We start from the raw sequence: 54,585 nt of genomic DNA, 5'->3' as shown, positions 1-54,585 counted from the left end.
CGCCTTCTCCTGCTCGAGCGTCAGCTCGCTGCGCAGCGGCTGCGCATCGGCGATCTGGCGCGCCAGTTCGGCGAAGTCCATCTTCAGCACGCGCAGCACGTCGTCGATGCGCGACAGCGGCATGTCGCCCTTCGCGAAGATGCGCTTGATGCTGGATTCCGACATCGACAGCTCGTCGGCGAGGCGGGCATAGGTGATGTCGGCGCGCTTCAGCTCGGCCTTCAGCGCCTGGACCAGGTCCTGGGTGGTGCTCATCGCGATCCTCAAAAAGTACCGTCAGACGATACCCGAGAGCCATGCCACCGCAACCCCTCCTGGGAGGGATTGAACTCCGGTCCGGGACAGATGAACATCCGCTCCGTCTTCAACCACCCCATCGAGAGCTCCATGCAACCCACCCTGATCCGCAAAGACACCACGGCCTGGAAGGCCCAGGTCTGGATCTCGTTCGGCACCGCCGCCACGCTGTGCGCGACCGGCCTCGCCTACCTGCCCGGCGAGGACATCCAGCGGGCCTTCATGGTGATGGGCTACGTGTTCTGCCTCTCGACCGCCTTCGCGCTGGCCAAGTACATCCGCGACAACGAGATGCGCAAGAACGACACGCCGATGTGGGGCTTCGTGGTGTGGGGCGGCTTCGCGCTGGCGATGACGCTGACCGGCTGGGGCCTGTGGCGCATGGAGATCAACCCGACCTGGAAGGCCTACCTGGGCGTGTGCTGGCTGTTCCTGATCTCGAGCGTGTTCACGCTGGCCAAGACGCTGCGCGACGCCCACGAGGCGGCACTGGCCGAAGCCCGCCGCGACGGCATGCGCTCGATGCGCGAAGCCGAGTGAACCCCTGAACCCTTCACCGGAGACGACCATGAAGCGATTTGCCTTGCATTGCCTGCTCTCGGCCGCCCTGCTGGCCAGCGGCGCCCCGGCGGTGCACGCCCACCCGCCGAACGCCTCGGACGCCAGCGCGCTGTCGCTGCTGCCGATCGCGATCTCGGTCAGCGCGCCGGCGATGATCCTGTCGGCCGGCGCGGTCCTCAGCGTCGTCGCGGTCGAGGCGTCGGCCGACGGCGCGGTCTGGGTGCTCGAACGGGCGTCCGACGGCGCGCGCGCCAGCCTGCGCCTGTCGGGGCAGCTGGCCGGCGCGATGTCGGTGGCGGCCGGCACCACGGTGATGGTGGCCGCGATCAGCACCGGCTGGGTGCTGTCGGCCGCCGGCCAGGCGATCGCCTTCATCCCGAACGAGATCGGCAAGGCGCTGCTCTACAACGAGCGGGTCACGCTGTGAACGCCCGCGGGCTGCTGGCGCTCGTGCTGGCGATCGCGTTGCTCGCCGCGGCACCGCTCGCCCAGGCCGGCCGTTCGTGCGAGCGCAAGCTGCCCGAGGCCCGCAACGTCGAGCGCGCGATGACGCTGGCCGAGCACACCGCGCAGCGCCTGGACGCGAGCGGCGCGCAGGTGGTGCTGGTGGCGCGCGTCGGCCAGAACCTGAGCGAGTACGGCCAGCGCTACTCGCACTTCGGCATCGCCTACCGCGACGCGCCGGGCGCGCCCTGGCGCGTCGCGCACAAGCTGAACCAGTGCGGCACCGCGAAGGCCGCGGTGTACCGCCAGGGCCTCGGCGAGTTCTTCCTCGACGACCTGTACGACTATGAGGCCGGCCTGGTGGTGCCGAGCCCCGAGATCCAGGCCCGGCTGCTGCCGGCGCTGCGCGACAACCGGCGCCTCGCCCAGCTGCACACGCCGGCCTACAGCATGGTCGCCTACCCGTGGGCGCAGACCTACCAGCAGTCGAACCAGTGGGCGATCGAGACGCTCGCGGCGGCGCAGGAGCCGTCGATCACGACCCGCCCGCAGGCCCAGGCCTGGCTGCGCGAGCACGGCTATGTGCCGGACACGCTGCACCTGTCGGCCTTCCAGCGGCTGGGCGCGCGCATGACGGCGGCCAATGTGGCGTTCGACGACCACCCCGCCGCGAAGCGATTCACCGATCGCATCGAAACCGTCACGGTCGACTCGGTCTTTCGCTGGATGGGACGCAGCGGGCTGGGTGGTTCCATCACCGTTGTGCGGTAGATTGCCCGGCGGCGCCCCGCACGACAACAACAGACAGCAACCAGGAGACACCGTGGACCCCCACGCGCACCCCAACCAGTTCGCACTGCTCGGCCAGCGCCGTTTCGCGCCGTTCTTCTGGACGCAGTTCCTCGGCGCCGGCAACGACAACCTGTTCAAGTTCGCCTTCACCGTGCTGGTGACTTACAAGGTGCAGGTGTCGTGGCTGTCGCCGCAGCTCGCCGGCCTGGTGATCGGCGCGCTGTTCATCCTGCCCTTCCTGCTGTTCTCGGCCACCAGCGGGCAGCTGACCGACAAGTACGACAAGACGCGCGTGATCCAGCTCGTCAAGTCGCTCGAGATCGCGATCATGCTGCTGGCCGCCTGGGGCTTCTGGGTCACCAACGTGCCGGTGCTGCTGGCCTGCGTGTTCCTGATGGGCCTGCACTCCACGCTGTTCGGCCCGGTGAAGTTCGCCTACCTGCCGCAGCACCTGGGCGAGCGCGAGCTGACCGGCGGCAACGGCATGGTCGAGATGGGCACCTTCGTCGCGATCCTGCTCGGCCAGGTGGCCGGCGGGCTGCTGGTGGGCATCCCCGAGGTCGGGCGCCACTACGTCGCGATCGGCTGCATCGCGATCGCGCTGCTCGGCCGGCTGACCGCGCAGTACGTGCCGCCGTCGCCGTCGACCGACCCGGGGCTGAAGATCAACTGGAACCCGGTCACCGAGACCTGGCGCAACCTGAAGCTCGCGAACCAGAACGTCGCGGTGTTCCGTTCGCTGCTGGGCATCTCGTGGATGTGGTTCTTCGGCGCGGTCTTCCTGTCGCTGTTCCCGGCCTTCGCGAAAGAAGTGCTGCACGGCGACGAGCAGGTCGCCTCGCTGCTGCTGGTGGTGTTCTCGATCGGCATCGGCACCGGCTCGCTGCTGTGCGAGGTGGTGTCGCGCCGGCATGTCGAGATCGGCCTGGTGCCGCTGGGCGCGATCGGCATGAGCATCTTCGCGATCGACCTGTTCTTCGCGTCGCGCGGGCTGCCCGATTCAGCGCAGCTGTCGCTCGCGGGCTTCGTCGCGGTCGGCGCGCACTGGCGCGTGATGGCCGACCTGGCGCTGCTGAGCCTGTTCGCCGGCCTGTACAGCGTGCCGATGTACGCGATGATCCAGCTGCGCTCGCAGCCCAGCCACCGCGCCCGCATCATCGCGGCCAACAACATCCTGAACGCGCTGTTCATGATCGTCAGCGCGGTGCTGGTCGGCGCGCTGCTGAAGGCCGGGCTCACGATCCCGCAGGTGTTCCTGATCGTCGGCGTGCTGAACGCGATCGTCGCGTTCTACATCTTCCTGGTGGTGCCGGAGTACCTGCTGCGCTTCATCGCGCTGATCGCCACCCGCTGCATCTACCGCTTCAAGGTGCGCGGCGACGAGCACATCCCGCTGAAGGGCGCGGCGATCCTGGTGTGCAACCACGTCAGCTTCGTCGACGCGGTGCTGCTGATGGCGGCCAGCCCGCGGCCGATCGCCTTCATCATGGACCACCGCATCTTCAAGCTGCCGGTGCTGGGCTGGATGTTCAAGCTGGCGAAGGCGATCCCGATCGCGTCGCAGCGCGACGATCCCAAGGTCTACGAGCAGGCCTTCGAACGCGCCCGCGCGGTGCTGGCCGACGGCGAGCTGGTGTGCATCTTCCCCGAGGGCGCGATCACCAAGGACGGCCAGCTCGGCGAGTTCAAGGGTGGCGTGATGAAGCTGCTCGAGACGCACCCGGTGCCGGTGATCCCGCTCGCGCTGCAGAACCTGTGGGGCTCGTTCTTCTCGCGGGTGGAGCAGGGCGGTGCGATGGTCAAGCCGTTCCGGCGCGGCATGTTCTCGCGCGTCGGCATGGTGGCCGGCGTGCCGCTGGCGCCGGGCGAGGTGACGCCGGACGGGCTGCGCACGCGGGTCGGCGAACTGCTGGCCAGCTGAGCCCAGGCACACCGATTGCCCCAGGGTCTTGCATCCAATCGCTCGACCCATACCTACAAGCAGTCATGAACCTTCCGAACCTGCCTTTCCTCAGCCGCCGCAACGACGGGGACTTCCAGTCGGTGTGGCCCGCGCTGCAGCGTGCCCACCATTGCATGGTGACGACCCGCCTGGCCAGCGGCGACCCGCATGCCGCCCGGGTGCGGATCTCGATGACCTCGGGCGACGGCCCGCCGCACGTGTGGCTGATGGTCCCGCGCGACAGCCGGGTCGCCCGCGACATCGACCTCGACCCGAACCTGACGCTGTCGTTCGTCGAGCCGCGCTCGCAGCAGCTCGTGCATCTGACAGGCGAGGTCGCGCTGGTCGAGGCGCACCACGACCCGGTGTACCTGCACCCGAGCGTGCGCCATGCGCCGGACCTGAACATCGTCGAAGGCGAACAGGATTTCGTGATGCTGCGGGTCGACCTCCCGAGCGACCAGCGCCCGCGCACGCAGATGGACGGCGCGCACCCGGCCGACTTCAGCGTGTCGCGGCCGCGGCAGTGGTCGGAGACGATGCCGTCGGCCTGATGTCCTTCGGGCCGCGTCCTCAGCGGCCCGCGACGATCGCGCGCGAGAAGGTCTTGCGCACCGTCGTCAGGTGCCGGCGCATCGCCTGCCGGGCCGCCGCCGGGTCGTGGGCCGCGATGGCCTCCAGCACGCGCCGGTGGTCGTCGACCGCGGCGACATGCAGGCCGGGCGTCGTGAACAGCGTTTCCATCCGCTCCTGCATCGGCGTGTAGCGCTGGTCCCACAGCGTCGTCACGATGAACAGCAGCGCCGCATTGCCGCTGGCGCGCGCGATGCCGATGTGGAAGGCGCGGTCGCCGTCGTGCAGCATCGGGTTGCGGGCATGGTCCTGCACCATCTGGTCCAGGCTGCGCTGCAAACCCTGCAGGTCCTGCGCGGTCGCGTGGCGCGCGGCCAGCGCGGCGGTCTCGGTCTCGACCACCAGCCGCGCCTCCAGCAGTTCGAGCGGGCCGACCGGCGGCTCGTCCTCTGACGTGGCCGCCGCGGCGACGGACGCCGGGGCCTTCGGCGCCGACGCATCCAGCACCTGCACGCCGGCGCCGACGCGCACCGACACCCGCCCCTGCACCTCCAGCGCGATCAGCGCCTCGCGCACCGAGGCCCGGCTGACGCCCAGCTGGTCGGCCAGCTCGCGCTCCGGCGGCAGGTAGCTGCCGACGCCGAAACGGCCGCTGTCCATCGACTCGCGCAGCACGCCGGCGATGTGCTGGTACAGGCGCTTGGTCTCGATCGGCGGCAGTCGCTGGTGGCTCATCGGTCGATTTTCCCATCAGGGTCAACCCGGTTGCCGCGGATCGCTGGCGATCGCAACAATGGTCTATTGGTCTGACCTTTATACCTTTTCAGGCCGACCCCAGGAAGCCGGAATGAACCCTGCCACCGACCCGCCCGCCACCGATCCCCGCCTGCTGCTGCTGAACCCGGCCGACAACTGCCTGGTGGCCTGCCGCGCGCTGGCGGCCGGCGAAACGCTGCTGATCGACGGCGAGCCGGTGACGCTGCCGCGGCCGGTCGCGATGGCGCACAAGCTGGCGCGGCAGGCGCTGGCGGTCGGCGACAAGGTGCTGCGCTACGGCGCGGTGATCGGCAGCGTGCAGCGACCGATCGCGCGCGGCGAGCACATCCACACCGACAACCTCGGCAGCGATTACCTGCCGACCTACACGCTGCAGGACGGCTCGAAATATGTCCTCTCCACCCATGACTGAGCCCCTGCCCGAACTGACCGGCTTCCCCCGCGCCGACGGCCGCAAGGGCATCCGCAACGTGGTCGCGGTGGCCTACCTGGTCGAGTGCGCGCACTTCGTCGCGCACGAGGTGACGCAGACCTTCCGCGGCGAGCCGGTGCACCTGGTCGGCTTCCCCGGCTGCTACCCGAACGCCTATGCCGACAAGATGATGCGCCGCCTGCTGACGCACCCGAACGTCGGCGCGGTGCTGCTGGTCTCGCTCGGCTGCGAGAGCTTCGACAAGCGCGGCCTGGAGGCCGAGGTCGCGGCCAGCGGCCGGCCGGTGCACACGCTGACGATCCAGGAGCGCGGCGGCACGCGCAAGACGCTGGCCGAGGGCGTCGAGTGGGTGCGCTGGGCGCTCGCCGAACTCGACGCGCAACCGCGCGTGCCGATGCGCTGGGATGAACTCATCGTCGCGACCGTCTGCGGCGGCAGCGACGGCACCAGCGGCATCACCGCGAACCCGGCGGTCGGCCGCGCGTTCGACACGCTGATCGCGCGCGGCGCCGCCTGCATCTTCGAGGAGACCGGCGAGCTGGTCGGCTGCGAGTTCCACATGCAGCGGCGTGCCGCGACACCCGAACTCGGCGACGAGATCGTGCGCTGCGTCGCGAAGGCGGCGCGCTACTACGAGACGCTCGGCCACGGCAGCTTCGCGCCCGGCAATGCCGACGGCGGCCTGACGACGCAGGAGGAGAAGTCGCTGGGCGCCTACGCGAAGAGCGGCGATTCGCCGATCAGCGGCCTGATCAAGCCCGGCGACATCCCGCCCACCGGCGGCCTGTACCTGCTCGACGTGGTGCCCGACGGCGAGGTGCGCTTCGGCTTTCCGAACATCTCCGACAACGCCGAGATCGTCGAGCTGATCGCCTGCGGCGCGCACCTGACACTGTTCACGACCGGCCGCGGCTCGGTGGTCGGCTCGGCGATCTCGCCGGTGATCAAGGTGTGCGCGAACCCGGACACCTACGACCTGCTGGCCGACGACATGGACGTCAACGCCGGCCGCATCCTGCACGGCGCGGCCACGCTCGACGAGGTCGGCGCCGAGATCGTCGCACTGGTGCAGGACGTCGGCCACGGCCGCGAGACGGCCAGCGAATCGCTCGGCCACCGCGAGTTCATCCTCACCTACAAGGCCTTCGAGCCGATCGGTCCGAGCTGCCTGCCGGTCAGCCTGCCGATCCGCGCGATGCCTTCGATGCAACAGGCCACACCATGACGACCCTCCCGACCCGCATGCTCCCGCGCACCCGCCACGTGCTGACCACGCTCGGCATGGGCGGCGCGCCGCTCGGCAACATGTACGACGTGATCTCCGAGGCCGCGTCGCGCGCGGCTTTCGACGCCGCGTGGGCCGCCGGCATCCGCTTCTTCGACACCGCGCCGTTCTACGGCTACACGCTGTCGGAGCGCCGCTTCGGCGAGGCGCTGCGCGAGCACCCGCGCGACCAGTGGGTGCTGAGCAGCAAGGTCGGCCGGCTGCTGAAGCCGCTGTCGCCGCATGCCCCGCCGCGCGCCTTGCCGGCCGGCGAGACCGCGTGGCAGGACCCGCTGCCCTTCGAGGTGCAGTACGACTACAGCGCCGGCGCGATCCGCCGCTCGGTCGAGGACAGCCTGCAGCGCCTGGGCACCAACCGCCTCGACCTCGCGCTGGTGCACGACATCGGCCGCGTGACGCACGGCGAGCGCCACGAGTTCCACTGGCGGCAGCTCACCAGCGGCGGCGGGCTGCGCGAGATGGAAACGCTGCGCCGCGAAGGCCTGATCGGCGCGATCGGGCTCGGCGTCAACGAATGGGAGATCGTGCGCGACACGATGGAGCACGTCGACCTCGACTGCACGCTGCTGGCCGGCCGCTACACGCTGCTGGAGCAGCAGTCGCTCGACCCCTTCCTCGCGCGCTGCGTGGAGCGCGGCGTCGGCATCATCGTCGGCGGGCCGTTCAACTCCGGCATCCTCGCGGCCGGGCTGCGCCGGCCGAGCAGCACGCTGAAGTTCAACTACGCGGCGGCACCGCCCGAGGTGCTCGGGCGCGTCGCCCGCCTGCAGGCGGTGTGCGACGGCTTCGAGGTGCCGCTCGCGGCGGCGGCGTTGCAGTTTCCGCTCGGCCACCCGGCGGTGGTGTCGTGCGTGCCGGGGCCGCGCAATGCGGACGAGCTGAACGGCATCGTGCGCTGGATGACGCAGCCGATTCCGGCCGCGCTGTGGAGCGCGCTGCGCGAGCAGGGGCTGATCGATGCCGACGCGCCGGTGCCGGGAGCGGATCGATGACGTACCGCATCGATGCGCACCAGCATTTCTGGTCGATCGAGCGCGACGACTATGGCTGGTTGAATCCGACAGAGCGGCCGGAGCTGACGCCGCTGTACCGCGACTTCGCGCCCACCGATCTGCAGCCGCTGCTGGCCGCTCACGACGTGCGCGGCACCGTGCTCGTGCAGGCCGCGCCGACGCTCGCCGAGACGCAGTGGCTGCTGCACCTGGCCGCAACGCACGACGTGGTGCGCGGCGTCGTCGGCTGGGTCGACCTGACACGCGGCGACGCGGTACCGGCCATCGAGGCACTCGCCGCCAACCGCTTGCTGAAGGGCGTGCGGCCGATGCTGCAGGACCTGCCCGACCCGGCCTGGATCGCCAACGCGCCCATCGATGCCGCGGTGGGCGCACTCGTGCGCCACGGCCTGCGCTTCGACGCGCTGGTGAAGCCGCCCCACTTGCCGCACCTGCTGGCCTTTGCGCAGCGGCACCCGGCGCTGCCGATCGTGATCGACCATGCCGCGAAGCCCGACATCGCACGCGGTGCCTTCAGCGCCTGGCGACGCGGCCTGCAGGCCCTGGCGCAGTTGCCGGCCATGCACTGCAAGCTGTCCGGCCTGGCCACCGAAGCGGGTGCCGGCTGGAGCGCCGCGACGCTGCGCCCGTACATGGAGACCGTGCTGGAACTGTTCGGCCCGCGCCGCGTGATCTGGGGCAGCGACTGGCCGGTGCTGACGCTGGCCGGCCGCTATGCCGACTGGGTCGCGGCGACCGAGCAGGTGCTGGCACCGCTGGATGCCGACGATCGCCATGCGGTGTGGGCTGGCAATGCCGAGCGCTTCTACCGGCTGGACTGAGTGACCCCGCTGTGAAACACAACAAGGATGGAGACACCATGAACCGCAGATCGATTCCTCTCTGGGCGACGCTCGCCTGCGCCGCTGCCATCGGCATGCCCGGCGCGCAGGCGCAGACCAAGCAATACGCCGGCGTCACGCTGAACGTGATGACCTTCACCGGCCCGCAGATCGCCGAGCCGCTGCAGCGCCGCGGCAAGGAGTTCGAGGCCGCCACCGGCGCCAAGGTCAACGTGATCACGGTGCCGTACTCGGACCTGTACCAGAAGCTGCTGACCGATTGGTCGACCGGCACCAACTCGATCGATGCCGCGATCCTCGCGCCGCAGTGGATGCCCGACTACGTCGGCTTCCTCGAGGACCTGAGCCCGCGCGTGAAGGCCGACGCCAAGCTGCGCGAGGACGACGTCGCGCCGTTCTTCCGCGAGTTCTCGCAGAAGTACGGCGGCAAGACCTACACGGTGACGCTGGACGGCGACTTCCACATCGCCTACTACCGCAGCGACGTGCTGGCCAAGCTCGGCAAGAAGCCGCCGCAGACCTGGGACGAGTACCTCGACATCGCGAAGGCCGCGCACGGCAAGGATTTCGGCGACGGCAAGCCGATCGTCGGCTCGTGCATCGCGAAGAAGCGCGGCGCGCAGTCGTTCTGGATGATCACCTCGGTGGCCGGCGCCTTCCTGCAGGCCAAGGGCACCAGCGAAGGCGCGTTCTTCGACCCGGCGACGATGAAGCCGCTGGTCAACAACGAGGCCTTCGCGCGGGCGCTGGAGATCTACAAGGAGACCGGCAAGTACGGCCCGCCGAACGAGATCAACATGGATGTCGGCGACACCCGCACGCTGTTCGTCAGCGGCGGCTGCGCGCTGACCGTCGACTGGGGCGACATCGGCCCGCTGGCGGTCGACCCGAAGGCCTCGAAGGTGGTCGACAAGGTCGGCGCGCTGATGCTGCCCGGCACGAGCAAGGTGCTCGACCGCGCGAGCGGCAAGCTGGCGGCCTGCGACGCGACGCGCTGCCCGCATGCGGTGAACGGCGTGAACCGCGCGCCGTTCGCGGCCTTCGGCGGCTGGTCGGGTGCGATCAACGCGAAGGCGAAGCCGCAGGCCAAGGATGCGGCCTACGCGCTGTTCTCGTACATGTCGCAGCCGGAGCAATCGAACGTCGACGTGACGGTCGGCGCGACCGGCTTCAACCCGTACCGCCAGAGCCAGTTCAAGGACATGGGCCCGTGGAAGAAGGCCGGCATGTCGGACAAGGCGGCCAAGGACTACCTGACCGCGATCCAGGATTCGCTGAACTCGCCGAACATGGTGCTGGACCTGCGCATCCCGTTCAACCAGCGCTACCAGCAGGTCGCGCTGGACACCGCGATGGCGCGCTTCCTGGCCGGCGAGCTGGACGTGAAGGGCACGATGAAGAACATCGAGGACACGTGGAACGAGTTGAACGACGAGCTGGGCAAGGCGAAGCAGCAGGCGGCCTACAAGGCGAGCATCGGCGCCAAGTGACGAAGGCGCAGTTCAGCGACTGGCTGGACCGGCAGGCGGGGACGGTCTTCATCGGGCCGGCCGTCACCGTCATCCTGCTGTTCTCGATCTTCCCGCTGCTCGCCTCGGCCTGGCTCTCGCTGACCCGCTTCTCGCTGCAATCCGGCGGCTACGAGCTGAGCTTCGTCGGCGCGCTGAACTACCGCAAGCTGATCGCCGGCTCGCAGCAGTTCCACCTGCTCGGCACGGCGGGCGAGATGTCGGCGGGCACATGGACGGGGCTCATCCTCGCCTTCGTGCTGCTCGCCTGGGCCGTGCTGCGCAGCCTGCGGCGGCGCGCCGGCTTTGCCGATGCGGCGCAGCCGGCTCCGCATGCCGCGGCGGCAGCGCTGGCCCTGGCCTGCGCGCTGGTGGCGGTGATGCTGGCGCCGCTGGGTCCGTTCGCATCGGCAGCACAGGCGATGCGCGATGCGGCGGACTGGCCGTGGTTCGCGTGGCTGCTGCTCGGCTTCGTGCTGTTCATCGCGGCCGCGGTGACGGCGCGCCTGCTGGGCGCCCGCGCCGGCCTGAGCGGCCTCGTCGGCCGCCAACTCGCCGGCAGCGTCTGGCTGCTGGTCGCGCTGACGGCCGCCGGCACCGCGAACGGCCAGCAGGGTTCGCTGCTGACGACGCTGTTCTATGTGGCCGGTGGCGTCGCGCTGCAGTTCGTGCTCGGGCTCGGCCTCGCGCTGCTGTGCGCGCAGCCGATCCGCGGCCGCACGCTGTTCCGGCTGTCGTTCTTCCTGCCGCTGATGGTCACGCCGGTCGGCATCGCCTACATGTTCCGCATGCTGGCCGACATGAGCGTCGGCCCGTTCGCACCCATCGCCCGCGTGCTCGGCCTGGGTGCGATGACCTGGGCGCAGAACGCCTGGTCGGCGCGCTGGGTCGTGCTGATCGGCGACACCTGGCAGTGGGTGCCGTTCATCTTCATCGTGCTGCTGGCCGCGATCGAGGGCCAGCCGCGCGACCAGCTCGAAGCGGCGCAACTCGACGGCGCGCCGTCGTGGCGCATCTTCCGCGACATCACCTGGCCGGCCATTGCGCCGACCGCCGCGGCCGTCGTGCTGATCCGCGTGATCGAGGCCTTCAAGATCGTCGACCTGCCGAACGTGCTGACCAACGGCGGCCCGGGCATCGCGACCGAGAGCATGACGCTGCATGCCTTCATCGACTGGCGCTCGCTGAACCTGGGCGGCTCGGCGGCGGTGGCCTACCTGCTGTTGTTCGTGTCGACGCTGATGGCGGTGAGCTTCTTCCACTTCGTCGTGCGGCCGGCGCGCGGGGAGCAGGCGGCATGAAGCGCCTGTTCGAATCGGAGCGCCTGGGCGAGCTCGCGCCGCTGCCGCGCGTGCTGGTCTACGGCGCGCTGCTCGCGTGGACCTTCGTCGTGTTCTTCCCGCTGTACTGGGTGCTGGTCACCTCGTTCAAGGAGCCGCTGCAGGTGTCCGACGGGCCGGTGTTCCTGCCCTTCATCGACTTCCAGCCCTCGCTGCATGCGTGGAAGTACATCCTGGTCGAGACCGGACGCGACACGTTGCGGCCGTACCTGAACTCGATGCTGATCGCGAGCCTGTCGACGCTGCTGGCGGTCGCGATCGGCTCGATGGCGGCGTATGCGCTGACGCGCATCACCTACCGGCCCAGCGTCGCCGCGGTGCTGCTGTTCATCGCGAGCGTCGCGGCGGTGGTCGCGCTGGTGCTCGGGGCGGGGCTGTCGCTCGGCGGGGCGCTGCCGCTGGCCGCGATGCTGTTCGTGCTCGGGCTGCGGCCGCTGCAGCGGCGCATCACCGCGCGGCTCGGCAACGACGACATCCTGTTCTGGATGATCTCGCAGCGCATCCTGCCGCCGGTGGTGTCGGCGATTCCGATCTACGTGATGTTCCAGCAGGTGCACCTGCTGGACACGCAGTTCGCGCTGATCGTGACCTACATGACCGCCAACCTGCCGATCGTCGTCTGGCTGATGGTCGACTTCTTCGACGGCATCCCGCGCGAGCTGGAGGAGAGCGCGGCGCTGGACGGCGCGTCGCGCTACCGCATCCTGTTCGATCTGATGCTGCCGCTGGCCCGGCCGGGGCTGGTCGCGACGACGCTGCTGGTGCTGATCCTGAGCTGGAACGAGTACCTGCTCGCGCTGTTCCTGTCGACCGCGAACGCGCAGACCATGCCGCTGCTGGTGGCGGCGCAGAACGCGACGCGCGGCCCGCAGTGGTGGACGATGAGCGTGCTGATCCTGCTGATGATCGTGCCGGTGGTCGTGATGACGCTGTTCCTGCAGAAGTTCATTGCCCGCGGCCTGCTGACGGGCGCGGTGAAAGGCTGACCCTTGACGACGCTGTCTTCTTCAACGACCCCGCACTCGGTGACCTTCGACCACCTCGGCAAGCGCTTCGGCGCGGTCGAGGTGCTGCGCGATTTCAACCTGCAGGTGCAGCCGGGCGAGTTCCTGGTGCTGCTCGGCGAATCGGGCTCGGGCAAGAGCACCGCGCTGCGGGTGTTCGCCGGGCTCGAGACGGCGAGTGCCGGGCGCATCCTGATCGGCGAGCGCGACGTGACCAACGTGCTGCCGAAGAACCGCGACATCGCGATGGTGTTCCAGAGCTATGCGCTGTACCCGCACAAGACGGTGGCCGAGAACGTGGCCTACCCGCTGGACGTGCGCGGCCTGCCGAAGCCGCAGCAGCACGAGCAGGTGCTGGCGGTGGCAAAGCAGGTGCAGCTCGACGGGCTGCTCGACCGCTACCCGCGGCAGCTCTCCGGCGGGCAGCGCCAGCGCGTCGCGCTGGCGCGCGCGATGGTGCGGCGGCCGTCGGTGTTCCTGATGGACGAGCCGCTGTCGAACCTCGACGCGAAGCTGCGCGGTCACATGCGCGCCGAGCTGAAGCACCTGCAGCAGCAGCTCGGCATCACGACGCTGTACGTGACGCACGACCAGGTCGAGGCGATGACGCTGGCGCACCGCGTCGCGCTGCTCGACAAGGGCGTGCTGCAGCAGCTCGACACGCCGGCGCGCATCTACAACGACCCGGCCAATTTGTTCGTCGCCGGTTTCATCGGGGCGCCGCCGATGAACTTCCTGCGTGGCGCGTTGTCGGGCGGGTGGTTGGAGGGCGCGGGGTTTCGCGTGCCGACGCCGGTGACGGCGAGCCTGGCGGAAGGCGTGCTCGGCATCCGGCCGGAGGACTGCCGGATCGCCGACGGCGGTGCGCTGCAGGGCGAGATCTACGCGGTGGAGCTGATCGGCGACCACACGCTCGTCACGCTGCACATCGGCACGCACAAGCTGACGGTGAAGGGCGCGAAGGATTTCGACCAGGCGGTCGGGCGGCGGGTCGGCGTGGCGTTCGATCCGGGGGCGGCGTTCGTGTTCGACGGGGCGACGGGGGCGCGCGTGCGCTGAACCTTCACAGGTGGCGTGACAGCAGCATCCGCAGGCCGGCGAAGCCGAAGAACACCGCGATCGTGCCGTCGAACGCGCGGCGGGTGGAGCGGTAGACGCGCCGCGCGACGGCCGTCGAGAACAGCAGCGCGTAGCTGATGAAGATCAGCACGCCCAGCAGGCCGCAGGCGGCGAACACGACCAGCGAATCGGTCGGCGACGCGTGGACGGGCAGGCCCATCGAGATCGTCGACAGCCACACGAAGATCGCCTTCGGGTTCGTGATGTGCATCGCGATGCCCTTCAGGAACACCTGCCGCAGGCTGCCGGTGCGGCCGGCCGCGCCGGCATCGGCCGCATCGTGGCGCGACAGCGCGGAGCGCCCGGCCTTGAAGGCCAGCCACAGCAGGTAGAGCCCGCCGATCACCTTGACCACGGTCAGCGCGCCGGACCAGGCGGCCAGCAGCGAAGCGAGGCCGAGCGCGGCGGTGAGCCCGAGCGTCCACGACGACACCGTGATGCCGGCGGCCAGCGCGAAGGCCGGTGCCCGCCCGCCGTTCATCGCGGTGCCCATCAGCGCGACGATGCTCGGGCCGGGGCTCGCGCAGCCGATGAAGTAGGCGGTGCAGGCGACGGCGAGGTTGGGGTTGGAGGTCAGGGTGTCGAGTTGCATGGGATGTATCTTGCTTGGTCCGTGCGAGTGTGAGTTCAACCCGTGAAGCGCGCTTCAAGCCGGGCGATCACCACGTCCAGTGGCAATGCCCCCACTGTTCCCGCTTGCAATTCGCGTTCGCGGCGATCCGCCAGATCGTCCCACGCAGCTTCAGCCTCGGCATCGAGGCTGGCGATCAGGCGATCGAGCAGCTTCGCGCGATCGGCCAGCGACAGACGCAGCACTTGAGCCTGGAGGGATTCGAGGGTCATGGACATATCGCGTCCTCATGCGAGGGATGTGAGACGGCATCTTGCCGCCGACACCTTGACTGATTCATTCCCACGGCCGGCGCCTCAGACAACCGCGAAGTCGGGGGTCTTCGCATCAGCCGCGGCTGCAGGTACGTGGGCCGGTCACGCGTTCTCATCGCCACGGCGCACATGCGAGTAGCGGTGGATGTCGGTGCGCAGCGTCCAGCCCTGGCTTTCCCAGTACGCCTGCCCGACGTCGTTGGTTCGGTACACGTCGATGTGCGACTTCAGGATTCCGAGCTGTTCCAGCGCCGTGAGGCAGCGGCCGACCAGAGCGTTCGCGATTCCTTGCCGACGGTGCTCGGGCAGCACGACCAGGTGCTGCAGGTAGCCACGCCGCCCGTCGTGCCCGCTCATCACGCAGCCCACCAGCCGGCCGTCCTTCTCGGCGACGAAGCTGAGGCCGGGGTTGCGTTCGAGGTAGCGCGCGGTGGCGTCGCGCGAATCGGCATCGCGGAACGAGACGCCCGGTGTCGCCTTCATCAGCTCGATCACAGCGTCGTAGTCGTCCATCGTCATCACCCGCAACGTGGTCTGCGATGGCGCGGTCACTTCGGCGCTTCCGGTGTGTACGACTGCATGAACCGCTTCGTCGTGGTGAGCAACAGGCCGTCCAGGATCCTCATCACCGGTTGGGCGATGGCCGGTGGAACGCCACCGTAGAAAGCCTGCGCAATGCCGCCGGTGATGCAGGCGATGGTGTCGCTGTCCCCGCCGATCGAGATCGCATTGCGGATCGCGTCCTCGAAGTCGGTCGACTCCAGGAAGGCGATGATCGCCTCGGGCACCGTGCCCTGGCACGAGCTGTCGTAGCGGTACACGAGCCGGATGTCGTCGAGCCGGCGCGACAGGTCGTAGCCGAAGGTGGTCTCGACGTAGCGCATGATGTCGTCGCGGCTGCGCCCGGTGCGGGCCAGGAAGATGCTGGCCGCAACGGCCTGCGCGCCCTTGATGCCTTCCGGGTGGTCGTGCGTGACGCGGGTGTAGTGGTCGGCCTTGGCCAGCACTTCGTCGAGCGAGCCGAACGCGAAGCCGACCGGGCTGATGCGCATCGCGGCGCCGTTGCCCCAGCTGTAGTAGGGCGTGGGGTCGTCGGAGCGCGCCCATTGCTTGAACCGGCCGCCGTAGCCGGCCCGCGGGTAGCGGCTCGCATAGGCCTTCAGCAGCGGGCCGTAGTCGGCGCCGTCGAGGATGGCCTCGGCCAGCGCGACGGTCAGAACGGTGTCATCCGTGAAGGTGCAGCGCGGTCCGATCAGCTCGAACGCCTTGGTCTTGATGTTGTTCCACTCGTAGATCGAACCGATCACGTCGCCGGCGATTGCTCCAAGCATGGTGAGCCTCCTTGGGGGCCTACTCTACCGGCTGGCTTCAGCGCATGTCCGAGGTGTCGCTCAGCAATTCCTCAGCTGGATGCCGGGTGACGCGGTGTCGGTTTCGCCGCGGCGCTATTTCCACGCGCGTGGTGATCATGCCGTCGGCATAGAAGCACCCGACGCCCGATTCGAAATCGGCATGGGGGTAGATGATCCGTGTCCCGCGTCGCACCTCGGCCCAGGCCGACATCCAGGCGCCGCAGCGGCCCTCGGTGTTCATGTTCCCCGGCACCGGGCCGAGCTCGATCGCATAGAGCCCGTCGCTCAGTGCGCACGTGCGCTGCACCGTCGTCATCGACCCGATCTGGCTCTCGCCGGCCGCGTGAACGAGGCTCCATGGATCCCATTGCTGGTCGGTCTTCGCGGCCAGCATCCGCTGGCCCGCACCGTTGGCGACGGCATCGTAGGTCAGGACCAGGCGATCCGCCTTGCGGTCGCACTGGTAGCCGACGAGCTTGAAGAAGGCGTCTGCGTGGGCGGTGTCGAAGCAGAGACACAGCATCAGAGCCAACAGGCCACGAGTCAGGCGGTGCATGGATTCTTCATTTCTTGCGCGCCACCGCCGCTGGGCGAATCTGGTCAAACAAGTCGAAGACCGTCATCCCCAACGCATTGGCAATGACTTCGATGGCATTGAGCGTCGGGTTCGCGTGGCCGTTCTCGATCCGGCTCAGGTAGGTTTGATAGAACCCGCAGCGCTCGCCGAACTCGACCTGGCTCAGGCCAGCCTCGGTTCGCAGCGCCCGCACACACTCGCCGAATTGCTGAGACAGGCTGGGTTTCACACCCGGAACTGTCGATGCTATGCTCTCATTCGCATAAACACTAATTCGCATACGGCGCTTCGCTTGTCCGCACCGCGCGATGAAAGGCCGACGCCATGCCCCTTCGCTCAAGGCAGCTCCGGCAGCCGATGATGTCCCGGCGAATCGGTCGCCTGCTCGCCCAGGTGATCGACATCACCGATGGCACGCGTCATCTGCTCGAACTCTCGGAGCAGGACGCGTGGGCACTTGCCGATGATCAGGCGCCTCTGCTCGACCGCAGGCAGCATGACGCGCTGCGCCGCATGGCGATCACGGCGCTGCTGCTGGTGTCAGAGGAAGCCGAGCGGCTGGGGGAGCGGTTCGACGGAGCACCCTAGGGGTGGCCGCAGGAACACAAGGAATCCGTTCGGACTGAGCTTGTCGAAGGCCCTGTGTGCGTCGGGCACAACCCTTCGACGGACGGGCCCTCGACAAGCTCGGTCCCTGCTCAGGGCGAACGGGTGTGGGCTGTTCCTGGAGCGAAGGCGGAGCTTCAAGCATCCGCATACGCCTGCAACACCATCTCCTCATCCCCCACGTCGCTGATCTCGATCAGCACCGTGTGCTGCAACTCCACCACCGGATGGTTCGCGCAGTGCTTGCAGAACCACAGCACCTCGCCGAGCGACTCGACCTCGTGCGACACCGTCACCACCTGCGCTTCCTTCGGGATCGGCCCGAAGCCGCATTGCTCCAGGTTGGCCATCGCGACCGAGTGATCCCACAGGCTCGCGTCCTTGCCCCAGGCCATCACGTGCAGGCAACCACTGTCCACCAGCCAGTCGCTGACCTCGATCTGCCAGGTCAGCGTCAGCTTGGCATCGATCATCACGACGGCGCGGAACGGCGCCAGCGCCGACAGGTCGGGCAACGCGCCACCCGGCACCAGGTGCAGGTAGCGCGCCGGCGGCCCCTGGACCGACGGCTCGCCGGACCGCACGCGCAGCGTTTCGCGGATCGCCGCCAGCACATCGAAGAAGCTGCCGTAGACGTCTTCGTCGGCGTCGTAGCGCGCCTGGTTCTCGGCCAGGTACTCGACCGCCGGCAGCAGCTCGGGCATCAGCGGCACGATGGCCTCGGGCTCGTCCTCGAGCCGCCGCATGATCAGGTTCAGGAACGCATCGGCCGCGGTCGACGCGTACAGGCCCTGGTTGATCTCGAAGATGCGCGGCGACACGACGAAGTCGCGGAACACCGGCATGTAGAAGCGGAACGGCCCGGCCGGCATCGCGCCCAGGTCTTCGGCGCGCGACAGCACGTCGCTGTGCTCGAACAAGGCCAGCGCCTGCTCGCGCGTCTTGTCGGCGAACTGGCGGTAGGCGTAGGCGATGTCCAGGTCGGCTGCGAAGTCACCCCATTCGGCAGCGTCCGGCGGTGTCGCGGCGTTCGACCCGTTCACGCTAGCGCCGACGCCCTTCGTCAGTGCGCGGGCCGCGTCCGCGCGGACCTTGCGGCGGGCCGTCGCGGCGCGGGCCGGGCGGGCGGCCCGGCGGGCGCGCGTCAGCCGGCGGGCGCCGTGGCTGCTGCTGTGCCTGCTGCGCCGCTTCGGCTCGCGCGATCTCCAGCAGGCCGTCGAGTTCTTCCTCGGCCACCTGCTTCAGCACGCAGAAGTTCGCCCGCGTCAGCGTCGTGCGCTCGTAGTCGAACAGCAGGCCGGCCCGGTTGCGCCGCTGCTGCTCTTCGAGTTCGCGCCGCGATTGCAGGCCGACGCCACGCCGCGTCAGTTCGTCGACCGCGATCTGGCGGTGCTCGTCGCTGATCTCGCCGCCGGGCTTGCCGTCCAGGTCGAAGCGCTGGCGGCCGCGGGCCACCGACAGCAGGTACGAGGTGCTGCCGGTGTAGCGGCGGAAGAACGCCGTCAGCACCTGCTTGCTGAACACGCCGGGCGCGCGCGCCTCGATGTCGACGTGGGTGCGCAGCTTCAGCGGCTTCGGCGGGCCGTCGAACAGCGCGGGGAAGCGCTGGCGCAGCTCCTGCGCGCAGGCCGCGGGGCTCATGCCCGGCGCCTTGGCGGGCGCTTTCGCAGTCACCTCCCCAGGCACATCGGCTGTCGCTTCTGCAGACACATCGGCGGGCGCCTCGACAGGCGTGTCGGCGGCAGAAGCGTCGGCAACGGAGATGTCGTCGACAGGCAGCTCTGCGGGCGTGGCCGGGGAAGGGGGCGTTGAACTCATGGGGAAAGCGACAAGCGGGAAAGGAGGGGATTGTGACGCCGTGCGGCGAAGTCGGTGTGTCAGGGGGTCAGCGCTCAGCGCCGCGTGCGATGCCGCACCTGCGCCAGCGGCCGCTTGCCCTTCAGTTGCCGCTCGATGCCGTCGTTCAGCTGGCTGCGCAGCGCCGTCACCTCGTCGACCTTGCCGTAGACGCCAGGGAAGCGCAGATCGAGCCACAGCCACAGCGTGCACGAGCGCAGCGCCTGCTCCATGCGGTCGAGCCGGCTGTGACCGTCCACGTCCTGCAGGAACCACGGCGAGCCGGCGCGGCCGGTCAGCGCATGGCTGCTGCTCCAGTCGAGGAACTCCTGCACCTGCGAGACGGTGCGCGTGTCGACCGGCGCCTGCGCGTAGATGAAGCGCTCCTTCAGCGTCAGCTTGGCGGCGCTGCGGTCGAGCTGCTCGGCCAGCTCGAGCATCTGCTCCAGCTCGGCCACCGCGAAGTGCGCGTTGTCGAGCTTCAACTGCTCCATGAAGACGCCAAGCACCTCGCGCAGCTGCGTCTTGTGCAGGCGCGACGCGATGGTGTCGACGTGCCAGCCGTTCGGTGCCACCGGCGCCTTGAAGTCGCGTGGCGCGCGCGGGGTGCGCGGCAGGCGCTCCTTCAGCATGCGCAGCGCCTGCGGCTCGGCCTCTTTCAGCACGCCGACAAAGCCCTCTTCATGCATGCCGAAGCGGCCGGCACGGCCGCCGATCTGGTGCACCTCGGATTCGTCCAGCGGCCGGTCGCCCTGGCCGTCGAACTTGCTCATGGTGCTGAACAGCACGCGCCGGATCGGCAGGTTCAGGCCCATGCCGATCGCGTCGGTGGCGACCAGCACATGCGATTCGCCCTGCGCGAAGCGCTCGGCCTCGCGCCGGCGCACCTCGGGCGGCAACGCGCCGTAGATCACCGACACCGGGTGGCCGCCGGCCGCGATCTGGTCGCGCAGCGTCAGCACGTCGCGCCGGCTGAAGGCCACCACCGCATCGCCCTTGGTCAGCGCGCCGATCGGCACCGGCGCCTCGAGCAGCTGCACATGCTGCTTGCGCTCGAAATGCCGCACGCTGCAGCGCTCGCCGCACAGGCCCAGCAGGTTCTCGATCGCCGGCGCCGCGTAGGCCGAGCAGATGATGATCACCTCGCTGGCCGGCACCGCGACGATCGCCTGCGTCCACGCCCAGCCGCGGTACGGGTCGAAGATCATCTGGGCCTCGTCGATCACCGCGGTGTCGACCACCTTGTTGGTGTTCACCATCTCGATGGTGCTCGACACCAGCCCGGCGCCTTCGGCCGGCACGTTCTCTTCGCCGGTCAGCAGCGAGCAGGCCACGCCGCGGCCGACCAGCCGGTCGCGGCCTTCGAGCGCCAGCAGGCGCAGCGGCGCCAGGTAGGCACCGTCCTTCGCCTTCGCGAGCTGCTCGAACGCGGCGTAGGTCTTGCCGCTGTTGGGCGGGCCGACGTAGAGCGTCACGTTGCGCTGCAGGCGGCGCGCCTTCACGAAGGTGTCCGGGTAGCCCTGGAACGCGAGTTCGCTGTTCAGCCCGGCCAGCGTGTCGAGTTCGGACACCTGGTGCTCCCAGCGCTCCTGGGCGCGCACGCAAGCGGCGCGCAGGTCGGCCACTGGCTGCGGCGTGGCGCATTCGGCGAGCAGGCGCGGCAGCAGCATGTCGAGGTGACGCGGGTTGTGCGCGCGGCTGCGCTGAACCAGCGCTTCGAGCGCGGCCTGCACCTCGCCGGCATGCGGCCAGGCTTCGATCGGCCCGAGCGCGGCCAGCAACGCCGGCTTGTCGCCGTCGCGGAAGAACGCCCACACCGGCTCGGACGCGATCGGGATGCGGAACATCACCGGCACGCGCCAGTTCACGTCGGCGAGCTGCAGCGGCTGGCTGATCAGGCGCGTCCAGCGGCCTCCCTCGCGCACGATGCCCAGCGCATCGAGCGCGGCCATGCGGTCCAGCATCACGGTGCGCACTTCGGGGCCGTTGCCGACCGCGTCGAGGTGCTGCAGCGCCGAGTCCATCACGTCAGGCGCGATCCAGCGGCTCGGCCGGGCGCCGGCCACCGCCTTCTGCAGCAGCACGAGGCCGAGCTTGTCGAGGCGCTCGTCCAGCCCCGAGGCATGCTCATCGAAATAGTCGGCAGGCTTGACCACCTGCGGCAGCGCGTAGGCGGCCTGGCGGATACGGGCGAGCTGCTCGGGCGAGACGTGCGCGGGCACGCGCGCTGCATGGCGCGGGTTCGGAAGATTCACGGTGGGGGAGGCACTCACGGACAGGAAATACAACACGGACGACAGCAGGCGCTGCCCCGGGACTCTAACCGGTGCATGCCCTTCCGCCGAATGGGGCCGATTCGGCTGTTCAACAATCGGGCGATGAACCACAGACTCTCGGTCCCGAAGGACAAGCTCAAGTTCGTGCTGCTCGAAGGCATTCATGCCTCGGCCGTCGACGTGTTGAAGCGCGACGGCTACTCGCAGGTCGTCACCCATGCGAAGGCGCTCGCGGGCGGCGCGTTGCACGACGCGATCGCCGATGCGCACTTCCTCGGCATCCGCTCGCGCACCCAGCTGACGGCCGAGGTGCTGAAGGCCGCGCCGAAGCTGGCAGCGGTCGGCTGCTTCTGCATCGGCACCAACCAAGTCGACCTGCGCGCCGCGATGGACCTGGGCGTGCCGGTGTTCAACGCGCCGTTCTCGAACACCCGCAGCGTGGCCGAGCTGGTGCTGGCCGAGATCATCATGCTGATGCGCGGCATTCCGGCGAAGAGCGCGATCCTGCATCGCAACGGCTGGACCAAGAGCGCCGAGAACTCGTTCGAGGTGCGCGGCAAGACGCTCGGCATCGTCGGCTACGGCCACATCGGCACGCAGATCGGCGTGCTGGCCGAGCAGCTCGGCATGGCCGTCGTCTTCCACGACATCGAGGCCAAGCTGCCGCTCGGCAATGCGCGCGCGATGGACAGCCTCGACGAGGTGCTCGCCGCGTCCGACGTGGTCACGCTGCACCTGCCGGAGCTGCCGTCGACCAAGGGCCTGATGGGGCGCGCGCAGATCCGCGCGATGAAGCGCGGTGCTCACCTGATCAATGCGTCGCGCGGCACGGTGGTCGACATCGATGCGCTGGCCGAGGCGCTGAAGGACGGCCACCTGCTCGGCGCGGCGATCGACGTGTTTCCGGAGGAGCCGCAAGGCAACGACGCACGCTTCGAATCGCCGCTGGTCGGCATGGACAACGTGATCCTGACGCCGCACATCGGCGGCTCGACGCTGGAGGCGCAGGCCAACATCGGCAAGGAAGTGGCCGCGAAGCTGGTGCGCTACAGCAACAACGGGTCGACGACCTCGGCGGTCAACTTCCCCGAGGTGGCGCTGCCAGAGCACACCGGCCGCAGCCGGCTGCTGCACATCCACCGCAACGTGCCGGGCGTGATCGCGCGCGTGAACGAGCGGCTGTCGAAGGCGGGCATCAACGTCGCAGCGCAGTACCTGAGCACGCGCGACGAGGTGGGCTATGTCGTCATCGACGTCGACACCGCGGCGCCCGAGGCGGCGCTGGCGGACCTGGCGTCGTTGCCGGACACGATCCGCTGCCGGCTGTTGTATTGAGCCTCGCAGCGCAGGCTCAGGCCGGGCTCGCCAGCTTCAGCCCGACGATGCCGGCCACGATCAGCGCGAGGCTCGCCAGACGTGCCGCAGTAGCCGGTTCACCGAACAGCACGATGCCGAGGATCGCGGTGCCGACCGCGCCGACGCCGACCCACACCGCGTAGGCCGTGCCGACCGGCAGCGACTTCATCGCGTAGCCCAGCAGGCACACGCTGATGACCATCGCCGCCACCGTGCCGATCGAGGGCCACAGGCGCGTGAAGCCTTCGGTGTACTTCAGGCCGATCGCCCAGCCGATTTCGAAGAGGCCTGCGGCCACCAGGATGATCCAGTTCATGGGTTTGCCTTGTCGGGGTCGGGAATGAGTGAGCGGTTGTACCCGCAACCGGCGCCCGGCGCGGCGGGGCGTGCGCCAACAGTGGTACAACCGCGGGTCTTTCAACCAACACACCGGAGAACGCCATGAGCGCCGACAAGGACCGCGCCATTCGCAGGCAAAAGCAAAAGCGCGCGAAGCATGTCAAGAAGGAAACCCGCCAACTGCGTGAAGCGGCGGCTGGGTCGGCAACGAAGCAGGCCGCCAAGGCCGCCTGATCGGGCACCGGTTCGGGCGCCACCTCAGGCGTCAGCCGTCGTCACCCTCGACCTCGGCCCCGCCTTTGACGACGCGGCGGATCACCTCGGGTGAGAAACCGCGGCTCGACAGGAACCGCATCTGTTTGGCGCGCCCGGCGGCCTCCGCGGCCGGCGCGCCGAATTTGCGCAGCCACACTTCGTGGGCGCGCGCGAGTTCACTGTCCTTGAGTCTTGCCGTGGTGTCGGCATCGAGCGCGACACCGTGCTGCGCCAGTTCCTGGCGGATGCGCAGGTTGCCGTAGCGGCCCTCGCGCACATGGACCCGGCTCTCGACGAAGCGTTGCTCGCTGAAGTAGCCCTTGTCCTGCAGCCACGTCAGCACGTCGTCGACTTGCTGGTCGGCATCAATGGGTTCGGTGGGCTCGATGGGCTCGGGGAGCCCGGACTCCGCCTCGCTGTGCAGCTTCCGCAGATGCTGCAGCAGCTTGCGCCGCAGCTCCTGCCGGCTGTGCTCGCGCTGTGACAGCAACTGCACGCCGCGCCCGCGCAGCGACAGCCGCCGTTTCATCGCCACCGCCGGACGGGTGCTGCGCTCCCGCGATTACTCGCGGGCTTCCTTCGGCTCTTTCGGCTCTTTCGATTCCTTGGGCTCTTTCGCCGCCTTCTTCGACGGCTTGGCCTCGTCGGCAGCAGCCCCGCCACCGCTGGTCGGCAGCAGTGGGATGCCCATCGCCTCGCGCACCTTGTTCTCGATCTCGACCGACAGGTCGGGGTTCTCGCGCAGGAACTCGCGGGCGTTGTCCTTGCCCTGGCCGATCTTCTCGCCGTTGTAGGCGTACCAGGCACCGGACTTCTCGAGCACCTTGGCCTCGACGCCCATGTCGATCACCTCGCCTTCGCGGCTGATGCCCTGGCCGTAGAGGATGTCGAATTCGGCGGTCTTGAACGGCGGCGACACCTTGTTCTTGACGACCTTGACCTTGGTCTCGTTGCCGATGACTTCTTCGCCCTTCTTGATGCTGCCGATGCGGCGGATGTCGAGCCGCACCGACGCGTAGAACTTCAGCGCATTGCCGCCGGTGGTGGTTTCGGGGCTGCCGAACATCACGCCGATCTTCATGCGGATCTGGTTGATGAAGATGACCATGGTGTTGGTCTTCTTGATGGTGCCGGTGAGCTTGCGCAGCGCCTGGCTCATCAGGCGGGCCTGCAGGCCGGGCAGCGAATCGCCCATCTCGCCTTCGATTTCGGCCTTGGGCGTGAGCGCCGCGACCGAGTCGATCACCACCAGGTCGACCGAGCCGGAGCGCACCAGCGCGTCGACGATCTCGAGCGCCTGCTCGCCGGTGTCGGGCTGGCTGATCAGCAGCTCTTGCAGGTTGACGCCCAGCTTCTGGGCATACGCGGTATCGAGCGCGTGCTCGGCATCGATGAAGGCGCAGGTGCCACCGAGCTTCTGCATTTCGGAGATGACCTGCAGCGTCAGCGTGGTCTTGCCCGACGATTCGGGGCCGTAGATCTCGACCACCCGGCCGCGCGGCAGGCCGCCAACGCCCAGCGCGGCATCGAGGCCGAGCGATCCGGTGGAGACGACCTCGATGTCTTCGATCACCTCGCCTTCGCCGAGCCGCATGATCGAGCCCTTGCCGAACTGCTTTTCGATCTGCGCCAGCGCAGCTTGCAGGGCCTTGGCCTTTTCGGTATTGAGGGTGGCGGCTTTGACGGGGGCATCCATGGGGCGATCTCCTAGAGTTGCGCGGATTATGGCAAAGGCTGGATGTTTGTACAGTCTTTTCTCGCGAGAAATCCCCCCGAGGCCACTCCCTACAATCCCGCAGCGGCCGGGTCATGAGCCGCACAGGAGGCAGCCATGCGCGTGTTGATCGCCGAAGACGACCAGGTGTTGGCCGACGGGCTGCTGCGCTCGCTGCGCAATGGGGGCTACGCGGTCGACCACGTGGCGAGCGGCACCGAGGCCGACGCGGCCCTGTCGGCCCATGAGTTCGACCTGCTGATCCTCGACCTCGGCCTGCCGAAGCTGCACGGGCTCGAGGTGCTGCGCAAGCTGCGCGCCCGCGGCTCGGCGGTGCCGGTGCTGATCCTCACCGCGGCCGACAGCGTTGAGCAGCGCGTGCAGGGCCTCGACCTCGGCGCCGACGACTACATGGCCAAGCCGTTCTCGCTGCAGGAGTTGGAAGCCCGCGTGCGTGCGCTGACGCGGCGCGGCCTGGGCACTGCGTCGAGCGTGATCCGGCACGGGCCGCTGACCTTCGACGCGACCGGCCGCGTCGCCTACCTGAACGACCAGATGGTCGAGCTGTCGGCGCGCGAGCTGAGCCTGCTCGAGGTGCTGCTGCAGCGCGCCGGCCGGCTGGTCAGCAAGGACCAGCTGGTCGAGCGGCTGTGCGAATGGGGCGAAGAGGTCAGCAACAACGCGATCGAGGTCTACATCCACCGGCTGCGCAAGAAGATCGAGCAGGGCCCGGTGCGGATCGCGACGGTGCGCGGGCTGGGCTACTGCCTGGAAAAGATCGCGGCTTGAAAGAGCAACGCTCCCTGTTCGGCGAGATCCTCGACTGGATGCTCGCGCCGCTGCTGCTGCTGTGGCCGATGAGCGTGGTGCTGACCTGGCTGGTCGCGCAGGGCATCGCCAACAAGCCGTTCGACCGCCAGCTCGGCGAGATGGCCCGCGTGCTGTCGCAGCAGGTCACGGTGCAGGACGCCGGCGGCGGCACGCTGCCGTCGGCCAGCTTCGCGCTGCCGGCCAGCGCCGCCGAGCTGCTGCACACCGACGAGACCGACACGCTGTACTACCAGGTGCTCGGCCTCGACGGGCAGTACCTGAGCGGCGACCGCGCGCTGCCGATGCCCAACGACGAAGAGCGCGCCGCGCCCGGCGTGGTGCGCTACCGCGACGACGAGATCAACCGCGAGCCGGTGCGCATCGCCTACGTGCGCATCGGGTTGCCGGGCAGCATGGCGGCCGGCGTCGAGGCGCCGATCGTGCAGGTGGCCGAGACGCTGGGCAAGCGTTCGCGGCTGGCCACCGAGATCATCAAGGGCGTGATGCTGCCGCAGTTCGTGATCCTGCCGCTGGCGGTGCTGCTGGTGTGGCTGGCGCTCGCGCGCGGCATCGCGCCGCTGAACGAGCTGCAGCAGCGCATCCGCCGTCGCGAGAGCCACGACCTGAGCCCGATCGACGAGCGCGACGCGCCCGAGGAGGTCTCGCCGCTGGTGCGCGCGATCAACGACCTGCTGGCCCGGCTGGACCGCAGCATCGGCGCGCAGAAGCACTTCCTGGCCGACGCGGCGCACCAGCTGAAGACGCCGCTGGCCGGGCTGCGCACGCAGGCCGAGCTGGCGCAGCGCGAGATCGATGCCGGCGAGCGCGATCCGCAGGCGCTGAAGAAGTCGCTGCAGCAGATCGCGCGCGCCAGCCAGCGCGCCGCCCGCATGGTCAACCAGCTGCTCGCGATGGCGCGCGCCGAGGACGCCTCGCAGGCGCTGCAGCACCAGCCGGTCAACCTGGCGCGGCTGGCGGCCGAGGCGGTGCACGATTTCGTGCCGCGCGCGCTGGAGAAGCGCATCGACCTCGGCTACGAAGGCCCCGAGACCACGCGGCGCGGCGCGGCCGGGCTGTCGGTCTCCGGCCAGCCGGTGCTGCTGCGCGAGCTGATCCGCAACCTGGTCGACAACGCGCTGCAGTACACGCCCGAGGGCGGCACGGTCACGGTGCGGGCCGTCGACGACCCGTTCGGCCAGGTGGTGGTGGTGCAGGTGGAAGACTCCGGCCCGGGCATCCCGGCCGCCGAGCGCGACAAGGTGTTCCAGCCGTTCTACCGCTCGCTGGGCACCAACGTCGACGGCTCGGGACTCGGGCTCGCGATCGTGCGCGAGATCGCGCAGCAGCACGGCGCCGAGATCACGCTGGAAGACGCCAACCTGCGGCACCGCCCGGGCCTGAGCGAGCAGGGCGGCGTGGCCTTCGGGCCGGGGGCGCGCTTCACGGTGCGCTTTCCGGTGCAGTTCCCGGTGCAGGTGCCGGTCGAGCCCCCGGCCGGTCCCGGCACGGTGACCGACGGAAACACGGGCGAATCCCATCCGACTTAGACTGCCCCGGGTTAACCCGAGGTGCATCCCGATGGCAGTACACGAAACGATCTCCCACCCGAAGAACGGTGGCGACGCCCCGGCCACGCTCGGCCTCGACCTCGCGCTGCAGGGCGGCGGCTCGCACGGCGCCTTCACCTGGGGCGTGCTCGACCGGCTGCTGGAAGACGACGGGCTGCACTTCAGCGGCGTCTCGGGCACCAGCGCCGGCGCGCTGAATGCCGCGGTGATGGCCAGCGGCTACAAGAAGGGCGGCCGCGACGGCGCGCGCGCGGCGCTGACCGAGTTCTGGCGCGACGTCAGCCGCTCCGGTTCGATCTTCTCGCCGTTCTCGGCCGGCCAGGCCCATTCGCTGAGCGACAACTTCAAGCTCGACAAGCTGCCGGGCTACCAGTGGATGAGCTCGTTCTTCCGCTCGTTCAGCCCCTACGAATTCAACCCGCTCAACCTGAACCCGCTGCGCGACGTGCTGCGCCGCCACGTCGACGAAGACGCGGTGCATGCGAGCGGGCTGCGGCTGTTCATCACCGCGACCAGCGTGACGACCGGCCAGGCGCGCGTGTTCACCGGCCGCGACATCACGGTCGACGTGCTGCTCGCGTCGGCCTGCCTGCCGTTCCTGTTCCAGGCGGTGCACATCGACGGCGAGCCCTACTGGGACGGCGGCTACACCGGCAACCCGGCCATCTACCCGCTGATCTACCAGACCGCGGCGCTCGACATCCTGCTGGTGCGCATCAACCCGCTGGTGCGCGAGGGCACGCCGACGCGCAGCGAGGAGATCATGGACCGGCTCAGCGAGATCACCTTCAACGCGAGCCTGATGTCGGAGATGCGCGCGATCTCGTTCGTCTCGCGGCTGGTGCGCGAAGGCAAGCTCGACCCGGGGCGCTACAAGGACCTGCGGCTGCACATGGTGGCCGACGACGAAGGCCTCGGGCCGTATGGCGCAAACAGCAAGTTCAACACCGACCGCGCCTTCCTCGAAGACCTGTTCGCGCTCGGACGCACCGCGGCGACGAGCTGGCTGAAGAAGCACCGGGCCGACATCGGCGTGAAGTCGACGCTCGACGTCGACCGCGAGTTCCTGCGCGGGCCGAAGAAGCACAAGCCAGCCTGAGCACGGTCCGCAGCAAGGTCCGCAGCAAGATAGCGCAGACACGCGCAACCGATTGCGGCCATGATGGCGGTTTCGCGAATCCTGTCCTCATGCCGGCCCCCATCCGCTCCATCCCCACCGCCCCTGCCGCGCCCCGCCCGAGCCTGATCGCGCTCACCTGGCCGCTGCTGGCCGAGCTGGTGCTCGGGCTGCTGGTCGGGCTGACTGGGTTGTGGCTCGCGTCGCGGCAATCGGACACCGCATCCGGCGCGTTCGCGCTCGCGAACAACGTGCAGGCCTCGTTCTTCCTGCTGTTCCGCATCATCAGCATGGGCGTCAGCGTGGTGATCACGCAGAACCTGGGCGCCGGCAACCGCAAGGGCGCCGACGAGACCGCGCGCGCCGCGCTCGGCGCGAGCACCTGGCTGGGCCTGGGCGCCGGGCTGGTGGTCGCGGCCTGCGCGAACCCCCTGCTCTCGCTGCTGAACGCGCCGGCCGACGTGCTGCCGATCGCCGGGCCCTACCTGCGGGTGCTGGCCGTCGCGCTGGCGCTCGACGCGTTCAACGCCAGCATGTCGTCGGTGATGCGGGCCCACCTGCATGCGCGCGACACGCTGATGAACATGCTGGCGATGCACAGCCTGCACCTGCTGATCTGCACGCCGCTGATGACCGGCTTCGGTCCGGTGCCGGGGCTCGGGCTGCCGGGCTTCGCGCTCGCGATGGCGCTGAGCCGCGCCTTCGGCGTCGGCTTCCACCTGTGGCTGTGGCAGCGCCGGCTCGACCTGGTGCCGAGCGCGCGCGACTGGTGGGTGATGCGCTGGCGCCGGCTCGGACCGGTGCTGCACATCGGGCTGCCGGGCGCGGCCGAGAACGTGGCCTACCGGCTCGCGCTGCTGGTGACGATCGCGCTGGTGGCGCGCATGGGCGCGGCCGAACTCGCGGTGCACAGCTACACGATGCAGATCATGTATTTCATCCTGGTGTTCGGTCTCGCGATCGGCTTCGCCAGCGAGATCCTGGTCGGCCACCTGATCGGCGCCGGCCAGCTGCATGCGGCGCACCGGCTGGTGCGCAAGAGCCTGCGCTGGGGGCTCGTGGTGTCGACCAGCCTCGCGCTGGTCGGTGCGCTGACGGCCCGCTGGACGATGCAGCTCTTCACGCACGACCCGCACATCATCCAGGCCGCGACCACGCTGCTGTGGATCACGGTGCTGCTGGAGCCGGGCCGCACCTTCAACCTGGTCGTGATCAACGCGCTGCGCGCGACCGGCGACGCGAAGTTCCCGGTGATGGCCGGTGCCGCGTCGATGGTGTTCGTGATGGCCGGCGGCGCGTGGCTGCTGGGCGTGTACTTCGGGCTCGGGCTGGTCGGCGTGTGGATCGCGTATGCGGCGGATGAGTGGCTGCGAGGGTTGACGATGGCGGCGCGCTGGTACCGGCAGGGCTGGGTGCCATCGGCGCGGGCCACGCACCGGCGCGTGGTGCGCCAGCGGCACGGATTGGCCACCGCGTAGCCGTCAGCGCTGGACCGGCATGCAGAGTTCGCAGATCACCCGGTCTTCGGGCGGCAGGGGCTGCCCCACCGGATAGGTCTCGAAGAACGGCACGTCCCCGACCATCAGCCCCGAGGTCGGGAGCCAGTCGTTGAGCAACTGCCGCCACGCGTGCTGCATCGAGGGGCCCGTCCCCTCGTAGGCCAGGCAGGCGTGCAGGCCGCCGGCCACGCGCTTGCGCGACATCCGCCCGCTGACCGGTTCGTGCCAATTCGGCGGCAGCACCACGCAGGCGTCGAAGCGGCAGCGCGACACCGGCGCGATGTCCGGATCGTCCAGCCCCATGCCCAGCCGCATCTGCCCGGCCAGCCCCAGCGCCTCGATGTGCGGCATGAACGCGGCCCAGGCCTGCGAGACCATCGTGTCGTAGCGGCCCTGCACCCGCCAGTACAGCACCTCGCACTCGGGCAGCTGCTTCAGCACCACCGGGTAGCGCTGGCTCACCGGCTGCCGGGTGCGCACCATGCGTTGCCGGCGCTCCCACAGCAGCTGCCCGCCGCGCCGCCAGGCGGTCGGCGTCATGCCGAAGTGCTGCTTGAACGCCCGCGAGAACGCCTCGCCCGATTCGAAGCCGACCGCGAACGCGATGGTCGTGATGCTGTCGCGCGGCGCGTGGCGCAGGCGCCCGCCGGCGGCCTCGAGCCGGCGCCGGCGCACGAAGTCGAGCAGGGTCTCGCCGGTCCAGGCGCGGAACACCCGATGGAAATGGAAGGGCGAGAACGCCGCCACCTCGGCCAGCGCCTCCAGCCGCAGGTCGTCGGCGAGGTGCGCGTCGATGTGGTCGAGCACGCGGTTCATGCGCCGCAGGTGCGCCTCGGGCGCGTCGGGCCCATGGGGAGGAGGCGTGCGTCGCGTGGTCAACGTGCTTGCCGCCGCAGTTCGTCGAGCGCCTCAGCGCTGCATCAGCCGCCGGCTCTTCGAGATCGACATCAGGATGCCGAGCCCGAGCCCGAGCGTCAGCATCGCGGTGCCGCCATAGCTGATGAACGGCAGCGGCACGCCCACCACCGGCAGGATGCCGCTGACCATGCCCATGTTGACGAACGCGTAGGTGAACCAGCTCAGCGTCACCGCGCCGGCCAACAGCCGGGTGAACACCGTCGGCGCATCGGCCGCGATGACCAGACCGCGGAAGATCAGGAACGTGAAGCCGAGGATCAGCGACACGCAGCCGACCAGCCCGAACTCCTCGGAGAAGGCCGCGAAGATGAAATCGGTGGTGCGCTCGGGGATGAACTCCAGGTGGGTCTGCGTGCCCTTCATGAAGCCCTTGCCCTCGATGCCGCCGGAGCCGATCGCGATCATCCCCTGGATGATGTGGAAGCCCTTGCCGAGCGGGTCGGTGGTCGGGTCGAGCAGCGTGCAGACGCGGTTTTTCTGGTAGTCGCGCATCATCGGCCACACCACGTCGGGCTGGCAGATGCGATCCTCCGACACCACCACCGCGGTGATCGCCGCGCCGCCGATCACCAGCACCGGCACGATCAGCTTCCACGACAGCCCGGCGAAGAAGATCACGTACAGCCCCGCCGACAGCACCAGGATCGCGGTGCCCAGGTCGGGCTGCTTGACGATCATGCCGACCGGCACCGCCAGCAGCCCGAGCGCGACAATGAAGTCGAGCACGCGCAGCTGGCCCTCGCGGCGCTGGAACCACCAGGCCAGCATCAGCGGCATCGCGATCTTCATGATCTCGCTCGGCTGGATCACGATGCCCACGTTGAGCCAGCGCGTCGCGCCCTTCTTGGTGACGCCGATCACCGCGGTGGCGATCAGCAGCGCGACGCCCACGGTGTACAGCGGCACCGCCAGCCGCATCAGCCGCTGCGGCGGCACCTGCGCGACGATGAACAGGATGACCAGCGCGAGCACCATGTTGCGGCCGTGGTCGACGAAGCGCGAGCCGTTGTCGAAGCCGGCCGAGTACATCGTCACCAGCCCGGCCGCACCGAGCAGCAGCACGCCGATCACCAGCGGCGCGTCGAAGCCGGTGAAGACCGGCTTCAGCCGCTGCCAGACCGAGGGCTTCTCGAAGACGATGCTCATGGCGCGCGGCGGGCCGGCCTGGAGGCCGCCGAGGCCGTGGGGAAGGGCGCCGATGCGGCTGAAGCTGCCGGCGGCGTGATCAGCAGCGACGGTGCCGAGGCGGCCACCGGCACCACCAGCGGCGGCGGCACGTCGGTGGGCGCCGCCGCGACGTTGTTGATCGACACGCCCTGCAGCGGCACGCTCGCGGCCGGCCGCGGCTTGCCGATCGGCGCATAGGTCTGGCCGCCGCGCGTCGCGAGGATGTCTTCCTCGCTCGGGTACTGGCCTTCGAGCACGAAGTCGAACACCCGGCGCGCGATCGGGGCCGCCGCGCCGGCGCCGAAGCCGGCGTTCTCGACCACCAGCGCGATCGCGATGTGCGGCTCCTCAAGCGGCGCGAACGCGGTGAACAGCGCGTGGTCGCGGTGCCGCTCGTCGACCTTGCTGGCGTCGTACTTCTCGTTCTGCTTGATCTGGATCACCTGGGCGGTGCCGGTCTTGCCGCCGGAGCGGTACTGCGAGCCCTGGAACGCACGCGCCGCCGTGCCCTCCTGCGTGACGCCGTACAGCGCCTGGTGGATCACCGCGACGTGGTCGGGGTTCCAGGCGAGCGGCTCCAGCCGGTCGCCCGACAGCGTCTGCTGGCTGCGCGTCTCGACGTTCTCGATCGCGCGCACCAGGTGCGGCTTGAAGCGCTTGCCGCCGGCCGCGAGCGTCGCCTCGGCCTGCGCGAGCTGCAGCATCGTGAAGGTGTTGTAGCCCTGGCCGATGCCCAGCGAGATGGTCTCGCCGGGGTACCACTTCTGCATTTCCTTGCGCTTGTAGTTGTTGCGCTTCCACTCGGTCGACGGCAGCGTGCCGCGCAGCTCGCCCTGCATGTCGATGCCGGTCATCTGGCCGAGCCCGAGCGGCGCCATGAAGTCGTGGATCGCATCGACGCCCAGGTCGTTGGCGAGGATGTAGTAGTAGGTGTCGCACGACTGCACGATCGAGCGGTACATGTCGACGACGCCATGCCCGCCTTCCTTGTCGTCGCGGAACTTGTGGTTGCCGAACCAGAAGAAGCCGGGGTCGCTGATCGACTGCTGCGGCGTGCGCTTGCCCAGCGTCAGCGCGGCCAGCGCCATCAGCGGCTTGTAGGTGGAGCCGGGCGGGTAGGCGCCGCGCAACGCGCGGTTCAGCAGCGGCTTGTCCTCGGACTCGTTCAGTGCCTTCCAGTTCTCGGCGTCGATGCCGTCGACGAACAGGTTGGGGTCGAAGTTGGGCTTGCTGACGAAGGCCAGCACCTCGCCGTTGCGCGGGTCGATCGCCACCAGCGCGCCGCGCCGGTCGCCGAACAGCTGCTCGACCAGCGCCTGCAGCCGGATGTCGATCGACAGCACCAGCGTGTTGCCGGGCGTCGCCGGGTTGCTCTTGAGCTGGCGCACCGCACGCCCGCCGGCGCTGGTCTCGACCTCTTCGAAGCCGGTGGCGCCGTGCAGCTGCTCCTCGTAGGCCTGCTCGATGCCGAGCTTGCCGATGTACTCGGTGCCACGGTAGTTCGATTCGTCTTCCGACTCCTCGATCTTCTCTTTCTCGGACTGGTTGATGCGGCCGATGTAGCCGATCAGGTGGCTGCCGACCTCGCCGAGCGGGTAGTTGCGGAACAGCCGGGCCTTGATGTCGACGCCGGGGAAGCGGAAGCGCTGCGCGGTGAAGCGGGCCACTTCTTCATCGGTCAGCTTGGTGCGGATCGGCAGCGATTCGAAGCTGCTCTTGGTTTCTTCCATCAGCCGCTTGAAGCGCTTGCGGTCGCGCGCCTGCACCTCGACCACCTGCGACAGCTGGTCGATCACGGCGTCGAGATCGTCGACCTTGGTCGGCGTGATCTCGAGCGTGTAGGCCGAGTAGTTGTTGGCCAGCACGACGCCGTTGCGGTCGACGATCAGCCCGCGGTTGGGCACGATCGGCACCACGGCGATGCGGTTGTTCTCGGCCTGGGTCGCGAGTTCGTCGTGGCGCATCACCTGCAGCACGACGAGGCGGAACACCAGCAGCCCGAACGCGAACAACACGAACAGCGCGGCCGCGAGCAGCCGGGTGCGAAACCGCCCCAGCTCCTGCTCGACGTTCTTGAGTTCTGTCATGCCACGACCGCGCGAAGGATCACAAGGGCCGGTTCTGGTCGGGATCCGGCGGCCGACGCTGCGGCGCGAGCAAGACCCACGAGGCCACCGGCCACAGCAGGCTTTCGAACACCGGCGCGAGCATCAGTTCCCAGCCCGGCAGCATGCCGCCCACCAACATTCGCACGATCAGCGACACCGCGTGCGCCGCGACGAACAGCGGCAGGATCTGCAGCGCCTGCTGCGGCAGCCCGAACCACAGCAGGCGCCGGTGGATCGTGATCGCGAAGAAGCTCAGCAGCGTGTAGGCCAGCGCATGCTGGCCCAGCACTGCGCTGTCGTGCACGTCCATCAGCAGCCCGAACATGAACGCGATGCCGACGCCGATGCGCCGCGGCTGGTGCACGTTCCAGAACGCGAGCGCGAGCGCGAGCAGGTCGGGAATGGCCGGGATGCGGCCGAACGGCACCAGGTTGAACAGGAAGGCCAGCAGCAGCGAGCTCCAGATGAACCACGGGTTCACCGGCAGCAGCAGCTGGTCGGAGCCACGCGGCATCATTTGCGGTTCCCCCTGCGCCCGCTGGAACCGGGCTTGGCGTTCGGGTCGACCGCCGGCTCGGGCTTGGGCTGCATCTGCACGCCCAGCGGCTCCAGCACCAGCACATGGCGCACCGCGTCGGGCTGCGCGATCGGCGCGAGCGCGATGCGGGCGAAGCCGGTGTCGACGCGCCGGTCGACGCTGACGACCTTCGCGACCGGGATGCCCGACGGGTAGACGCCGTCGACGCCCGAGGTCGCGAGCACGTCGCCGACCTGCACGTCGGCATTGCCGGCCATGAAGCGCAGCTCCAGCCCGGCGCCGGCCGAGTTGCCGAACGCGGCGCTGCGCACCTGGGTGCGCAGGTTGAGCACCGGGATCGCGGCGTCCTTGTCGGTCAGCAGCGTGACCTCGGCGCTGTACGGAAACGCCCGCGTCACCTGGCCGAGCACGCCGGCCTCGTTGATGACCGGCGACGCGACCGCAATGCCCTGCTGCGTGCCGCGGTCGATGATGACCTTGCGCGAGTACGGATCGGGCGCGTCGTACAGCACCTCGGCCGTCTGCGAGCGCACCGACAGGCCCGGGCGCAGCTCGAGCAGCGCGCGCAGCCGCAGGTTCTCCTGCTCCAGCAACTCGACGCGGGCCGAGCGAGCCGCCTGCTCGGCCAGCTCGCGCCGGGCGCGGGCCTCGGCCGACAGCGCGTCCTGCAGCCCCATCGCGTAATCGCCGGCGGCTCTGACCGCGTCGACCGGCGCCCGCAGCGCCCGCTCGACCGGGTTCAGCGCGGTCGCCAGCACCGCGCGCACCGGCTGCGTCAGCCTGAAGCGGGTGTCGGCCACCATCAGGAACAACGCGAGCGCCGAGAAGAACATCAGCCGCGTGAGCGCCGACGGCCCCTGCCGGAAGAAGGGTGGTGGGGTTCGGTCGAGGGTGCCGAGCGGCATGTCTGTGGAGCGAACTTTGAAGTCAAAAGGCCGGCCGCGTCAGCGACGCGCCGGCCGTGTGAGAAGGATCACGTTCACTCGGAGGTGAAGATCGAGCCCAGCCGTTCCATGCGCTCCAGCGCCATCCCGCAGCCGCGCACGACGCAGGTCAGCGGGTCTTCGGCGACCAGCACCGGCAGGCCGGTTTCTTCGGCGAGCAGGCGGTCGAGGTCGCGCAGCAGCGCGCCGCCGCCGGTCAGCATCATGCCGCGCTCGGCGATGTCGGCGCCCAGCTCGGGCGGCGTCTGCTCGAGCGCGTTCTTGACGCTGGAGACGATCTGGTTGAGCGGGTCGGTCAGCGCCTCGAGGATCTCGTTGCTGCTGATCGTGAAGCTGCGCGGCACGCCTTCGGAGAGGTTGCGGCCCTTGACCTCCATCTCCTTGACCTCGGAGCCGGGGAAGGCCGAGCCGATGTTCTTCTTGATGGATTCGGCGGTGGGCTCGCCGATCAGCATGCCGTAGTTGCGTCGGATGTAGTTGATGATGGCTTCGTCGAACTTGTCGCCGCCGACCCGCACGCTGCCCTTGTAGACCATGCCGCCCAGCGAGATCACGCCGACCTCGGTGGTGCCGCCGCCGATGTCGACCACCATCGAGCCGCTGGCCTCGCTGACCGGCAGGCCGGCGCCGATCGCCGCGGCCATCGGCTCCTCGATCAGGTAGACCTCGCTCGCGCCGGCGCCGAGCGCCGATTCGCGGATGGCCCGGCGCTCGACCTGCGTGGAGCCGCAGGGCACGCAGATGATGATGCGCGGGCTCGGCCTGAGCATGCGCGAGTCGTGGACCATGCGGATGAACTGCTTGAGCATCTGCTCGGTCACGGTGAAGTCGGCGATCACGCCGTCTTTCATCGGCCGGATGGCTTCGATGTTGCCGGGCACCTTGCCGAGCATGGCCTTGGCCTCGGTGCCGACCGCCTGGATGGTCTTCTTGCCGTTGGGACCGCCCTCGTGGCGGATCGCGACGACCGAAGGCTCGTCCAGCACGATGCCCTTGCCACGCACGTAGATCAGCGTGTTGGCGGTGCCGAGGTCGATGGCCAGGTCGGTGGAGAAGTAGCGGCGCAGGGATGCAAACATGTGCGGGAGAGTTCTTGTTGGCGTCGATCGGCCCGGGGGGAGCGGACGGATGGGACGAATCGACGCAATCGCGAATGGGGAGCCGGGCAGGGTCCGCGAGCCGCTCGAAAGTCCTGCAAACCCTTGAATTTGCACGCCGAAAGAGGCTTGTGGATAACCGGGGATAATACCCCAACCCCCCTGATTTTCAGCCCCGTCGGCACCCTCATCTCCCCTCAAATTCCAATGGCACTGGACTCCCAAGACGTGAGCCGCATCGCGAACCTCGCGCGCCTCGAACTGAAGCCCGCCGAAGAGGCGGCGATGCTGCAGCAACTCAACGGATTCTTCTCGATCGTCGAGCAGATGAGCGCAGTCGACACCAGCGGCGTCGAGCCGCTGTACACGCCGCTGTCGGCGGTGCAGGAGGTGGCGCTGCGGCTGCGCGACGACGTCGTCACCGAAACCGACCACCGCGAGGCCAACCAGCGCAGCGCCCCCGCCGTCGAGGACGGCCTGTTCCTGGTGCCGAAGGTGATCGAAGCATGAAGGACCTGCATCAACTGGGCGCGGCCGAGCTGTCGCGCGCGCTCGACGCGCGGCAGGTGTCCAGCGTCGAGGCGACGACACATCTGCTTGCACGCGTTGCCGCGCACGCGCACCTGGGCGCCTTCCTGTGCGTCGACGCCGAGGGCGCGCTGCGCCAGGCGGCGCAGGCCGATGCGCGCCGCGCCGCCGGCGAGACCGGCGCGCTGCTGGGCGTGCCGCTCGCGCACAAGGACATCTTCGTCACCGAGGCGCTGCCGACCACCGCCGGCTCGAAGATGCTGGCCGGCTACCGCAGCCCGTTCGACGCCACCGTGGTCACCCGGCTGGCCACGGCCGGCACCGTGACGCTGGGCAAGCTGAACTGCGACGAGTTCGCGATGGGCTCGAGCAACGAGAACTCGGCCTTCGGCCCGGTAAAGAATCCGTGGAATGCGGCGCGCGTGCCGGGCGGTTCGTCGGGCGGCTCGGCCGCCGCAGTGGCGGCGCGGCTGGTGCCGGTGGCCACCGGCACCGACACCGGCGGCTCGATCCGACAACCGGCCAGCTTCACCGGCATCACCGGCATCAAGCCGACCTACGGCGTGTGCTCGCGCTACGGGATGATCGCGTTCGCGTCCAGCCTGGACCAGGCCGGCCCGTTCGGCCGCAGCGCCGAAGACTGCGCGCTGATGCTGTCGGCGATGAGCGGCTTCGACGAGCGCGACGCCACCAGCGCGCAGCGCCCGCCGCAGGACTACGCCGCGGCGCTCACCGCGGCGCGCGCCGGCGCCAGCGCCGCGCAACCGCTGAAGGGCCTGCGCATCGGCCTGCCGACCGAGTTCTTCCCCGCAGCGCTCGCCGCCGACGTCGACGGCGCGGTGCGTGCCGCGCTGGCCGAGCTGCAGAAGCTGGGTGCGACGCTGGTCGACGTGAGCCTGCCGCGCACCGAGCTGTCGATCCCGGTGTACTACATCATCGCGCCGGCCGAGGCCAGCTCGAACCTGAGCCGCTTCGACGGCGTGCGCTTCGGGCACCGGGCCGACAAGTACACCGACCTGCTCGACATGTACAAGAAGAGCCGCGCCGAGGCCTTCGGCGCCGAGGTCAAGCGCCGCATCATGATCGGCACCTACGTGCTGAGCCACGGCTACTACGACGCCTACTACCTGCAGGCGCAGAAGCTGCGGCGCATGATCGCCGACGACTTCCAGCACTGCTTCACGCAGTGCGACGTGATCGCCGGTCCGGTGGCGCCGACGGTGGCCTGGAAGCTGGGCGACAAGAGCGACGACCCGGTCGCGAACTACCTGGCCGACATCTTCACGCTGCCGGCCAGCCTGGCCGGCCTGCCGGGCATGAGCCTGCCGGCCGGCACCGGCGAAGGCGGCATGCCGGTCGGCCTGCAGCTGATCGGCAACTACTTCCAGGAGGGCACGCTGTTGCACGCGGCCCATGCCTTCCAGCAGGCGACCGACTGGCACGCCCGCGCCCCCGCGATCTGACCATGGCAAGCACCCCCAAACTGATCCGCGGCTACGAGGTCGTCATCGGCCTCGAGACGCACGCCCAGCTGTCGACGCGCAGCAAGATCTTCAGCGGCTCGAGCACGCAGTTCGGTGCCGCGCCCAACACGCAGGCCTCGCCGGTCGACCTGGCGCTGCCGGGCACGCTGCCGGTGATGAACCGCGGCGCGGTCGAGCGGGCGATCCGCTTCGGGCTCGCGGTCGGCGCGACGGTGGCGCCGCTGTCGATCTTCGCGCGCAAGAACTACTTCTACCCCGACCTGCCGAAGGGCTACCAGATCAGCCAGTACGAGACGCCGGTGGTGCAGGGCGGCTCGGTGGAGTTCTTCGTCGGTGACGCGAAGCACAAGGTGCAACTCACCCGCGCGCACCTGGAAGAAGACGCCGGCAAGTCGCTGCACGAGGACTATGCCGGCCAGACCGGCATCGACCTGAACCGCGCCGGCACGCCGCTGCTGGAGATCGTCACCGAGCCCGACATGCGGGCGAGCACCGAGGCGGTGGAGTACGCGAAGGCGCTGCATTCGCTGGTGGTGTGGCTCGAGATCTGCGACGGCAACATGCAGGAGGGCAGCTTCCGCTGCGATGCCAACGTGTCGGTGCGCCGGCCGGGGGCCGAGTACGGCACGCGCCGCGAGATCAAGAACCTGAACAGCTTCAAGTACCTGCAGCAGGCGATCGATTTCGAGATCCAGTGGCAGATCGACCTGATCGAGGACGGCGGCAAGGTGCAGCAGGCGACCGTGCTGTTCAACCCCGACACCGGCGAGACGCGGGCGATGCGCACGAAGGAAGATGCGCACGACTACCGCTACTTCCCCGACCCGGACCTGCCGCCGCTGGTGATCGCGCCGGAGTGGATCGAGCAGGTGCGCGCCGCGATGCCGGAGCTGCCGCGCCTGATGGCCGAGCGCTTCCAGAAGGACTACGGGCTGCCGGCCTACGACGCGTCGATGATGACGCAGGGCAAGGCCTTCGGCGCGTTCTTCGAGGAGACCGCGAAGGCCTGCGGGCAGCCGAAGCTGGCGGCGAACTGGCTGATGGGCGAGGTGTCGCGGCGGCTGAATGCCGAAGAGAAGGGCATCGCGGACAGCCCGGTGAGTGCCACGACGCTGGCCGCGCTGATCGGGCGCATCGCCGACGGCACGGTCTCGAACAACGGCGCCCGCCAGGTGTTCGATCAGCTGTGGACCGAGGGTGGCCAGATCGACGCCATCATCGAGGCCAAGGGCCTGAAGCAGATGAGCGACAGCAGCGAGCTGGAGCGCATCCTCGACGAGGTGCTGGCGGCGAACGCGAAGTCGGTCGAGGAATTCCGCGCCGGCAAGGACAAGGCGTTCAACGCGCTGGTCGGCCAGGCGATGAAGGCCACCAAGGGCAAGGCGAACCCGTCGCAGGTGAACGAGCTGCTGAAGAAGAAGCTCGGAGCGAGCTGACCTGCGAAGCTCGATCGCGCCAGCCGCTGCGAAGCCAGGCACGCGCGGGCGCGGAAAGCCGTTCGGTGAGTCTTACTTCCCCGCCGCCTTGCGCTGGGGAGGTGCCGACGCCGCCGGCAACGCCCCCATCGACCCCGGCGACGCCCCGGCCCACAGCTTCTTCAACCGCTCGAGCTCGACGTCGTACAGGTTGTTGATGCGCACGATCTCGTCTTCCTGGTTCTGCACCAGCGATTTCTGCGCGGCCACCGCGGCATCGTTCGCGTCGAGCTGCTGGCGCAGTTTCGCCGGCAGCTTGCGGCCCTTGTAGAACTCCTGCTCGTCGAGCAGCGGCTTGCGCTCGCGCTCGAGTTCGGCCAGGCGCCCCTGCGAGAACGCGACGCCCTTGCGGACGTCGTCGAGCGCGGCCTCGCGCGCCTTCATGTGGGCGGCATCGTTGGGAAAGCGGTTCACCAGGTTGCGGTCGCGGCGCATCGCGTCTTGCTGCGCGACGCGGTCGGCGGCGGCCTGCCGCTCCTTCGCGTCGGCCTCGGCGCGCTCATCGGGCGTCATCGTCGGCGGCACGATCTGGCGCACCGAACCGTCGGTGTTGAGCATGCGCTGCTCGCGCGTCGCGCATTCGACGATCGGGCGGTCGGAGGTCAGGCGCCGGCCACTGCCGTCGACGCAGCTGTAGATGGCAGCGTGGGCCGACGAGGCGGCCACGAATCCCGCCAGCACCGCGAGGCAGCGCCACATTCCCACCGATCGATTCACCACGGATCGATTCACCACAAGCAGGCTCGTCATTTACACCCCGTAACGGTCCCGGTAGGCGGCCACGCGCGCCAGGTGGCTGCGCAGGGCCGGATCGTCATTCGTCTGCAGATACTGCAGCAAGTCAGCCAGCGTCGCAATGGCCAGCACCGGCATGCCATACGCCGCTTCGAACTCCTCAACGGAGGAACGGGCGCTCAGGTTGTCATCGGAACCCTTGCGTTCCATGCGGTCCATCGCGATCAGCACCGAAACCGGTTCCGCCCCGGCGGCGCGGATCATCTCGACCGATTCGCGCTTGGAGGCGCCGTCGGTGATCACGTCGTCGATGATGACGACGCGGCCTTTCAGCGGCGCGCCGACCATCAGGCCGCCTTCGCCGTGGTCCTTGGCTTCCTTGCGGTTGTGGCAGAAAGGCACGTTGCGGCCCAGGCCCGCCAGCGCCACCGCGGTGGCCGAGGCGAGCGTGATGCCCTTGTAGGCCGGGCCGAACAGCATGTCGAACTCGATGCCCGAGGCGAGCAGGCGGCGCGCATAGAATTCCGCGAGACGGCCCAGCTTGGCGCCGTCGTCGAACAGGCCGGAATTGAAGAAATAGGGCGACAGCCGCCCGGCCTTGGTCTTGAACTCCCCGAACCGCAACACGCCGGCTTCCACCGAGAAGCTGACGAAGTCTTTGGCCAAGGTGTCAGCGGTGGGGCTCATCGGAGGTCTTTCGTGTTCCGTCTGGTGTCTTTGAATCTGAACGGCATCCGCTCGGCTGCCACGAAGGGCCTTCTGCCGTGGGCGGAAAGCATTGGCGCCGATTGTATGGGGGTGCAGGAGGTGAAGGCCCAGGCCGCCGACATCGCCGGCCGCTTCGAGCGCCTGCACGACATGCACGGCCATTTCCACTTCGCCGAGAAGAAGGGCTACTCGGGCGTCGGCGTGTACAGCCGCAAGAAGCCGAGCGACGTGGTGATCGGCTTCGGTTCGCCCGAGTTCGACGCCGAGGGCCGCTACGTCGAGCTGCGCTTCGACACCCCGCAGCGCAAGCTCAGCATCATCAGCTGCTACTTCCCGAGCGGCTCCAGCGGCGAGGAGCGGCAGCTCGCGAAGTTCCGCTTCCTCGCGCTGATGACGCCCTACCTGCAGCAGCTGAAGGCCGAGCGCGAGTTCATCCTGGTGGGCGACGTGAACATCGCGCACAAGGAGATCGACCTGAAGAACTGGCGCAGCAACCAGAAGAACAGCGGTTTCCTGCCGGAAGAGCGCGCCTGGATGACGCACACGCTGGACGAGCTGGGCCTGGTCGACGTGTTCCGCACGCTGAACCCGAAACCCGAGCAATACACCTGGTGGAGCAACCGCGGCCAGGCCTGGGCGAAGAACGTCGGCTGGCGGCTCGACTACCACCTGGCCACGCCGGCGCTGGCCGCCAAGGCGCTGCGCGAGCACATCTACCTCGAGCAGCGCTTCTCGGACCACGCGCCGCTGGTCATCGACTACGACTTCACGCTCTGAGCATCGTCCACCCAGGGGCTTCAAATTCCCTTGTGCAGCAGCATGCGGCACAGTGACTGCAACACCTAATATGTGCGCGCATAAGGGGAAGTCATGAACATCACCTTTTCCGTGGACGAGCGCATCGCGGAGCAGGCTCGTGCTGCCGCCGCCACGATGGGCAAAAGTCTGAACCAAGCCGTTCGAGACTACCTGGAGCAGTTGGCGGGAAGCCAGCAGCTGGCGAACGAGTTGCAGGCCTTCGAGCAATCCGCTCGGGCCACACCGGGAAGGCTGGGGGGCTGGCACTTCGATCGCGAAGAGGCCAATCGCCGAGCGTAGCCTGCTGGACACGAGCGTCATGCAGGCTGCCATCGTTGGCGGACGTGAGAGGGTGTTGAGCGAAGACATGCAACACGGCGCAGTGCTTGGAGAAGTGCGCATCGAAAACCTCTTCGTCACGGACTTCACGCTCTGAGCCGGCGCCCGAAGCGCCGAACAACGCCGCCCGGCCCACGTTGTTCGGCCCTTGTCCCGGCCCCTCCTCGCTGAAGAATGAGCACTCACCCGCACCCGCGGGTCCGCTTTCATTCAGATGCAGTACGAGGAGCTTCCCATGATCAAGACGCTGGCCGCATCGGCCGCCCTGGCGCTGGCCGCCACCGCCCACGCCGGCGAGGTCTACACGGGCATCGGCACGCACGGCGTGATGCTCGGCTATGCGCAGCCGGTCGCGCCGTCGGTGACGCTGCGCGGCGACGTCGCGTCGCTCGGCTCGCACAGCACGACGAAGACCGAGAACAGCATCCACTACGACGCCGACCTGAAGCTCAGCCGCGGCGGCGTGTTCGCCGACTGGTTCTTCACCGGCGGCTGGCGCCTGACCGGCGGCGTGACCTTCAACGCGATCAAGCTCGACCTGGCCGGCCGCCCGACCAACAACCAGATCACGATCGGCAACACCACCTACGCGACGCAGGACGGCGACCGCTTCGACGCGCACGTGAAGTTCCCGAAGACGACGCCGTTCCTCGGCTTCGGCTACGGCCACCAGGGCGGCACCGAGGGCGCCTGGGGCTTCCACTTCGACCTCGGCGCGAGCATCGGGCGCGCGAAGGTCGAGTCGGCCGCGAGCGGACCCACCTTCGACAGCATGGACGCGACCCAGCGCGCCCAGTTGAACGCCGATGTCGACAAGGAAACGCAGGAGCTGCGCGACGGCGTCGGCAAGATCCGCGCGATCCCGCAGCTGAGCCTGGGCGTGAACTACCGCTTCTGACCCGGGTCCGGGCCGTGTCGGGCTAGCATCGCGGCATGCAGCTCCTCGACACCATCGAAACCGAGACCGGCCCGAATCCGACGGCCACCATCATCTTCCTGCACGGGCTGGGCGACAGCGGGAACGGCTTCGCGCCGTTCGCGCAGGAGCTCGACCTCGCCGCCGCCGGCCCGCTGCGCTTCATCTTTCCGCACGCGCCGACGCGGCCGGTCACGGTCAACGGCGGCTACGTGATGCGCGCCTGGTACGACATCCTCGGCGCCGACCTGGTGCGGCGCGAGGACGAGGCCGGCCTGCGCGAATCCCAGGCCCTGATCCAGGCGCTGATCGCCCGCGAGCACGAACGCGGCATCCCCGCGTCGCGCATCGTGCTCGGGGGCTTCTCGCAGGGCTGCGCGATGACGCTGCTGACGGGGCTGCGCCACCCCGAGCGGCTGGCCGGCCTGGTCGGCCTGTCGGGCTACCTGCCGCTGGCGGCGCAGACCGCGGCCGAGCGCCACGGCGCGAACCATGGGGTGCCGATCTTCCTGGCGCACGGCCGCCAGGACCCGGTGATCCCGATCGCCCGCGCGCTCGCGTCGCGCGACGCGCTGCTGGCGTTCGAGCACCCGGTCGAGTGGCACGAGTACCCGATGCCGCATTCGGTGTGCGGCCCCGAGATCGCCGACCTGACACGCTGGCTGACCACCCTGCTCGGCCCGGCCACCGGCCGAGGTGAATAAATCACAAACGGCTCCGGTGGTTTTCACCACCTGCCGGCATCCGACGCCCCTACGCTGTAACAAGGTGCACAGCGGTGCTGCTGCGCCTGCCATCAGAAGGACAGCGCCATGTTGGATGAACTGCTCTCACCCCCGGACACCCGCCCGACCGCCCACCTGAATCTGCGGCCCAGCCCCGCCGCGATCCACCCCGCCGTTGAACCCGCCCAGCTGCCATACCCCGGACCGGAGCGCCGCCACGGCCCCTCCGCGATGGCCCGCTGGCTGACGATGATGCTCGACGAGATGGACCACGGACTGCTGCTGGTCGACGCGAGTTGCGGCCTGCGCCACGCCAACCAGCTCGGCTGGCAATCGCTGCAGGCCGGCGACGGCCTGCGCGTCATCAAGGGCCAGGTGCTGCCGCGCCATGCGGAAGAACTGTCGGGCTTCCTCGGTGCGCTGCTCGGCGCCTGCAGCGGCCGCCGCCGCATGCTGAACCTGAGCCGCGAGGACGGCGCGATGCCGGTCGCCTTCGTGCCGATGTCGTCGCCCGAGGACGACGGGCTCGCGATGCTGGTGCTCGGCAAGCGCCACCGCTGCGAATCGCTGACGCTCGACTTCTTTGCCCGCACGCACGGCCTGACCGCGGCCGAGACCAAGGTGCTGCGCGCGCTGTGCGATGGCCAGCGGCCGAAGGAAGTGGCGCGTACCTTCAGCGTCGCCGTCTCGACGGTGCGCTCGCAGATCAGCAGCATCCGCATCAAGACGCAGACCGCCAGCATCGGCGACCTGCTGAACCGCGTGGCGGTGCTGCCGCCGATCACGCCGGCGATGAAGACGGCGCTCTCGCACTGACGTGTCGACGCGCAGCGGCCGGCGCTGACTTCCGTCACGCGGGCCGTCGTCCACCGTCACGGAGGCGCCAGGGCGGCGTGCTAGATTCGATGGGTTCCCGGGCCACCGCCCGGGCTTTCCCATTCGCCGCCGCTTCTTCATGGACGCCGCCACCGGCCCAGCATCCGCTCCCGTGCTGTCCGAATCCCTGGGCCTGCTCTCGGCCCGGGGCGAACAACGCCGCTACCGCAAGGGCGTGCTGCTGATCCAGGAAGGCGATCACGGCGACACCTTGTTCATCCTGCTGTCCGGCCGCGTCAAGGCGTTCTCGATGGACGACCGCGACCGCGAGATCGTCTATGGCGTCTACGGCCCGGGCGAATACCTCGGCGAGATGTCGCTCGATGGCGGGCCGCGCTCGGCGTCGATCATCACGCTCGAACCCACGGTGTGCTCGGTCGTCACGCGGCACACGCTGCGCCAGCACATCGCCGAGCGGCCGGAGTTCGCGTTCGAGCTGATCTCGCGCGTGATCCACCGGGCACGGCTGGCGACGCACAGCGCGCGCAGCCTGGCGCTGCTCGATGTCTACGGCCGCGTCGCGCAGCTGCTGACCGACCTGGCGGTGACGCAGCCCGACGGCACGCGGGTGATCCTCGAACGGCTGACGCACCAGGAGATCGCGAGCCGCGTCGGCTGCTCGCGCGAGATGGTCAGCCGCTTGCTGAAGGACCTGGATGCGGGTGGGCACATCGCCGTCAGCCGCACGCAGATCGTGCTGAAGCGGCCGCTGCCGGCGCGCTGGTGAACCTCAGGGCTTCTTGACCGGCGGCTCGAAGCGCTGCGGCGGCTTGGCCGCCTTCGCATACAGCCCCTCGACACGCGGCAGGTTGGCCTCGATGTCGCGGATGCGCGTCGGCCCGGACGGGTGGGTCGACATGAACTGCGGCGGCGCGCCCTTGCTGGCCTGCGCCATCTTGTTCCACAGGCTGACGCCGGCGCGCGGGTCGTAACCGGCGCGCGCGGCCAGCTCCATGCCGACCAGGTCGGCCTCGGATTCGTCCTCGCGGCCGAACTTCAGCGTCAGCAGCTGGCCGCCCATGTCGGCCACCGAGCGTCCGATGCTGCCCAGCCCGAGGATCGCGGCACCGAGCCCGATCGCGCCCTGCGTGGCCATGTTCTTGCCCATGCGCTCGCGCGCATGCTCGCGCAGCGCATGCGCGACCTCGTGGCCCATCACCATCGCGACCTCGTCGTCGGTCAGCTGCAGCTGCTCGAGGATGCCGGTGTAGAACGCGATCTTGCCGCCGGGCATGCAGAAGGCATTGATCTGCTTCGAGCCGATCAGGTTGACCTCCCACTTCCAGCGGCTCGCCCGCTCGTTCCACTCGGAACTGAACGGGATGATGCGCTGCGAGATCGCGCGCAGCCGCACCACCTGCGGGTGGCTGTCGGGGCCGAGCGCGCGCTGCTGCGCGGCCTGCTGCTTCATCTGCGCGTACTGCTGCGCGGCGGCCTGCTCGATCTGGTCGGCCGACACCAGCTTCGTGAAGCGCGACTCGCCGCCCACGTCGACGCCCTCGCGCGCCCAGGCCGGCACGGCCAGCGACGCGCCGGCGGCGACCAGCGTCGCGGCGAAACGGCGCCGCGCGTGCAAGGCGCAGCCGCAGGTGATCGAGGGGAGGTCGGCGTCGTGGTTCATGGCGGATTCAGACCGGAGATGGGGGCGTGGGTTCCAAAGCTCAATCATCGGTGACCAGCGTTGTCGGATCGACCTCGAGCGCCTGCACCGGCGCGCGCAGCCACACGAGCATCAACAACGCCGGCAAGGCCAGCACCGTCGACAGCAGGAAGAAGCTCGGCCAGCCGATGGTCTCGGCGGTGACGCCGGCCACCGGCCCGACCCAGACGCGGCCGACCGACGCGAACGCGCTCAGCAGCGCGTACTGCGTCGCGGTGAAGCGCTGGTTGCACAGGCTCATCAGGAACGCGACGAACGCGGTCGTGCCCATGCCGCCGGTGATGTTCTCGAGCGCGATGACCATCAGCAGCCCGCCGTCGACCGGCGTCGCCTGCTTCAGCCAGACCACCGTCCAGTCGAAGGCCGGGATCGTGACGCCCGGCAGCAGCCCGTGGCCATGCCCGGCCAGCCACCAGAAGCCGAGGTTGCTGAGCATCTGCAGCACGCCGAACAGCAGCAGCGCGCGCCACAGGCCAAGCCGGAACATCAGCGCGCCGCCGAGCAGCGCGCCGCCGATCGTCAGCCACAGGCCGATCAGCTTGTTCGCGACGCCGACCTCGGCCGGGCCGAACTGCATCGCCTTCAGCAGGAACGGCGTCATCAGCGAGCCGGCGAACGCATCGCCCAGCTTGTAGAGCACGATGAACGCGAGGAAGGCGCCGGCGCCGGGCTGCGCGAAGTAGCTGCGCAGCCCGCCCAGCAGCGTCTCGAAGCGCGCCGCGCGCGCCGCCCACGCGGCCAGCGGCAGCGTGAACGCGATGCCCAGCAGCAGCGCCAGCAGCTCGGTCCAGCGCTGCTGCAGCGCGGCCGGCAGGCTGCTGCCTGCCCACCACGGCGACAGCACGGCCGCGGCGATCGGCGGCCCGAAGCGCTCGCTCAGCACGAAGCCCACCGCGACCGCGCCCAGCACCGCGACGAAGCCGAACACGTCCTGCCGCGCGACCGACGACGGCCGCAGCGCCAGCGGCAGCCGCGGCAACGCGACCGCCGACAGCACCGCCGCGCCGACCATCAGCCCGGCCATCACGCGGTAGACGTCGGGCCAGGACCAGCCGCCGCCCTGTGTCGGATCGACCCAGATCAGCGCGACGCCGCCCGACAGGATCATCGCGAGCCGGTAGCCCAGCACGTAGAGCGACGAACCGAGCCCGCGCTCGCGCGCCGGCAGCAGGTCGGTGCGGTAGGCGTCGACGACCACGTCCTGCGAGGCCGAGACGAAGGCGACCAGCACCGCCAGCAGCGCGAAGCTGCGCGTCGCGGTGCCGGGCGAGGTGGTGGCCATCAGCATCAAGGCGCCGGCCAGCGCGAGCTGCGTCAGCACCAGCCAGCCACGGCGCCGGCCGAGCCAGGGCAGCTCGAAGCGGTCCATCAGCGGCGCCCACAGGAACTTGAAGGTGTAGGGCAGGCCGACCAGGCTCAGGAAGCCGATGGTCGCCATGTCGATGCCCTCGACGCTGAGCCAGGCCTGCATCGCCTGGCCGGTCAGCGCGAGCGGCAACCCGGACGCGAAGCCGAGCACGCAGACGACCAGCAGCCGGAATCCGACGGCGGCCCGGGAGGAGGACAGCGCGGGCGCAGGTTGCACGGGGACGGAATCGGACATCGCCCGATTCTAGAGACGGTGGGCGACCGCCCTCCCGGCTACTTCGAGGCCGATGCGGCCGCTGCCGGCTGCTGCCGGTAGATCGCCTCGGCCAGCGCCAGCAGTTGCTCGCGCGGCAGGCTGCCGGCCAGCGCGTAGCCGGTGCCGGCCTCGACCCAGTAGAAGAGGTTCACGTCGCCGTCGCGCTCGAAGCGGAATGCGGCCGGCGCGGCTTCATCGGGCTTGCGCAGGTAGACGGTCACGCGGGCCGTGCCGCCGGTGGCTTGGTACATCAACTGCGCGCCGGGCCCCGCACCGGCGCCGTCCGGCAGCAAGCGCCCGCCGACCAGCTCGTAGCCCTGCTCGCGCAGGTCGAACAGCTTCACCGGCACGTTCAGGCGCCGCGTCAGCCAGCGCGACAGGTGCTCTTCCTGGGCGCGGCTCTCCTCGGCCGTCTTGCCGGCGACCGCCACCTCGACCGGGTGGCGCTGCTCCGGCACGTAGACGCTGTGCGCGATTGCCGCCCGCTGCACCCAGCTGCCGGCCGGCGCCTGGGCCACGAGCGCACGGGCCGGCTGCGCCCGCCACACCGCGCCGGCGCCGATCAACCCGCCGAGCGCGAAGATCGCGAACGCGGCGGCCCACTGGCCGCGGCCCTGCCACCACGGCGCCGCCGCCTCGGGCGCGTGCTGCCAGACGAGCTGCTGCAGCCGATCCGGCACCGGCTCGCTCGCCGCGGAGACCAGGCGGGCGCGCAGCGCATCGCGATCGGCGGCCCACAGCCGCACGCGCGCCGCCTCTTCAGGGTTCGCCTGCAGCCAGGCGTCGACCTCGGCACGGCGTTCGGGCGGGAGTTCGCCGTCGAGCCACGCGCTCAGCGTGTCGTCGCGTTCGTCGGGGGAGGAGAAGAGGGGGGCAACCATCATCGACATCCGGTTCAAACCACGCGCCGCAGCGTCTGCACCGCCGGCGTCGGCGCCCGGCCGTCGAGCAGCGCACGCAGCGCGGCGCGCCCGCGCGAGATGCGCGACATCACGGTACCGATCGGGATGCGCAGCACCTCGGCACATTCGGCGTAAGACAGTTCCTCGACCGACACCAGCAGCAGCGGCTCGCGCTGCTCGACCGGCAGGCGCCGCAGCGCGGCGACCAGGTCCATGCGCAGGCCGACGTCGGCACCGGGGTCGCTGCCGCGCAGGTCCTGCTCGGCCTGCAGCTCGTGCGGGTCGACGATCGACAAGCGGCCGCTGCGGCGCAGCGTGTCCATGTGGGCGTTGTGCGCGATGCTGATCACCCACACCAGGATGTCGCGCCGCTGGTCGAACTGGTGCCAGTGCGACAGTGCGCGCTCCAGCGCGGTCTGCACCAGGTCGTCGGCCGTGGCAGCGTCGATCACCAGCGAGCGCGCATAGCGCCGCAGCCGCGGGATCGTGCCGAGCAGCTGCTGGCGGAAGGTGGTGGGGACGCTCACCTGACGTCTACGCGGGGCATGGGGCGGCTATTCCCGCTCATCCATTCCAGATCGCGGCTTCCGTCACGCCCAGCGCGCGGAAATCATCCTCGCGCCGCTCCAGGTCGTTGACGCAGAAGAACTCGTCGAGCTGCGGCGGTGCCACCGAGGTGCCCGACAGCATCGAATGCGCCTGGCCGCGGTGGTGCACCTGGTGCTGGTAGAGGTGGGCGAGCAGGCGGTGCAGCGGCTCGCGGTCGATGCGCTGCGTGCGCGGCACCGCGATCACGCGCTCCAGCAACGCGGTGTCGGCGAGCAGCGCATGGGCGACGGCGAGCAGGCGCTGGTCCATGCGCTGCTGGGCGGCCGCCAGTTCGGCGCAGGTCGCGCACGGTTCCTCGGGGTCGAAGAACGAGCGCGGGTCGGGGTGCGGCGCAGTGCCGCGCAGGCTGCGCTCGATCGCGTCGAGGTAGTAGTCGTCGACCGTCAGGTTGTGGTTCAGCGTCGCGCGGATCGACGGGAAGAAGCCGGTGCGCGGCGCGGTGAACTCCTCCTGCGTCAGCCGCCCACAGGCCTGCAGCAGGCGGTGGTTGGCCCACGCGTTGTTGTGGGCGCTGGCGTACAGGTGGCGGGCGAGCGAGGTCATGGCGGCGGGCGGGGCGGTGGTCAGCGATGTTCCCGCAGCGCGAGGCGTTCGTCCAGCCAGCGCAGCAGGTCGATCCACATCTGGCGCATCTCGGCATCGGTCGGCGTGCGGATCGCGCTCGGCAGCTCGATCGTCACCACCGGCACGCCCTTGTGAACGCCGCCGTAGTGGCCGAGCGAGCCCGGGAAGATGCCGACCCGGTCGAGGTAGAGCCGGCCGAGCCGCTGCGGCGGCACGCTCGGGCCGTCGAAATCGAGCACGCCGTAGGGCGCGTGCACGGTGACGATCACGTCCGGCTTCCAGGTCTCGATGGTGTCGGTCACGAAGCGGCTCTCCGGCTCCGACAGCGCGCTCGGGCCGGGCCAGCGGCGCGGGTCCTTCTTCGTGCGCTGGGTCCAGTAGACCGGGGCGTCACGGTCCCAGTGCGGCGTCGGGAAATTGCGGTTCAGGTCGACGCCGTGCGCGTTGGTGCGCGTCGGCCGCGCCAGCAGCAGGCCGTCGGGGTTCAGCACCGGCACGAAGCGCCAGTCCATGCCGGCACCGGTGTCGACCGCGTGGCCGATCCAGTGGAAGGCCAGCGCGCTCGACGACAGCTCGTCGCCATGGATGCCGCCCAGCACCAGCACGCGGCGCGGCGCGGGCGGCGGCTTGTCGTCGGGCAGCAGCAGCGGCTGCGGCGCCGGCACGTCGCGCTGGTACAGCGCCACGCCTTTCACCGACGCGGCGCCGGAAGGCTTCAACGTGGCGCGCTCGCACAGCGCGGGGCTCAGGTTCGGCAGGCGGCGGACCAGCTCGGGGCAGGGGCCGGCGGCCTGCGCCGGCAGTGAAAGTGCCGCGGCCAGCAGGGCAGCCGAGACCAGGGCCGCGCCACGCAGCGCCCGTCGAATCATCGGGTATCGTGTCATGCTGCACGAGTGTAAGGAGCTGCCAGACCCCCTCAAATGGGAGTTGGCGGCCCCGCAGTCGCCCTCCACAATTCCGGCATGAATGCAATGCTGCGCCCCATGGCACCCAGTTTCTCGGCCCAGGAGTTCCGCGTTGCGCTCGGGATGTTCGCCACCGGCGTCACGATCGTTACCGCGTGCGACCTGCACGGCAACCCGGTCGGCCTGACCGCCAATTCGTTCAACTCGGTGTCGCTGTCGCCGCCGCTGGTGCTGTGGAGCCTGTCGCGCCGCGCCGGCTCGATGCCGGCGTTCACGCGCGGCTCGCACTACGCGATCAACATCCTCGCCGCCGACCAGCGCCCGCTGGCCGAACGCTTCGCGTCGAAGGACGTGGACCGCTTCGCCGGGCTGCGCTTCCGTGAAGGCGTTGGCGGTGCGCCGGTGCTCGAAGGGGTGGCAGCGGTGTTCGAATGCTTCAACCGCAGCCAGTACGAAGAGGGCGACCACGTGATCTTCGTCGGCGAGGTCGAGCGCTGCGAGCGGCGCGAAGGTGCGCAGCCGCTGATCTATCACGGCGGCCGTTACTTCACCGAACTCCCCCTCTAGGCCGCATTGCGGCGCTGGGCAAATTCGGCGAACCACGCCACGCAGCCCGCATTCGCCATCGCATCGAGCTTGAACACCTGCTCGGCCGGCGTGCCCATCAGCAGCTTCTTGACCGGCAGCTCCATCTTCTTGCCCGACAGCGTGCGCGGGATCGCGTCCACCTGGAAGATCTCGTTCGGCACATGCCGCGCCGACAACGCGCCGCGGATCTCCTGCTTCAGCCGCGCGACCAGCGCGTCATCCAGCAAGCGGCCTTCGCGCAGCACGACGAACAGCGGCATCCAGCTCTCGCGGCCCAGGTACTCCAGGTCGACGACCAGGCTGTCCACCACCTCGGGCAACGCTTCGACCGCGCGGTACAGCTCGGCCGTGCCCATGCGGATGCCGTGGCGGTTGATGGTCGCATCGCTGCGGCCGTAGATCACCGCGCCGCCGCGTGGCGTGATGCGCAGCCAGTCGCCGTGGCGCCAGACCGCAGGTCTTCCATTTCCATCGGGGTACATGTCGAAGTAGCTCTCGCGGTATCGCCGCCCGTCCGCATCGCCCCAGAAATACAGCGGCATCGACGGCATCGGCCGCGTGCACACCAGCTCGCCCACCTCGTCGACCAGCGCCTGCCCGCGGCCGGTCGCCGGATCGGGCTCGCTCCAGGCCTCGACCGCGGCACCGAGGCAGCGGCATTGCATCTCGCCCTCGACCACCGGCAGCGTCGGCAACCCGGCCACGAAGGCACCGGCGAAATCGGTGCCGCCCGACAGCGAGGTCAGCCACATCGGCCGGTCGTCGACACGCGGCAGGTGCTGCGCCGCCCAGCGGTACACGTCGGCCGACAGCGGCGAGCCGGTGCTGCCGAGCGCGCGCAGCCGCGCCAGCCCCGGCATCCGCGCGGGCTCCAGGCCGGCCTTCATGCAGCTCGCGAAGAACGCCGCGCCGGCGCCGAAGAAGGTGCTGCCGGAATCGGCGACGAAGCGCCACAGCGTGCTCCAGTCCGGCTGTCCGCTGCGCCCGGACGGGCTGCCGTCGTACAGGCAGATCGTCGTGCCGTTCAGCAGCCCGGCGATCTGGCAGTTCCACATGATCCAGCCGGTCGCGCTGTACCAGTGGAAGCGGTCGCCGCCCTCGGCGCTCGGGCCAAGGTCGTTGTGCAGCCCCATGAACTTCAGGTGCTCCAGCACGACGCCGCCATGGCCGTGCACGATCGCCTTCGGCAGCCCGGTCGTGCCGCTCGAATAGACGATCCACAGCGGATGGTCGAACGGCAGCGGATCGATCTGCAGCGGCAGGTCGCCGCACAGCAGCCCGTCGAAGTCGTGCCAGCCGGCCGGCAGCGCGCCGCCGAGGTTGCGCCACAGCAGCACGTGCTTCAGCGTCGGCAGCTCCTTCACCAGGTCCTGCAGCAGCGCGAGCCGCTCGTGCGCGGTGCCGCCATGCACATAGCCGTCGCAGCCGACCAGCAGCGTCGGCTCGATCTGGCGGAAGCGGTCGAGGACCGCGACCGGCCCCATGTCGGGCGAACACACCGACCACACCGCGCCGAGGCTCGCGGCCGCGAGGAAGGCGACCAGCGTCTGCGGCGTGTTCGGCATGAAGGCGCAGATGCGGTCGCCGCGCACGACGCCGAGCCGCCGGTAGTGCGCCGCCAGCTGCGCCACCTGGCGGCGCAGCTTCGGCCAGCTCCATTCGAGCAGGCTGGCGCAGTCGCGCAGGCGCTCGTCCTGGAACACCACCGCCGGGTGCCCGGCCGCATGCGCCGCGTCGGCGTGGCGGAACACCTGCTGCGCGTAGTTCAGCTGCGCGCCGTCGAACCAGCGCGCACCGGGCATGCGGTCGTCGGCGAGCACCTGCGTGAACGGGGTCGGCGACCGCAGGCCGTAGAAGTCCCAGATCGAGCGCCAGAACGCGTCGAGATCGGTCACGGACCAGCGCCACAGCGCGTCGTAGCCTTCGTGCGTGGTCGCGTCGAACTGCAGGCCGCGCTCGCGGGCCAGCCAGTCGGTGTAGCGCAGGATCTGCGGTCTCGGGACTGCCATCACATGCCTCTATTCGATGCCGATGAACTGCCAGGTGTCGCGCATGAACGGATGCCTCAGGTGCCCGATCACGCGCCGGTGCAGCACGTCGCTGACGACGGTGTGCACATGCGCCTTGTACGGCATGTACGCCACCAGGATGTTCTTCGCCTCGCGCATCAGCGCCGCGCGCTCCGGCCCGTCGGGCAGCACGTTCTGCCGCTCGAACAACCGATCGTAGGCCGGCAGCGCAAAGTGCGCATCGTTCG

At 69.5% G+C, this 54,585-nt stretch carries 60 protein-coding genes (2 of these 60 cut by a window edge); 30 read left to right on the top strand and 30 right to left on the bottom strand.

All coding sequences use genetic code 11. The annotated features are described in order from the left end of the window. Positions 1 to 255: the 5' portion of a helix-turn-helix domain-containing protein gene (locus BUE42_RS14655; protein WP_073465844.1), read on the bottom strand. Its footprint begins 483 nt before the window's first position; only the first 255 of its 738 coding nucleotides appear in the window; its start codon is at positions 253 to 255; the stop codon falls past the left edge of the window. Between the two features lie 132 nt (positions 256 to 387). On the opposite strand from BUE42_RS14655, the gene BUE42_RS14650 reads away from it, so the two are divergent. The 5 genes from BUE42_RS14650 to BUE42_RS14630 all read left to right on the top strand — a co-directional run bounded on the left by BUE42_RS14650 (position 388) and on the right by BUE42_RS14630 (position 4,590). After that, positions 388 to 837 (top strand): YiaA/YiaB family inner membrane protein, encoded by a 450-nt coding sequence (locus BUE42_RS14650; RefSeq protein ID WP_073465907.1) that lies wholly within the window; start codon positions 388 to 390, stop codon positions 835 to 837. 28 nt (positions 838 to 865) lie between these two features. Next, positions 866 to 1,285 carry a hypothetical protein gene (locus tag BUE42_RS14645; RefSeq protein WP_073465843.1) on the top strand — a complete coding sequence of 140 codons (420 nt, stop codon included), beginning with the start codon at positions 866 to 868 and terminating at the stop codon, positions 1,283 to 1,285. Continuing rightward, entirely contained in the window at positions 1,282 to 2,073 is a 792-nt protein-coding gene (locus BUE42_RS14640) for a DUF2145 domain-containing protein (RefSeq protein ID WP_235002363.1), read from the top strand. Before BUE42_RS14645 ends, BUE42_RS14640 begins: the two co-directional genes overlap by 4 nt. 52 nt (positions 2,074 to 2,125) lie before the next feature. After that, on the top strand, positions 2,126 to 4,015 hold the full coding sequence (locus BUE42_RS14635) for an MFS transporter (protein WP_073465905.1): 1,890 nt from the start codon (positions 2,126 to 2,128) through the stop codon (positions 4,013 to 4,015). 65 nt (positions 4,016 to 4,080) lie between these two features. Next, positions 4,081 to 4,590 (top strand): pyridoxamine 5'-phosphate oxidase family protein, encoded by a 510-nt coding sequence (locus BUE42_RS14630; RefSeq protein ID WP_073465842.1) that lies wholly within the window; start codon positions 4,081 to 4,083, stop codon positions 4,588 to 4,590. Positions 4,591 to 4,609: 19 nt separating this feature from the next. On the opposite strand, the gene BUE42_RS14625 is transcribed toward BUE42_RS14630, so the two are convergent. Further along, positions 4,610 to 5,344, bottom strand: coding sequence for a FadR/GntR family transcriptional regulator (locus tag BUE42_RS14625; protein WP_073465841.1), 735 nt, complete (start codon positions 5,342 to 5,344; stop codon positions 4,610 to 4,612). Positions 5,345 to 5,456: 112 nt separating this feature from the next. Between BUE42_RS14625 and BUE42_RS14620 the strand changes: the two genes are divergently transcribed. From BUE42_RS14620 to BUE42_RS14585, 8 genes are read left to right on the top strand one after another with little or no spacing between them, the layout of a single operon-like run. Then, positions 5,457 to 5,798: a UxaA family hydrolase gene (locus tag BUE42_RS14620; RefSeq protein ID WP_073465840.1), complete on the top strand. Its 342-nt coding sequence runs from the start codon at positions 5,457 to 5,459 to the stop codon at positions 5,796 to 5,798. Next, positions 5,791 to 7,044, top strand: a complete 1,254-nt coding sequence (locus tag BUE42_RS14615; protein ID WP_073465839.1) for a UxaA family hydrolase — start codon at positions 5,791 to 5,793, stop codon at positions 7,042 to 7,044. Before BUE42_RS14620 ends, BUE42_RS14615 begins: the two co-directional genes overlap by 8 nt. Further along, a complete protein-coding gene (locus BUE42_RS14610; RefSeq protein ID WP_073465838.1) occupies positions 7,041 to 8,096 on the top strand; it encodes an aldo/keto reductase in 1,056 nt (351 codons plus the stop codon). The genes BUE42_RS14615 and BUE42_RS14610 overlap by 4 nt, the downstream gene beginning before the upstream one ends. After that, positions 8,093 to 8,938, top strand: coding sequence for an amidohydrolase family protein (locus BUE42_RS14605; protein ID WP_073465837.1), 846 nt, complete (start codon positions 8,093 to 8,095; stop codon positions 8,936 to 8,938). The genes BUE42_RS14610 and BUE42_RS14605 overlap by 4 nt, the downstream gene beginning before the upstream one ends. 38 nt (positions 8,939 to 8,976) lie before the next feature. After that, positions 8,977 to 10,449 (top strand): ABC transporter substrate-binding protein, encoded by a 1,473-nt coding sequence (locus tag BUE42_RS14600; protein WP_073465836.1) that lies wholly within the window; start codon positions 8,977 to 8,979, stop codon positions 10,447 to 10,449. Further along, positions 10,446 to 11,768, top strand: a complete 1,323-nt coding sequence (locus BUE42_RS14595; protein WP_073465835.1) for a carbohydrate ABC transporter permease — start codon at positions 10,446 to 10,448, stop codon at positions 11,766 to 11,768. The genes BUE42_RS14600 and BUE42_RS14595 overlap by 4 nt, the downstream gene beginning before the upstream one ends. After that, positions 11,765 to 12,793, top strand: a complete 1,029-nt coding sequence (locus BUE42_RS14590; protein ID WP_073465834.1) for a carbohydrate ABC transporter permease — start codon at positions 11,765 to 11,767, stop codon at positions 12,791 to 12,793. Before BUE42_RS14595 ends, BUE42_RS14590 begins: the two co-directional genes overlap by 4 nt. A 39-nt stretch (positions 12,794 to 12,832) precedes the next feature. Beyond that, a complete protein-coding gene (locus BUE42_RS14585) occupies positions 12,833 to 13,870 on the top strand; it encodes an ABC transporter ATP-binding protein (RefSeq protein ID WP_235002361.1) in 1,038 nt (345 codons plus the stop codon). Between the two features lie 4 nt (positions 13,871 to 13,874). Here BUE42_RS14585 and BUE42_RS14580 read toward each other — a convergent pair whose 3' ends face one another. From BUE42_RS14580 to BUE42_RS14555, 6 genes are all read right to left on the bottom strand, one after another. Beyond that, entirely contained in the window at positions 13,875 to 14,522 is a 648-nt protein-coding gene (locus BUE42_RS14580) for a LysE family translocator (RefSeq protein ID WP_143171507.1), read from the bottom strand. Between the two features lie 35 nt (positions 14,523 to 14,557). Next, complete coding sequence (locus tag BUE42_RS14575) at positions 14,558 to 14,779, bottom strand: addiction module protein (protein ID WP_073465833.1); 222 nt, start codon at positions 14,777 to 14,779, stop codon at positions 14,558 to 14,560. A 138-nt stretch (positions 14,780 to 14,917) separates the two neighbouring features. Then, a complete protein-coding gene (locus BUE42_RS14570) occupies positions 14,918 to 15,367 on the bottom strand; it encodes a GNAT family N-acetyltransferase (protein WP_235002359.1) in 450 nt (149 codons plus the stop codon). Next, positions 15,364 to 16,146, bottom strand: a complete 783-nt coding sequence (locus BUE42_RS14565; RefSeq protein ID WP_073465832.1) for an ADP-ribosylglycohydrolase family protein — start codon at positions 16,144 to 16,146, stop codon at positions 15,364 to 15,366. The genes BUE42_RS14570 and BUE42_RS14565 overlap by 4 nt, the downstream gene beginning before the upstream one ends. Positions 16,147 to 16,183: 37 nt before the next feature. Further along, positions 16,184 to 16,723: a hypothetical protein gene (locus BUE42_RS14560; protein ID WP_143171506.1), complete on the bottom strand. Its 540-nt coding sequence runs from the start codon at positions 16,721 to 16,723 to the stop codon at positions 16,184 to 16,186. Between the two features lie 7 nt (positions 16,724 to 16,730). Further along, entirely contained in the window at positions 16,731 to 16,973 is a 243-nt protein-coding gene (locus tag BUE42_RS14555) for a helix-turn-helix domain-containing protein (protein WP_073465830.1), read from the bottom strand. 131 nt (positions 16,974 to 17,104) lie between these two features. Between BUE42_RS14555 and BUE42_RS14550 the strand changes: the two genes are divergently transcribed. Beyond that, positions 17,105 to 17,332: a hypothetical protein gene (locus BUE42_RS14550; RefSeq protein WP_143171505.1), complete on the top strand. Its 228-nt coding sequence runs from the start codon at positions 17,105 to 17,107 to the stop codon at positions 17,330 to 17,332. Positions 17,333 to 17,487: 155 nt separating this feature from the next. Here the strand turns inward: BUE42_RS14550 and BUE42_RS31605 are convergent, their stop codons facing one another. The 3 genes from BUE42_RS31605 to BUE42_RS14535 form a co-directional block, all read right to left on the bottom strand. Further along, positions 17,488 to 18,393 carry a DUF7684 family protein gene (locus tag BUE42_RS31605; RefSeq protein ID WP_083614147.1) on the bottom strand — a complete coding sequence of 302 codons (906 nt, stop codon included), beginning with the start codon at positions 18,391 to 18,393 and terminating at the stop codon, positions 17,488 to 17,490. Position 18,394: 1 nt separating this feature from the next. Next, the gene (locus tag BUE42_RS14540) at positions 18,395 to 18,991 is read right to left on the bottom strand and encodes a ProQ/FINO family protein (protein WP_235002343.1); all 597 of its coding nucleotides are present in this window, start codon (positions 18,989 to 18,991) and stop codon (positions 18,395 to 18,397) included. A gap of 251 nt (positions 18,992 to 19,242) precedes the next feature. Beyond that, complete coding sequence (locus BUE42_RS14535) at positions 19,243 to 21,441, bottom strand: helicase-related protein (protein ID WP_235002340.1); 2,199 nt, start codon at positions 21,439 to 21,441, stop codon at positions 19,243 to 19,245. Positions 21,442 to 21,564: 123 nt separating this feature from the next. Between BUE42_RS14535 and serA the strand changes: the two genes are divergently transcribed. After that, complete coding sequence (gene serA, locus BUE42_RS14530; protein ID WP_073465827.1) at positions 21,565 to 22,797, top strand: phosphoglycerate dehydrogenase; 1,233 nt, start codon at positions 21,565 to 21,567, stop codon at positions 22,795 to 22,797. A 16-nt stretch (positions 22,798 to 22,813) separates the two neighbouring features. Here the strand turns inward: serA and sugE are convergent, their stop codons facing one another. Continuing rightward, positions 22,814 to 23,134 (bottom strand): quaternary ammonium compound efflux SMR transporter SugE, encoded by a 321-nt coding sequence (gene sugE, locus BUE42_RS14525; RefSeq protein ID WP_073465826.1) that lies wholly within the window; start codon positions 23,132 to 23,134, stop codon positions 22,814 to 22,816. Between the two features lie 125 nt (positions 23,135 to 23,259). Between sugE and BUE42_RS34095 the strand changes: the two genes are divergently transcribed. Further along, positions 23,260 to 23,391 (top strand): hypothetical protein, encoded by a 132-nt coding sequence (locus BUE42_RS34095; RefSeq protein ID WP_255376865.1) that lies wholly within the window; start codon positions 23,260 to 23,262, stop codon positions 23,389 to 23,391. A 31-nt stretch (positions 23,392 to 23,422) separates the two neighbouring features. On the opposite strand, the gene BUE42_RS14520 is transcribed toward BUE42_RS34095, so the two are convergent. After that, a complete protein-coding gene (locus BUE42_RS14520; protein WP_369822969.1) occupies positions 23,423 to 23,941 on the bottom strand; it encodes a RecX family transcriptional regulator in 519 nt (172 codons plus the stop codon). Positions 23,942 to 23,974: 33 nt separating this feature from the next. Next, positions 23,975 to 25,108 (bottom strand): recombinase RecA, encoded by a 1,134-nt coding sequence (gene recA / locus BUE42_RS14515; protein ID WP_073465824.1) that lies wholly within the window; start codon positions 25,106 to 25,108, stop codon positions 23,975 to 23,977. Positions 25,109 to 25,243: 135 nt separating this feature from the next. Here recA and BUE42_RS14510 point away from each other — a divergent pair, with 135 nt between their 5' ends. The 4 genes from BUE42_RS14510 to BUE42_RS14495 all read left to right on the top strand — a co-directional run bounded on the left by BUE42_RS14510 (position 25,244) and on the right by BUE42_RS14495 (position 30,099). Beyond that, positions 25,244 to 25,915, top strand: a complete 672-nt coding sequence (locus BUE42_RS14510) for a response regulator (protein WP_047508488.1) — start codon at positions 25,244 to 25,246, stop codon at positions 25,913 to 25,915. A 38-nt stretch (positions 25,916 to 25,953) separates the two neighbouring features. Next, the gene (locus BUE42_RS14505) at positions 25,954 to 27,483 is read left to right on the top strand and encodes a sensor histidine kinase (RefSeq protein WP_083614157.1); all 1,530 of its coding nucleotides are present in this window, start codon (positions 25,954 to 25,956) and stop codon (positions 27,481 to 27,483) included. 31 nt (positions 27,484 to 27,514) lie between these two features. Continuing rightward, on the top strand, positions 27,515 to 28,603 hold the full coding sequence (locus BUE42_RS14500; protein ID WP_073465823.1) for a patatin-like phospholipase family protein: 1,089 nt from the start codon (positions 27,515 to 27,517) through the stop codon (positions 28,601 to 28,603). An 89-nt stretch (positions 28,604 to 28,692) separates the two neighbouring features. Continuing rightward, positions 28,693 to 30,099: an MATE family efflux transporter gene (locus tag BUE42_RS14495; RefSeq protein WP_073465822.1), complete on the top strand. Its 1,407-nt coding sequence runs from the start codon at positions 28,693 to 28,695 to the stop codon at positions 30,097 to 30,099. 3 nt (positions 30,100 to 30,102) lie between these two features. On the opposite strand, the gene BUE42_RS14490 is transcribed toward BUE42_RS14495, so the two are convergent. From BUE42_RS14490 to BUE42_RS14465, 6 genes are all read right to left on the bottom strand, one after another. After that, complete coding sequence (locus BUE42_RS14490) at positions 30,103 to 30,999, bottom strand: AraC family transcriptional regulator (protein ID WP_143171504.1); 897 nt, start codon at positions 30,997 to 30,999, stop codon at positions 30,103 to 30,105. Positions 31,000 to 31,029: 30 nt separating this feature from the next. Beyond that, positions 31,030 to 32,184: a rod shape-determining protein RodA gene (gene rodA, locus BUE42_RS14485; protein WP_073465820.1), complete on the bottom strand. Its 1,155-nt coding sequence runs from the start codon at positions 32,182 to 32,184 to the stop codon at positions 31,030 to 31,032. Beyond that, positions 32,181 to 34,292, bottom strand: a complete 2,112-nt coding sequence (gene mrdA, locus BUE42_RS14480; RefSeq protein WP_073465819.1) for a penicillin-binding protein 2 — start codon at positions 34,290 to 34,292, stop codon at positions 32,181 to 32,183. The genes rodA and mrdA overlap by 4 nt, the downstream gene beginning before the upstream one ends. A gap of 19 nt (positions 34,293 to 34,311) precedes the next feature. Then, positions 34,312 to 34,830 carry a rod shape-determining protein MreD gene (mreD, locus tag BUE42_RS14475; protein ID WP_073465818.1) on the bottom strand — a complete coding sequence of 173 codons (519 nt, stop codon included), beginning with the start codon at positions 34,828 to 34,830 and terminating at the stop codon, positions 34,312 to 34,314. Further along, positions 34,827 to 35,756, bottom strand: coding sequence for a rod shape-determining protein MreC (gene mreC / locus BUE42_RS14470; protein WP_073465817.1), 930 nt, complete (start codon positions 35,754 to 35,756; stop codon positions 34,827 to 34,829). Before mreC ends, mreD begins: the two co-directional genes overlap by 4 nt. Positions 35,757 to 35,830: 74 nt before the next feature. Continuing rightward, a complete protein-coding gene (locus BUE42_RS14465; protein ID WP_073465816.1) occupies positions 35,831 to 36,874 on the bottom strand; it encodes a rod shape-determining protein in 1,044 nt (347 codons plus the stop codon). Between the two features lie 225 nt (positions 36,875 to 37,099). Between BUE42_RS14465 and gatC the strand changes: the two genes are divergently transcribed. From gatC to gatB, 3 genes are read left to right on the top strand one after another with little or no spacing between them, the layout of a single operon-like run. Further along, positions 37,100 to 37,402, top strand: coding sequence for an Asp-tRNA(Asn)/Glu-tRNA(Gln) amidotransferase subunit GatC (gatC, locus tag BUE42_RS14460; RefSeq protein WP_073465815.1), 303 nt, complete (start codon positions 37,100 to 37,102; stop codon positions 37,400 to 37,402). Next, positions 37,399 to 38,883: an Asp-tRNA(Asn)/Glu-tRNA(Gln) amidotransferase subunit GatA gene (gene gatA, locus BUE42_RS14455; protein WP_073465814.1), complete on the top strand. Its 1,485-nt coding sequence runs from the start codon at positions 37,399 to 37,401 to the stop codon at positions 38,881 to 38,883. Before gatC ends, gatA begins: the two co-directional genes overlap by 4 nt. Positions 38,884 to 38,885: 2 nt before the next feature. Further along, entirely contained in the window at positions 38,886 to 40,340 is a 1,455-nt protein-coding gene (gatB, locus tag BUE42_RS14450) for an Asp-tRNA(Asn)/Glu-tRNA(Gln) amidotransferase subunit GatB (RefSeq protein ID WP_073465813.1), read from the top strand. Between the two features lie 72 nt (positions 40,341 to 40,412). Here gatB and BUE42_RS14445 read toward each other — a convergent pair whose 3' ends face one another. Together BUE42_RS14445 and pyrE are read right to left on the bottom strand one after the other, a co-directional pair. After that, positions 40,413 to 41,078, bottom strand: coding sequence for a DUF4124 domain-containing protein (locus BUE42_RS14445; RefSeq protein WP_073465812.1), 666 nt, complete (start codon positions 41,076 to 41,078; stop codon positions 40,413 to 40,415). A gap of 51 nt (positions 41,079 to 41,129) precedes the next feature. After that, positions 41,130 to 41,801 carry an orotate phosphoribosyltransferase gene (gene pyrE / locus BUE42_RS14440; protein WP_073465811.1) on the bottom strand — a complete coding sequence of 224 codons (672 nt, stop codon included), beginning with the start codon at positions 41,799 to 41,801 and terminating at the stop codon, positions 41,130 to 41,132. 12 nt (positions 41,802 to 41,813) lie between these two features. On the opposite strand from pyrE, the gene BUE42_RS14435 reads away from it, so the two are divergent. The 6 genes from BUE42_RS14435 to BUE42_RS14410 all read left to right on the top strand — a co-directional run bounded on the left by BUE42_RS14435 (position 41,814) and on the right by BUE42_RS14410 (position 46,203). Then, positions 41,814 to 42,599, top strand: a complete 786-nt coding sequence (locus BUE42_RS14435) for an exodeoxyribonuclease III (protein WP_073465810.1) — start codon at positions 41,814 to 41,816, stop codon at positions 42,597 to 42,599. A gap of 93 nt (positions 42,600 to 42,692) precedes the next feature. Then, positions 42,693 to 42,920: a MerR family transcriptional regulator gene (locus BUE42_RS14430; RefSeq protein ID WP_073465809.1), complete on the top strand. Its 228-nt coding sequence runs from the start codon at positions 42,693 to 42,695 to the stop codon at positions 42,918 to 42,920. Between the two features lie 274 nt (positions 42,921 to 43,194). Beyond that, a complete protein-coding gene (locus BUE42_RS14425; protein WP_073465898.1) occupies positions 43,195 to 43,857 on the top strand; it encodes a hypothetical protein in 663 nt (220 codons plus the stop codon). Positions 43,858 to 43,892: 35 nt separating this feature from the next. Beyond that, complete coding sequence (locus tag BUE42_RS14420; RefSeq protein WP_073465808.1) at positions 43,893 to 44,579, top strand: alpha/beta hydrolase; 687 nt, start codon at positions 43,893 to 43,895, stop codon at positions 44,577 to 44,579. Between the two features lie 108 nt (positions 44,580 to 44,687). After that, positions 44,688 to 45,416, top strand: coding sequence for a helix-turn-helix transcriptional regulator (locus tag BUE42_RS14415; RefSeq protein ID WP_143171502.1), 729 nt, complete (start codon positions 44,688 to 44,690; stop codon positions 45,414 to 45,416). 172 nt (positions 45,417 to 45,588) lie between these two features. Next, positions 45,589 to 46,203 carry a Crp/Fnr family transcriptional regulator gene (locus BUE42_RS14410; protein ID WP_235002338.1) on the top strand — a complete coding sequence of 205 codons (615 nt, stop codon included), beginning with the start codon at positions 45,589 to 45,591 and terminating at the stop codon, positions 46,201 to 46,203. Positions 46,204 to 46,206: 3 nt separating this feature from the next. Here the strand turns inward: BUE42_RS14410 and BUE42_RS14405 are convergent, their stop codons facing one another. Genes BUE42_RS14405 through BUE42_RS14380 form a run of 6 tightly spaced genes read right to left on the bottom strand, consistent with a single transcriptional unit; the run spans position 46,207 to position 51,704 of the window. Continuing rightward, positions 46,207 to 47,097, bottom strand: coding sequence for a M48 family metallopeptidase (locus BUE42_RS14405; RefSeq protein ID WP_073465805.1), 891 nt, complete (start codon positions 47,095 to 47,097; stop codon positions 46,207 to 46,209). A gap of 40 nt (positions 47,098 to 47,137) precedes the next feature. Then, on the bottom strand, positions 47,138 to 48,739 hold the full coding sequence (locus BUE42_RS14400) for an AmpG family muropeptide MFS transporter (RefSeq protein ID WP_073465804.1): 1,602 nt from the start codon (positions 48,737 to 48,739) through the stop codon (positions 47,138 to 47,140). Positions 48,740 to 48,777: 38 nt separating this feature from the next. Beyond that, a complete protein-coding gene (locus BUE42_RS14395; RefSeq protein WP_143171501.1) occupies positions 48,778 to 49,641 on the bottom strand; it encodes an anti-sigma factor family protein in 864 nt (287 codons plus the stop codon). Positions 49,642 to 49,655: 14 nt separating this feature from the next. Further along, positions 49,656 to 50,189, bottom strand: coding sequence for a sigma-70 family RNA polymerase sigma factor (locus BUE42_RS14390; protein WP_073465802.1), 534 nt, complete (start codon positions 50,187 to 50,189; stop codon positions 49,656 to 49,658). Positions 50,190 to 50,226: 37 nt separating this feature from the next. After that, complete coding sequence (locus BUE42_RS14385) at positions 50,227 to 50,814, bottom strand: DinB family protein (protein ID WP_073465801.1); 588 nt, start codon at positions 50,812 to 50,814, stop codon at positions 50,227 to 50,229. Between the two features lie 20 nt (positions 50,815 to 50,834). Continuing rightward, entirely contained in the window at positions 50,835 to 51,704 is an 870-nt protein-coding gene (locus BUE42_RS14380) for a M14 family zinc carboxypeptidase (protein WP_083614144.1), read from the bottom strand. 114 nt (positions 51,705 to 51,818) lie between these two features. Here BUE42_RS14380 and BUE42_RS14375 point away from each other — a divergent pair, with 114 nt between their 5' ends. After that, a complete protein-coding gene (locus BUE42_RS14375) occupies positions 51,819 to 52,307 on the top strand; it encodes a flavin reductase family protein (protein ID WP_235002337.1) in 489 nt (162 codons plus the stop codon). Here BUE42_RS14375 and BUE42_RS14370 read toward each other — a convergent pair. After that, positions 52,304 to 54,337, bottom strand: a complete 2,034-nt coding sequence (locus BUE42_RS14370) for an acetoacetate--CoA ligase (protein WP_073465799.1) — start codon at positions 54,335 to 54,337, stop codon at positions 52,304 to 52,306. The genes BUE42_RS14375 and BUE42_RS14370 overlap by 4 nt on opposite strands. 9 nt (positions 54,338 to 54,346) lie before the next feature. Next, positions 54,347 to 54,585 carry the 3' end of an ABC transporter substrate-binding protein gene (locus BUE42_RS14365; protein ID WP_073465798.1) on the bottom strand. 1,537 nt of this gene lie beyond the right edge of the window, so the window shows 239 of its 1,776 coding nt (coding positions 1,538-1,776); its start codon lies beyond the right edge, outside the window; it ends in the stop codon at positions 54,347 to 54,349.

The organism is Rhizobacter sp. OV335 (assembly GCF_900142965.1).
GTDB lineage: Bacteria > Pseudomonadota > Gammaproteobacteria > Burkholderiales > Burkholderiaceae_C > Rhizobacter.
Note: the sequence above shows the minus strand (reverse complement) of the source record. Positions and strands in the feature narration are given on the sequence as shown.

Excerpts from the sequence above, each read along its gene's own strand:
- gatC (WP_073465815.1), top strand. The coding sequence starts at position 37,100 with ATGGCACTGGACTCCCAAGACGTGAGCCGCATCGCGAACCTCGCGCGC.
- mrdA (WP_073465819.1), bottom strand. The coding sequence starts at position 34,292 with ATGACAGAACTCAAGAACGTCGAGCAGGAGCTGGGGCGGTTTCGCACC.
- BUE42_RS14395 (WP_143171501.1), bottom strand. The coding sequence starts at position 49,641 with ATGGTTGCCCCCCTCTTCTCCTCCCCCGACGAACGCGACGACACGCTG.
- BUE42_RS14495 (WP_073465822.1), top strand. The coding sequence starts at position 28,693 with ATGCCGGCCCCCATCCGCTCCATCCCCACCGCCCCTGCCGCGCCCCGC.
- mreC (WP_073465817.1), bottom strand. The coding sequence starts at position 35,756 with ATGCCGCTCGGCACCCTCGACCGAACCCCACCACCCTTCTTCCGGCAG.
- BUE42_RS14385 (WP_073465801.1), bottom strand. The coding sequence starts at position 50,814 with ATGACCTCGCTCGCCCGCCACCTGTACGCCAGCGCCCACAACAACGCG.
- pyrE (WP_073465811.1), bottom strand. The coding sequence starts at position 41,801 with ATGAGCCCCACCGCTGACACCTTGGCCAAAGACTTCGTCAGCTTCTCG.
- BUE42_RS14630 (WP_073465842.1), top strand. The coding sequence starts at position 4,081 with ATGAACCTTCCGAACCTGCCTTTCCTCAGCCGCCGCAACGACGGGGAC.
- BUE42_RS14590 (WP_073465834.1), top strand. The coding sequence starts at position 11,765 with ATGAAGCGCCTGTTCGAATCGGAGCGCCTGGGCGAGCTCGCGCCGCTG.
- BUE42_RS14505 (WP_083614157.1), top strand. The coding sequence starts at position 25,954 with ATGCTCGCGCCGCTGCTGCTGCTGTGGCCGATGAGCGTGGTGCTGACC.
- gatA (WP_073465814.1), top strand. The coding sequence starts at position 37,399 with ATGAAGGACCTGCATCAACTGGGCGCGGCCGAGCTGTCGCGCGCGCTC.
- BUE42_RS14375 (WP_235002337.1), top strand. The coding sequence starts at position 51,819 with ATGGCACCCAGTTTCTCGGCCCAGGAGTTCCGCGTTGCGCTCGGGATG.
- BUE42_RS14560 (WP_143171506.1), bottom strand. The coding sequence starts at position 16,723 with ATGCACCGCCTGACTCGTGGCCTGTTGGCTCTGATGCTGTGTCTCTGC.
- BUE42_RS14405 (WP_073465805.1), bottom strand. The coding sequence starts at position 47,097 with ATGAACCACGACGCCGACCTCCCCTCGATCACCTGCGGCTGCGCCTTG.
- recA (WP_073465824.1), bottom strand. The coding sequence starts at position 25,108 with ATGGATGCCCCCGTCAAAGCCGCCACCCTCAATACCGAAAAGGCCAAG.
- BUE42_RS14500 (WP_073465823.1), top strand. The coding sequence starts at position 27,515 with ATGGCAGTACACGAAACGATCTCCCACCCGAAGAACGGTGGCGACGCC.
- BUE42_RS14625 (WP_073465841.1), bottom strand. The coding sequence starts at position 5,344 with ATGAGCCACCAGCGACTGCCGCCGATCGAGACCAAGCGCCTGTACCAG.
- BUE42_RS14615 (WP_073465839.1), top strand. The coding sequence starts at position 5,791 with ATGACTGAGCCCCTGCCCGAACTGACCGGCTTCCCCCGCGCCGACGGC.
- BUE42_RS14650 (WP_073465907.1), top strand. The coding sequence starts at position 388 with ATGCAACCCACCCTGATCCGCAAAGACACCACGGCCTGGAAGGCCCAG.
- BUE42_RS14380 (WP_083614144.1), bottom strand. The coding sequence starts at position 51,704 with ATGATTCGACGGGCGCTGCGTGGCGCGGCCCTGGTCTCGGCTGCCCTG.
- BUE42_RS14425 (WP_073465898.1), top strand. The coding sequence starts at position 43,195 with ATGATCAAGACGCTGGCCGCATCGGCCGCCCTGGCGCTGGCCGCCACC.
- serA (WP_073465827.1), top strand. The coding sequence starts at position 21,565 with ATGAACCACAGACTCTCGGTCCCGAAGGACAAGCTCAAGTTCGTGCTG.
- mreD (WP_073465818.1), bottom strand. The coding sequence starts at position 34,830 with ATGATGCCGCGTGGCTCCGACCAGCTGCTGCTGCCGGTGAACCCGTGG.
- BUE42_RS14645 (WP_073465843.1), top strand. The coding sequence starts at position 866 with ATGAAGCGATTTGCCTTGCATTGCCTGCTCTCGGCCGCCCTGCTGGCC.
- BUE42_RS14510 (WP_047508488.1), top strand. The coding sequence starts at position 25,244 with ATGCGCGTGTTGATCGCCGAAGACGACCAGGTGTTGGCCGACGGGCTG.
- BUE42_RS14370 (WP_073465799.1), bottom strand. The coding sequence starts at position 54,337 with ATGGCAGTCCCGAGACCGCAGATCCTGCGCTACACCGACTGGCTGGCC.
- gatB (WP_073465813.1), top strand. The coding sequence starts at position 38,886 with ATGGCAAGCACCCCCAAACTGATCCGCGGCTACGAGGTCGTCATCGGC.
- BUE42_RS14580 (WP_143171507.1), bottom strand. The coding sequence starts at position 14,522 with ATGCAACTCGACACCCTGACCTCCAACCCCAACCTCGCCGTCGCCTGC.
- BUE42_RS14575 (WP_073465833.1), bottom strand. The coding sequence starts at position 14,779 with ATGTCCATGACCCTCGAATCCCTCCAGGCTCAAGTGCTGCGTCTGTCG.
- BUE42_RS14420 (WP_073465808.1), top strand. The coding sequence starts at position 43,893 with ATGCAGCTCCTCGACACCATCGAAACCGAGACCGGCCCGAATCCGACG.
- BUE42_RS14550 (WP_143171505.1), top strand. The coding sequence starts at position 17,105 with ATGTCCCGGCGAATCGGTCGCCTGCTCGCCCAGGTGATCGACATCACC.
- BUE42_RS14605 (WP_073465837.1), top strand. The coding sequence starts at position 8,093 with ATGACGTACCGCATCGATGCGCACCAGCATTTCTGGTCGATCGAGCGC.
- BUE42_RS14415 (WP_143171502.1), top strand. The coding sequence starts at position 44,688 with ATGTTGGATGAACTGCTCTCACCCCCGGACACCCGCCCGACCGCCCAC.
- BUE42_RS14610 (WP_073465838.1), top strand. The coding sequence starts at position 7,041 with ATGACGACCCTCCCGACCCGCATGCTCCCGCGCACCCGCCACGTGCTG.
- BUE42_RS34095 (WP_255376865.1), top strand. The coding sequence starts at position 23,260 with ATGAGCGCCGACAAGGACCGCGCCATTCGCAGGCAAAAGCAAAAGCGC.
- BUE42_RS14400 (WP_073465804.1), bottom strand. The coding sequence starts at position 48,739 with ATGTCCGATTCCGTCCCCGTGCAACCTGCGCCCGCGCTGTCCTCCTCC.
- BUE42_RS14565 (WP_073465832.1), bottom strand. The coding sequence starts at position 16,146 with ATGCTTGGAGCAATCGCCGGCGACGTGATCGGTTCGATCTACGAGTGG.
- BUE42_RS14520 (WP_369822969.1), bottom strand. The coding sequence starts at position 23,941 with ATGAAACGGCGGCTGTCGCTGCGCGGGCGCGGCGTGCAGTTGCTGTCA.
- BUE42_RS14430 (WP_073465809.1), top strand. The coding sequence starts at position 42,693 with ATGAACATCACCTTTTCCGTGGACGAGCGCATCGCGGAGCAGGCTCGT.
- rodA (WP_073465820.1), bottom strand. The coding sequence starts at position 32,184 with ATGAGCATCGTCTTCGAGAAGCCCTCGGTCTGGCAGCGGCTGAAGCCG.
- BUE42_RS14620 (WP_073465840.1), top strand. The coding sequence starts at position 5,457 with ATGAACCCTGCCACCGACCCGCCCGCCACCGATCCCCGCCTGCTGCTG.
- BUE42_RS14465 (WP_073465816.1), bottom strand. The coding sequence starts at position 36,874 with ATGTTTGCATCCCTGCGCCGCTACTTCTCCACCGACCTGGCCATCGAC.
- sugE (WP_073465826.1), bottom strand. The coding sequence starts at position 23,134 with ATGAACTGGATCATCCTGGTGGCCGCAGGCCTCTTCGAAATCGGCTGG.
- BUE42_RS14445 (WP_073465812.1), bottom strand. The coding sequence starts at position 41,078 with ATGTGGCGCTGCCTCGCGGTGCTGGCGGGATTCGTGGCCGCCTCGTCG.
- BUE42_RS14540 (WP_235002343.1), bottom strand. The coding sequence starts at position 18,991 with ATGAGCCCCGCGGCCTGCGCGCAGGAGCTGCGCCAGCGCTTCCCCGCG.
- BUE42_RS14600 (WP_073465836.1), top strand. The coding sequence starts at position 8,977 with ATGAACCGCAGATCGATTCCTCTCTGGGCGACGCTCGCCTGCGCCGCT.